A 57,671-nucleotide genomic window follows, 5' to 3' on the forward strand; every position below is an offset into this window, starting at 1 on the left:
GTGTTGTTTAGTTTATTATTTGAATGGTTGAATTTACAAATATTTTTTTATACAATAAAAAACCCCTCTTTTTCAAAGTATCACTATAGTTATAGTAACAATAAGAAAAGGAAGGGTTATAAAAAAAAGGGATTAAAGGTTATACACCAATCTCAAGGTAACATATCTCGGTTGAATAAAATATTCAGAAGAACTTACCGAAAAAGTATTCGCATTCGCTTGACTTTGAGAAGTTGCATCTAAAAGGTTTGTAGCTTTTAACTCATACTCCATTTTACTGTCTTTATCCTTTCTATACGCTAAAGAAGCATCCCAAAACTGATAGGTATTTAAAGTACTTTCTTCGTCTCTATAAAGATTATAACTAAAATTTGTTCGGAATGTTACTGTTTTAAAAAGTAAGGCATCAAAATCAATCGATGGTGAATGTGTATAATATTTAGTTCGGCTAGAACCTTGCTCATTATCGGCAATTCTTAAACTATAGCTTAAGTCAAAATTAGGTGCTTCTGTAAAGTTACTATTCACACCCAATCTATAGGTTTGTGAATAGTTTTCATTAATGAACTCATTTTGATTAAAAATTTGATTGTATTTACTATAGCTTAAACTACCACTTAAACTTGCTCTTAACTTACCAAAAGTACGTTGAAACCTACCGTTAAAACTCAAACTTTCATCAGAAAAATCTGAATTAAAAGGCTTACTAATATTTACCACACTACCTCTATTAAACGTAGCCGAATTACGTATTTGATTGATGTTTTTACTGTATGAAATACTACCATTAATATTAGTATAACTAAACATATTAAAATTGAAATAGTTTAATCTAAGATTATGTCTCAGTGAACTTTCCAAATCTGGAGTACCAACTGAAAAAGAGTTATAATCGCCCATAACTAATCCTTCAGCTATATTTGTTACATCGGTAAACTGCGTGGTCATTCTATAATCAAATGATATGTTTTCACTTTTCTTTAAATCGATTCTTGTATTAAAACTTGGTAAAAATCTAAAAAAATCATCTTTGTAAGAAGTGTTATACTGCAAACTCTTTGTACTATATGTGTGAGCAGATATACCCGGTGTAAAAGTAAAAATACCAACTTTTAATTTGTACTTTAAATCCAAATAAATATCAGAAAAAGTATAATCTACTTCATTACCAATTTCTAAGTCATTGATATTGGCTATAGGTTCTACAGAGTTTCCATTGTCTAAAAATTGGAAAATATCAGAATCAAATTTTTGATTACTATACACCGTACCCAACGTTAAATTGATATTACTTTTTTCATTTAATATGTACCAATAGTCAAGAGCAGCGTCGAATTGGTTTGATTTTACGCGTTTGTCTTGACTTAGATTGTAAGCATTTTGTAATGTATCTAATCCTATTTCATAGGCCGTTTTATTAAATGTAGTATCTGATAATATGGCATTATAAAAAGGATCTTCATCTTGCAATAAATGTTGTGCAGACAAGGAGAAAATATTATTATCATCATGCGTATAATAATAATTTAAGTTCTGTCTTAAACTGTATGGCGACGAACTATCAACTTCATTAACAATTCCACTTATATTAGAGTTTACAAGTTGGTCTTGTCTTTGTTTCGAAAGTCTACCAATAGCGTAATAGTTTAGTTCATTATTAGAGTTGGGTCTATATTTAATATTAAATTTACCCATACCTAAATCGCTTACTTGTTTGGTATTTGTTTCCGTATATAAATCTGGAGGAGTTTCAAGACCAGACTCAACATATTGTATCGATCTATTTTGTTGCATTTCCGTTTCATTATTAGAATAAATCAGAAACCCATTTAAATCTAATGCCTTATTAGGCGAATGGCTAATATTTATAGCACCAAATTTGGTCTGTATGTCTTTAGCCCTATTATTTTGTAATTGTAAAAAACCTAAATCATTACTCCCCAAGTCAATACTTGTACCACTATTTCTACTTGGAGCTCTAAAGCCACCTGTAAAATTTCTATAATCTCGACGTGTAAAAGCAACTTCACCTAAATTGTTTAAATCGCCAATAACATTAACACTCGTTTTTGGGCTATAATAAAATAGTTTTGGCTGAAATATATATTGACCGTCTTCATTTGCAATTCCTGCTCCAGCTTTAATATCTCCAAACCAAAAATTTCCTTTCCCTTCTTTCAGTTTGATATTAATTGCAATATTATCCTGATTATCTTGTACACCACTCAATTGCCCAACTTCCGCATAATTCTTTAAAATCTCTACTTTATCTACAGCATTTGACGGAATATTTTTAGTAGCTAATTTGGTATCTCCATCAAAAAAATCTTTTCCGTTAACCATTAATTTTGTTACTGTTTTGCCTTCTACCTGAATTTGCCCATCATCATTTATTTCTAAACCCGGCATTTTTTTTATCACATCTTCCAACTTACGCTCCGTTCCATTTTTAAATGAATCGGCATTATAAACCATAGTATCACCTTTTATGGTTATTGGCATTTCGTAAACCAAATTAATTTCATCAAGATTAGTATCTTCATTTAATGTGAAATTTCTGTCAATATCCGCATCTGTTGTGGTTAACATTAAATCAAACGTCCTATACCCAATAAAACTAACCTGTAGTTTATAGCTTGTATTTTCCTTTAAATTTAATTTATAGCGACCTATATCATTCGTAATCGCATATGAATCTAATGCATTTGTTACCTGATTAATAGCGACTACATTTGCCAACCCCAAAGGTTCACCAAGACTATCTTTCACAAAACCCTCTATTTTTAATTGGGCTGAAAGAGCTATGCTTGTTAGCATTAATATGGCAATAATAGTTTGTTTCATTAGTGTGATTTTAATTCTTAACAGAAGATTTATTTGTTATTTTATTCTTGAAATTATTCTTGGTTAAAATTTTAATTTCTTCCTCCACCACCTCCACGGTTTCTTCCTCCTCTAAAACGCTCTCTCATTTCTTCCATTTTTTCTTTGGCAAGTTTATCATACTCGTCTTGAGAAACTTTTTTACCCTTTGATGGTGTTTTAATAGTTTCTGAATTCTCACTACTAATTTCAATTTTTGTACATAAAATTGAAGTATTGCCTTCATGTATTTCTAATATTAAACCAGGCAATCCCCAAAATTTACCAGGACCTTGATTTACTGGAATTTGCATGGTATACCATGCCGTTACTTCTATCATTTTTGGTGCTTCAGGCTTATCATCATCTTTTGATGCCTGATCATTATTTCCACCTGGGCCACGAGGACCTCGAGGTGCAAAAGCAGCTGTTGACGCCTCTTTAATTGCAGTAGCTTTAAAAGCAGTATACTGACCAATTTGTTTTGTTTCACCACTCATTTTCCAATCCAATGCTTTTAGCTTATCATTAACTAAAAAGTTTTTACCCAGCAGTTCATTCTCTTGTAAAAACAAACTGTCTTTTATATTTTTATATTGAGGTCCATTTGCACCACCCATTATAGCCGCAAATCTTCCTCCTCTGCCACCATCTTGTCCAGGTGCAGCTAATTTCTCATCTTCTTTATACATGGACTCTGATTTGTTAAAAGCAAGCGTATAACTTTTTTCAAGAAATCCCTTCATTCTTTCTGCTATTTCCTTTTTTCTTTCTTCACTTTCTTGCCTTCCCCCAAAATCCATATCCATAGTAGTCTTACTTTGGTAATAGGCTTTACCCTGAAAGTCCTTTTGAGCTATAGATTTTGTTGAAAATAAAAAAGTAGCCGCTACAACAAGTATTGTGATTATTTTTGTCTTCATAATTATATATTTTAGTAATTATCTAATAATAAACCCATTAAAAAGTTTATACTTATTTTTATATTTAAAATTATTTACAATCTTAATTACAACACAAAACTATACATAAATAGTATGAACGTAGGTTAACTAATGTTAACTAGTGTTAACCGATTAGTTTTACACTATAATTGTCTTTAAATTTGATTAATGAAAATGTTTATCAAGCTATTAACTTTTTTATTGTTTCTCTTAAAAACATGCAAATAGCCATGTGTTTTGACATTGAATTAATTAGCCTGAAAACAAAAAAAAAAATTGACTAATGAATGAAAAAAACTACAAATGGGTAGTCGGCTTTATTATCTTGACAATTCTTACTACAATTGGAGTACAATTGTTTTGGAATTTTAAAGAATATCAGGGTAATAAAAAACATCTTATTGGTAAAGTACAACGGAGTTTAGACAATTCTGTAGAAGCTTATTTTGCCAATATTACAAGGACCGGTATTATTAAATATAATGTAAACCTTGAAGAAAGAACAGACACTATTAACAGCCCTTCAAAAAATGAGTTAAGAACTAAAATAGATAGCACTTTAAAAAACATTTCTAAATTAGAAAATGAAAAACCCATTTTAATAAAAGATTATAGAAACAGTAATTATCCATTTTATACTACCGACAAAATTTTACCACAGAATATTGATAGTTTAATTTCAAAAGTTTTTATTTCTATTTCTAGAGATAGTATGGATCTGAAAAAATTAGACAGCTACCTTTCAGAGGAACTTCAGCGACATCATCTGAATTTAAAATATGCCTTAATTTATGACTATTCAAAACGTGATTCTCAAGACAGTATTATTACAGCCTCGAGGAATTTATACCTAGAAAATTTTCCAAAAAATCACTTAACAACAACTTCTAAATCCACTTTTTTACCCAGAAGAGGAAAACTTAAAGTGTTATTTACAAATGAAGTTGCTATTTTATTAAAAAAATCATTAGCAAGTATACTATTATCATTGTTATTATCTGCGGCTATAGTATCAAGTTTAATCTTTTTATTAAAAACAATATACAAACAAAAGCAATTGGCAGAAGTTAAAAATGACCTCATCAATAATATTACCCATGAATTTAAAACACCAATTGCCACTATTGGTGTAGCATTAGAAAGCTTAACTAGTTTTAATGCTATTGAAGATAAAGAAAAGACAAAGACATATATTAACATGTCTACAGACCAATTGTCTAAACTAAATATAATGGTTGAAAAATTATTGGAAACCGCCTCTTTAGATAGTGATAATCTTAATTTAAATTTTGACGAAATAAAAAGCACTGCATTAATTCAAAGTATAATTACGAAACACAACTTTCAATTAAAAAACAAGACTATTGAATTTAAAAATAGTAATATAGATATACTCATTAAAGCAGATGAATTCCATTTTGAAAATGTAATTAACAACATTATTGATAATGCTATTAAATACGGTGGAGATAAAATTATCATTGAAACCAAACAAGTAAAAAACAAATTTGAACTTTCAATTTCTGACACTGGAAATTCGCTATCAAAAGCGAATAAAACTAAAATTTTTGAACAATTTTATAGAGTCCCAAAAGGAAATACACATGATGTAAAAGGGTTTGGAATTGGACTATATTATGCCAAAAAAATAATTGAAAAACATAAAGGAACTATTGATGTTCACTTAAGTAATAATTTAACCACATTTAAAATAACACTACCAAATGAGTGAAAAGGTGACCATATTATTAGCGGAAGATGAACCTGCACTAGGGCAAATAATAAGAGACAGTTTAGAAACAAGAAATTTTAAGGTCTTATTATGCGAAGATGGCGAAATTGCATTAAAGAAATACAAAGAGAATGACCCCAAACTCTTAGTTTTAGATGTAATGATGCCTAAAAAAGATGGTTTTACATTGGCAAAAGAAATTAGAAAAGAGAACAATGAAATTCCAATTATATTTCTAACTGCGAAGTCACAAACAAAAGATGTTGTAGAAGGCTTTACTATTGGCGGTAATGACTATGTAAAAAAGCCCTTCTCTATTGAAGAATTAATAGTTAGAATTAATAGCTTATTACAAAGAACAAATTTACAAAAAACTGCAGAAATAATAAATTTAGGTCTCTATACATTCGATTTTAGAAGACAAATATTACAGTTTAAAACAGAAAAAGAACTGCAACTTACGCATAGGGAAGCACATTTATTATTTAATTTATATAAAAATAAAAATGAAGTATTGGACCGTTCAATTATCCTTAAAAAACTTTGGGGTACTGATGATATTTTTAGCTCAAGAAGTATGGATGTTTTTATTACTAAACTTCGAAAAAAACTAAAACAAGACCCTGCCATTCAAATATTGAACGTAAGAGGTTACGGGTATAAATTAGTTTGTTAAAAGACAATTTGTTTTTATTTTAATATACTTTTGCTTTAGGTCTTTATTAAATTATTAATAAATTCGACGTCAATTTTAAGCCTCAGAAATTTAAATAATGAAATTTACTTATACCTCTATTTTAATTGCATTTTTACTTGGCAGCTGTATCGAAAAATCAGAAACAAACATAATCAATGTTAAGGACCACGGAATTACTCCAAACACAAAGCAAAGTATTACTTCGAAAATTAACAAACTCATAGATAATTTGCCCGATGAAACTGTTACGATCATTTTTCCGAAAGGACGGTATGATTTTTATCCTGATACTAGTTATTTCCGAACTTATTTTGAAACCAATACTTATGACATTAACCCAAAAAGATTGGCAATTTTACTAGAGAAAAAAAAGAACATTACAATTGATGCCCAGGGTTCAGATTTTATCTACCATGGACATATTCAGCCCTTCACCTTAGATAATTCTGAAAATATCAACATAAAAAATCTAAATATAGATTGGGACAAACCACTAACTGCTGAATCAGAGGTAATCGAAGCTGATTCGACGCACATTCTAATTAAAATTGACACCGCTCAATTTCCATATAGCGTTCATGACAAAGGGATCACGTTTGCTGCTGATGATTGGAAAGCCGAATGGAAACTAACCGGAGGATCTTGGCTAATTGAAATTGATAAAAACCACATTATTCCACCATTTACTGGAGATCATGGTACTGTTAATGGAGATTTAGAAAACGTTATTTATAAAGAAATTAAACCAGGGTTCGTGCTAATGACTGCTAGTTTTACCAAAACACCAACTGTAGGCAACTATCTGATTATGAGACATAGCACTAGAGATCATGCAGGTATGTTTTTATTTCATAGCAAAGACATTAAACTTGAAAATATAAATGTTTATCATACCTCGGGTTTAGGAATTCTTTCTCAATATTGTGAAAACATTGAAATGCAGAAAGTAAATATGGTTCCTAACCCTAATAAAAATAGATTTCTAAGTGGTCATGATGACGGTTTACATTTTATGGGATGTAAAGGTGAGATAATTATAAATGATTGCGATGCTCAAGGGCTTATGGATGACCCCATAAATATTCACGGAACCTATGTACCGGTTGTCAAACGAATAAACGACACTGTCTTAGAATGTAGTTATGCACACGACATGAGTCTTGGACTTATTTGGGCAAAAAAGGGAGACTCTATTGGGTATATCGACAAAAAAACAATGAAAACAGTTGGAATTGGAATAGTTAACCGCTTTTCTCAAACTGATAGTAAACGTTTTTCATTGGCATTTGACAATAAACTTCCCGAATTTTTATCTGACGACTATTCTCTTGAAAATTTAAGTTGGACCCCTAACGCAACCATAACTAATTGTTATGTGGGTAGTAATAGAGCAAGAGGCTATTTAATCTCTACTCCTGGTAAAGTACGTATTGAAAATAATATTTTTGAGACTAGTGGTTCAGCAATATTAATTGCAGGTGATGCTAACTATTGGTATGAAAGTGGTTCAGTAAAAAACATTACAATTAAAAATAATGAATTTAAAGCCGCATCGAATTCATCAGCCTATCAATTCTGCAATGCCATAATAAGTATATATCCAGAAATTCCATCTTCCGATTCTTTGAATCCTTATCACAAGAATATTACAATAGAAAACAACAGCTTCAACCCTTCAGACTACCCAATCGTATATGCAAGATCTGTAGATGGGTTGTATTTTAAAAACAATACAATTACCCGAAGTTATGATTTTAAACCTTGGCATTCTCAAAAACATAATTTTCTTTTCGACGCCTGTAAAAATGTGGAAATTAGTGGAAATAAAATTGGAGACAATGTATTAGGAAAAAATATTCTTCTAAAATATATGTCAACCAATCAACTCAACTTAACCAATATTGAATTAAAAATTGATACTGAAAATAAAAAATAAGTTAGCGGATTTTATCCTAACTGAACTACTATAAATTCACATTAAAAGAAGATAATGATTTAAGAAAATAACATAAACACTTATTCAACTTCCTCATTGAGAAATAATACCTTTGCAGCATAAAATTTCAAGAAAAAAAAAAGAATGAATTTAACGATTGAAAACATACTTTTAATAGGTTCCTTATTACTTCTTGTAAGCATTTTTGCAGGTAAAACTTCTTATAAATTTGGTGTTCCAACTTTACTACTCTTCTTGGCTATAGGAATGCTAGCGGGTTCAGATGGTATTGGAGGTATCCGATTTGACGATCCTAAGCTAGCTCAATTCATTGGTATTGTTTCTCTTAATTTTATCTTGTTCTCAGGTGGACTTGATACCAATTGGACAACAGTTAAACCGATTCTTTGGGAAGGGGTTGCCTTATCTACATTAGGCGTTTTATTGACAGCAACTTCTCTTGGCACTTTTGTTTGGCTAGTTACTGACTTTACCATTTATGAAAGTCTATTATTAGGTTCAATTGTATCTTCAACAGACGCGGCTGCCGTATTTTCGATTCTTCGCTCAAAAAGTCTAGCCTTAAAAACCAATCTAAGACCCACATTAGAGATGGAAAGCGGAAGTAACGACCCCATGGCATATGTATTAACTATTGCATTTTTAACCTTGGTAATTAATCAAGACCAAAGTTTTCTATCTATAATTCCCATGTTTTTGCAACAAATGATTTTGGGTGGTATTTTAGGTTTTGCCTTTGGAGTACTTAGTAAGTATATCATTAACAAAATTAAACTTGACTTTGAAGGACTTTACCCTGTTTTAGTTATCGCCCTAATGTTCATCACCTTTTCTGCCACCAATTTTGTAGGGGGTAATGGTTTTCTTGCGATTTACATTTGTGCAGTGTATCTAGGTAATCAAGACCTAATCCACAAAAAAACCATTTTTAAAATGTTTGATGGTTTAGCTTGGCTCATGCAAATTGTGCTGTTTCTCACTTTAGGGTTACTCGTTTTTCCTTCTGAAATAATTCCATATATGGGTATTGGACTACTCATTTCAGTCTTTTTGATCGTTATTGCTCGACCTATAGGTGTATTTATTAGCCTTATGTTTTTTAAAATGAAATTGAGAAGAAGGTTTTATATTTCTTGGGTTGGACTGCGTGGTGCAGTTCCAATTGTATTTGCTACCTATCCTTTATTGGCAGGAATAGACAAAGCAAACATGATTTTTAATATTGTTTTTTTCATTTCAGTCACATCCATTTTAATTCAAGGAACTACACTTTCTATTGTTGCAAAATGGTTAAATGTAGGACTACCAGAAGAAGCAAAAAAATTGACTCCCTCTGATTTACTTTTAGCAGAAAACCCTAAAGCTGAAATGAAAGAATTCTTAATAACCTCAGACTGCTATGCAGTAAACATGAAAATTGTTGAATTAGGCTTTCCTAAAAATGCGATAATTGCGATGATTAAAAGGGGAGATAGCTATATCATACCACATGGTAAAACAAAAATTGAAGCACAAGACACACTAATTGTTCTTGCTGATAGACCTGTCATTTTTGAAGATGTACACAAAACACTTAGTACTCAGAAAACGTAATGGATTAAAATTTTCAATTTATAGTATTAGCGTTTTTGGTTTATAATCTAGTTACTAACTTATAGAATATAGTTTGATTGTTACTATATTTTCTTCTAATTTCGCTATTATTCTAAGCGATTAATCAATCAATGAAAAAAGAATTTACACCCAAACTATTCTCTCTTTTAAAACAAGGGATATCTAAGAAAACACTTACAAAAGACCTCCTTTCAGGAATAATCGTCGGCATAGTTGCACTGCCATTAGCAATTGCTTTTGCAATTGCTTCTGGTGTTTCTCCAGAGAAAGGAATCATAACTGCTATTATTGCAGGAATCATCATCTCTACGTTTGGTGGTAGCAGGGTTCAAATTGGAGGTCCCACTGGTGCTTTTATTGTCATTGTTTACGGTATTATTCAATCTTACGGAATAGATGGGTTAATCATAGCCACATTTTTAGCAGGATTTTTAATGATAGGAATGGGACTTTTACGTCTGGGTAATTTACTGAAATTTATTCCTTATTCTTTAATAGTAGGTTTTACAAGTGGTATTGCACTGATAATTTTTTCATCACAAATTAATGATTTTTTCGGGCTGCATATCTCAAAAGTACCTGCTGATTTTATAGATAAATGGATGGTGTATTTTGAGAATTTTGATAACATAAATTGGTATGCCATTGCTATTGCAGTGTCCACAATTTTAATAACTATCTATTTTCAGAAATTAGTAAAAAAAATACCAGGATCAATCATTGCTATTGTATTATCCACCATTATAGTAAAAGTATTTGATATTCCTGTAGACACAATAGAAAGTAATTTTGGAGAAATTCCCAACCATTTTAGTTTACCCCACATACCAAATGTAAACTTCGATACTATACAAGCATTAATACAACCTGCCTTCGCAATAGCCATTTTAGGAAGTATTGAGTCCCTGCTTTCGGCAGTTGTCTCAGACTCAATGATTGGTGGTAAACATCGTTCAAACATGGAGCTAATTGCTATGGGTGGAGCCAATATCGTATCTGCATTATTTGGTGGAATACCAGCAACAGGTGCTATTGCAAGAACAGCCACTAATGTTAAAAATGGTGGTCGTACGCCATTAGCTGGTATTTTCCACAGTTTAGTTCTATTAGCAATAATGCTATTATTTGCACCTTATGCAAAATTAATACCCCTTCCTTGCCTTGCCGGAATATTGGTAGTTATTGCATATCACATGAGTGAAATTGGACAATTTAAATCCATTTTAAAAGGGAATAGAATGGACATTATTATTTTACTAACCACTTTCTTTTTAACTGTAATTTTCGATTTAGTAATTGCCATAGAAATTGGAATGGTGCTAGCCAGTTTTATGTTTATGAAAAGAATGAGTGAATCTGTTCATGTTGAAAATATAACCACTAAAACAACAGATGAAGAAAATCTTTTTGATGAAGAATTGATTGATATACCCAAAGATGTATTACTCTATGAAATAAATGGACCACTGTTTTTTGGGGCCGCTCGTCAATTTCAAGAAACAGTTACAAATACGCATTTACGACCCAAAGTTATTATTATAAGAATGCGTTATGTTCCACTTATTGATGCTACTGGTTATCAGAGCGTCAAAGAAATTGTTAAAATCTTTAAAGAAAGAGGCATAAAAGTAATTATTTCAGGTGTAAATGAAAATTTAAAAAAGGATTTTAAAAATAATGATATGTTTTCAATTTTAAAAAAAGAGTTTGTTGTCAAAGACATTACAACAGCAATTAAATTAGCTAACGAAATTTAAAATAGACTTAACAAGTATAAATTAAGCCGTTTTAGATTTACTTTATAGACATAGTAACAAACCTTTTCATCTATACATACCCTTCGTATAATCTCTGCTATAGAATTATAAGAACATATCATTACACTATAATATCATGATGTCTTTTTCTTTCATAAAACTCAATAAATCTTATAAAACTAAAACTAAATGTAAGAGGTTTTGGCTTTAAATTGGCATATTATGATAACTGTTCTCCTGCTAACAACTACCTATTATTTTTAACAAATCATCCAAAAGACCATATTTTACAGTCATTTTACATAATTTAAAAATAAAAATGCAGTAATAAAAAACTATCTGTGTATATCAAATAATATGAATAGATTTGCACCCAATTTGAAAATGACATAAATGAAACGTATTAATGATTACAAAAAGCTTTTTGAGGTAGACGGAGAAATTGAACTTAAAGAACTTAAAACTACATACAGAGGCTTAGTAAAGAATTGGCATCCAGATAAATTCCAGGATGAAGAGAAAAAGCTAGAGGCTGAAGTAAAAAGTCAAAAAATTATTGATGCTTATCATTTTCTAGTAAGTATAGCTCCAAAAACCAAAGAAACCAATCTAGAAGAGTATAATTCTATAACTATACCTTCAACCGTTGAAGATTTTCAACATAAAAGTATGCTTTTAGAAGTTACTTTTGCTGATGGTAATACTTATGAATATTTCGGAGTCAATCGTAAACTATTTATCAAATTCGTGAATAGTAAATCAATAAACAATTTTGGAAAAAGAAATATTTTCAATTCTTTCCTTTACAGAAAATCAAAGAAAGCTTCAGTTATGGCTTAACTAAGAGACGGCAATAAAGTAAATTCTTATATTTTAATAATACAACTACAATGACGAAAAAAGGCTTAAGTCGTTTTTCGTCATTGTAGTTAAATGAGTTTACACTACCGATCATTACTAGCCAATAGAGTTATGTAAAACCAAAACACCTTCCTTTTAATCAAATAACTAGACGTGTTTTAAAGTGCTACTTTTTAATAAAAAACTTTTAATTAAGTCTTTAGGATGACTGGTTTTAAGAATAGGAAAATCAAACCAAGTTTGTAAATCTTCTTTAAACCCTGTCTTATTTAAATAACTATTTAATGCAAGATTTAATCCTTTTGTATATTTAGGGTGATCAGTTCCTTCAGGATCTTGATGATATAAATCATTTTGAGCAAATCCTTCAAAAACTGGTCCTGTTATTTTTATTCCAAATTGTTCAGGGTTTTGACCAATAGGACTGTGAATAGTGGTAGTAAATTGATGCCAAAATGCAGACTGAATACAATTTTTCTCAAACAATTGTCGCACAACTTCCAATGAATCGATAGTTTCCTGCTCATTTTGAGTAGGAAATCCATACATAAGATATGCATGAACCATAATGCTTTGTTCTGAAAAATTATGAGTAACTCTCGTAACTTGTGCGATATCAACTCCCTTTTTCATCTTAACCAACAACCTATCTGAAGCCACTTCTAACCCACCAGTTACAGCAATACAACCCGATTTTGCCATTAATTGACATAATTCAGCATCAAATGTCTTTTCAAAACGAATGTTTGTCCACCAAGTAATGTTTAGGTTTCTTTCTATCAGCTTCATTGATAGAGCCCTTAACATTTTAGGTGGAGCTGCTTCATCAACAAAATGAAAACCTGTAATACCTGTGTCCTTAATTATTTTTTCAATTTTATCTACTAAATCAATTGCCGTTGTGTTTTGATAATTACCTATATAATCTAAGTTTACATCACAAAACGAACACTGTTTCCAATAACATCCATGAGAAATAGTCAGCTTATTCCATCTCGCATCTGTCCACATCCGATGCATCGGGTTTACTACATCTAAAAAAGAAACATATTTATCAAACGGCAATCCTGAGTAGTTAGGTGCGGGTAAATTTTTATGATGGTAAATAGTATTAGGTATTTTATTCTTATAAACTACTTCATTGTTTTCTAACACAAACGTTCTTTCCAATTCGTTTATATCACCATTACCTTCAAGGTAATTAACCAACTTTAATAAGGGCCCTTCACCGTCATCTAATGAAATAAAATCAACAAATTCAAAAATTCTAGAATCCTCTAGTGAACGTAGTTCTGTGTTACAATACCCTCCGCCAAAAGCGACATGAATGTCTGGAAAAAACTGTTTAATAAACTGAGAACAACGCAAAGCCGCAAACAAATTTCCAGGAAATGGAATTGTAAAACAGATTAGATTAGGATCATGCTTTTTAATTTGATCCTCCAAAATATTCATCATTTCATCTTCAATAAGCGTAGGCTGATATTGCAAAAAATCATCTAATTGATTAAAACTACTTGCTGACGTTCCAATTTGCTCGGCATATTTCGTAAATGCAAAAAACTCATCTACGTTCGCATGAATAAAATCTCCTATTTCTTCAATAAAAAGTGTACCAAAATGCTTTGCTTTATCTATTATACCTATTTCTCCAACTTCCCATTTTATTTCAGCATTCACCTTCATTAACCTATGCCCTGATGGTAAAAAACCGGCTTCTAAGATTTTATATGCAGTTTCAATATCCTGTTTTTGAAGAAATTTAAGAACTACATCAACTCGAGAAATATAGTGCTCCTTCCTTTTACTAAGTTCGGGATAATGATAATTCTCCAAATCTTCAGCTTCCTGAAAAATAGAACGTAAAAAATCACTAGTAAAAATAGCTGTAAAGAGCTCAATGCTTAAATCACAGTGCTCAACAGACACCTCATGTTTCTCCAAAAACCCCTTGAGATAGGCAGTTGCTGGATACGCAGTATTTAGCTGAGTAAACGGTGGCGTTATTAAAAGTAATTTCGGTTGCATAATGCAAAGATAGCGTTCTTTTAGGGTAAGCGTCTAAAGTAGAAAATAATTAAACAGATATTAACAAGAATATTTCTATTACATACAAATTTTGCATGCTAGTGGATAAAATTTAAAATTTGCTTGATAAATTGATTATTATTATCTTAACCATTACATTTAATCAAATCCTTATTCCTCCAGTGAGCAACACATGGTCATCTTAAATATTAGTTTATGAGTTTCGGAATAGTTCAATCAATGATAATCTCTCTGAGAAATAACTCAAGAAAAAAAGAGTTGATTCACTTTGATAGACGAAGTATGCCCTTGAAAGGATTGAAAGTGGAATTTGGTGAATTATTGAAAAGAAAAGCAACGCCAGAACAATTAGAGAAAATCAGAAATAAAATTAAACAAGAAGAAAAAACTGAATTGATTAAAAATATTACAATAATTCTAATGTTATCAATAATTCTAATAATCGGCGTAAAATTCCTAATTTTTTAAACAACATTTTTTTTAGAAAAAACAAAATACGTTTTATATCTCAAAAAAGTTCAATGCTTTCAATCTTGCCACTCCGCAATAAACAAGTTGGTATCTTACTTTTTATATTTCAGATTGTCAATCCTTCTAGTCTTGCCATTCTGCAATAAACAAGTTGGTATCTCTACCACCTCCATTATTTCTATTAGAAGAAAAAATTAGTTTTGTACCATCATTTGAAAACACAGGAAATGCATCAAATGTTTCTCCATGTGTAATTCTCGTTAGGTTTTTTCCGTCAAGGTCAATCATATATAAATTAAAAGGAAAACCTCGTTCTGCCTCAAAGTTTGAAGAAAACAAAATTTTCTCACCAGAAGGGTGAAAAAATGGACTCCAGTTTGCATTACCTAAATTCGTTAATTGACGTAATTCAGAACCATCAGCATTACATATATACAATTCCATTTCTGTAGGCATTACCAAACCATCTGCCAATAAGTCTTTATACTCTTTTATTTCTTTTTCGGTTTTAGGTCTTGAAGAACGGAAAATAAGTTTCGTTCCATCAGGTGAAAAGAAAGCTCCTCCATCATACCCCAATTGATCTGTAATCTGTTTTACATCTGAACCGTCAATATTCATAGTATACAATTCCAAATCGCCACTTCTATCTGAAGTAAATACAATTTTATCGCCTTTAGGAGAAACTGTAGCTTCGGCATCATACCCTTTTTCAGTAGTTAATTGTTTCGTTATATTACCTTCTAAATCGGCTACAAAAATATCATAGGTGTCATAAATTGGCCATACATATTTTCCTTCTTTTCGTAAAGGAGCATCAGGACATTCTTCACCTCCTAAATGTGTAGAGGCGTAAACAATACTTTTATTATCAGGCAAAAAATAAGCACACGTAGTACGCCCTTTCCCTGTACTTAATAATGGAGGTGCAACCAAACTATCCAACGTTTCATTAGCATCCATCAAAAACATTTGATCACATGCAACACCCCATTTCTTATGATTAGATTGAAAAACAAGTTGTTTATCATCAAAACTCCAATACGCTTCCGCATTATCACCTCCAAAAGTTACTTGACGAAGAGATTTAAAATGTTTTTCTTCCGGAAACACAAGAGAATTTCCTTCAGAATTAACATATACAGGTGCTGTTTTTGTTGTTTTCTTTACAACTGCTTGAGTTGTGTTTTGCGTTTTGCATGACAATAAAACGAGTATAAGTACTATCGTAACTATATATTTCATATGTTTATATTTAGTGTTTTTCTTAAATTAAAATAACATTCTAATAATCATAATTTCAAATAATTAAAACTATGATTTTTTCAAATACCATTAAATAATTGCTATAATAAATGGCAATTATTGCCTAATTTTACCAAAAATAATACTATTATGATGAATCGGATATTAATTTTTGCTTTTTTTACTTTGCTTTTTGTTGGCAAAACCACTGCACAAACAGAATCTCAAATTCATAAAGACGTTGTTTATCTTGCAGACGACAAACTTGAAGGCAGAGCAACTGGCTCAGAAGGTGAAAAACTAGCTACCGAATATATTGCTATGCGATTTAAAGAAATGGGCTTAGAACCTAAAGGAAATAATGGCTATTTCCAAGACTTTACTTTTACGCCTAAAACGCATCCTCACGGAAAAGTTAATTTCTCAGACACGACAAGTAACAAAGCCATTACAGGAAGAAACATTTTGGGATATATCAATAACAATGCAAAGCAGACCATTATTATTGGTGCTCATCACGATCATTTAGGTTATGGTCAAGAGGGCTCTTTGTATAGAGGTAAAGAAAAATTAATACACAACGGTGCAGATGATAACGCAAGTGGTGTAGCTACTTTACTAAACTTAGCCGAAAAATTAACCAAAACCAATACAGGAAACAACTATTTAATCATGACTTTTTCCGGTGAAGAAATGGGATTATTAGGTTCCAATTATTTTGTTAAAAACGCAACAATAAATCTAGACTCCGCCAATTACATGATTAATATGGATATGGTTGGCCGTTTAAAAGAAGATAATGCATTAGCCATTTATGGTGTAGGTACTTCACCCATTTTTAAGCATATTGTAAATGCTTACAACGATAACTTCAAACTGATTATTAAAGAGTCTGGCGTTGGCCCATCTGATCACACATCATTCTATTTAAATGACATGCCTGTTTTACACTTCTTTACAGGCCAACATGAAGACTACCATAAACCTGCTGACGATTCAGATAAATTGAATTATAAAGGTATGGAAACAATATCTAATTATATTTTCAACATTATTACTGATCTTGATGATAATGGTAAATTACCTTTTAGAAAAACTAAAAATGAAAGTGATGAAGCTCCGCGTTTTAAAGTAACGTTAGGTGTTGTACCTGACTATATGTTTGATGGTAAGGGAATGCGAATTGATGGAGTTAGCGAAGAAAAACCTGCACAAAAAGCTGGTTTGCAAAAAGGCGATGTTGTTATCCAATTAGGTGATAACCCAATTACTGATATGATGGGATATATGAAAGCATTGTCAAAGTTTAATGAAGGTGACACCACAACTGTGAAGATTGAAAGAAACGGAAAAACTATTGAAAAGCCAGTTACTTTTTAAGTTAAATAATTAATAAGAATCAAGACTTTATTACACAGCACCTTAGTATCAGGGCAAACTAAAAATTTACATTACAAATGAGTAGACCTCACAGATTCTGACTTAAAACCGTCGAATCTATGAGGTCTTTTCACAAAACGCTCAACGACATGTTTAAAACCAAGAATGATTTTATCAATAAGATTCATTTGATCATTTCTGTATGCATTGTTGTTCCTGTTGCATTTATTTACGGATTTCAACCCAACTTAAATTTTGATATTCATTTACAAACTATTGATGAGCACAGTCAATTTAAAGCCATTATGGGATTGTATTTGGGATTTTCAATAATATGGATTCTTGGAACATTTAAAGAAGCCTATTTAAAAACAGCCATCATCACTAATATAATATTTATGCTAGGGTTAGGTTTCGGAAGGCTTATTAGTATTCTTATGGATGGTACACCTACTTTTGCTTACGTTTTTGGTACCGTTGCCGAGTTATTTTTAGGTTTTTATGGACTTTGGGTATTTAGATCTATAGCAGTTAAAAGATTAGAATTCTAGTTACTTAGAAAAAATGTATTTTTGCACAAAAATAACATTTGGTTAAAATAGACAACATAGAACTTCCCGACTTCCCATTACTACTGGCTCCTATGGAGGATGTAAGCGACCCACCATTCCGTGCATTATGCAAAGAACAAGGTGCAGATGTTGTATATACTGAATTTATTTCTAGTGAAGGTTTGATTCGTGATGCAGCAAAAAGTATGATGAAGTTGGATATTTACGAAAAAGAACGTCCTGTTGGTATTCAAATTTTTGGAGCAAATTTAGAAAGTATGCTACAGACTATTGATATTGTTGAGAAGTCAAATCCTGATATTATTGATATCAACTTTGGTTGTCCGGTAAAAAAGGTAGTAAGTAAAGGTGCTGGTGCTGGTATTTTAAAAGACATAGACCTTATGGTAAAATTGACCGAAGCTATGGTCAAAAGAACGAATTTACCAATTACCGTTAAAACAAGACTCGGTTGGGATCACAATTCTATTAAAATAGTAGAAGTTGCAGAACGCTTGCAAGATGTTGGCTGCAAAGCAATTTCAATTCATGGTAGAACTCGTGCCCAAATGTACAAAGGCGATGCCGATTGGAAACCGATTGCAGAAGTAAAAAACAACTCGAGAATGCACATTCCCGTTTTTGGAAACGGAGATATAAACTCACCTGAAAAAGCCATGGAAATGCGTGACCGATATGGTTTAGATGGAGCTATGATTGGCAGAGCAACTATAGGTTATCCTTGGTTCTTTAAAGAAGTGAAGCACTTTTTTAATACTGGCGAACATTTACCAGCTCCAACTATTGCAGATCGCGTAGATATAGCCCGAAGACATTTACAAATGGCTATCGATTGGAAAGGTGAACGTTTAGGTATTGTAGAAACTAGACGTCATTACACAAACTATTTTAAAGGCATTCCTCACTTTAAAGAATACCGATTAAAAATGGTTACTACTGATGATTCAGAAGGTGTTTTTAAGATCTTTGATGAAGTAATTCATCAATTTGGTGATTATCAGTTTTCTTAAGAGATTATTATCAATAAAATAGGATTACCAGAAAAACTAAAGGCTACCAATCATAAACATATTCGCTTATGATTGGTAGCCTTTAAAATATATAAGGAAATAATTACTTTAGGCTAGTAAAGCAAGATCGATATCCTTCATCTTTCCATTTTCAAGTTTACCCAAAACTGTTACAACTTTAGTTTTTTCGTACTCTTGAATTGCTATTACTAACTCTTTTATATTTTCTCGGTGTATTTTAATACCTCCCGATTTTTGATTTTTATTTTTTATTTCTATATAATAACCATCTCTTAACTTCTTTGGTTTTGTTGCAGGTCTACCCATAATACTCTTACTTTATCTTTTCAAAATTAAACTTATCTTTGTTGGCGACAATGTACATCGTTTCGCACAATATAAGTAATTTACTTCGTTAAACATTAGTTAATTTAAAATAATATTATAAAATTTTTAAATTAATGTCAAAATTTAAATTTAAATCCAATTAAAACTTCATCTTTATTTCCGCTAAAGCCAGTTCCATGTGCTCTTGCTGATAAGGTGTAGTAAAAAGATAAGTACTTCCAATTCCAACAATGGCTCCTGCTAAAACATCATAGAAATCATGATTATCCGATTGAATTCTTGTGAATCCAGTATAGCCTGCCAATAAATAAGCCGGAATTCCATATTTCCATCCGTACCTACGCTGCATAAAAGCTGCACTTTGAAAAGTAATAGATGTATGACCTGAAGGAAAAGAATTTGCATTTTCCATATTTGGCCTTTGTTTTGAAACAACCTGCTTCAATCCATATGTCAATACTAAATTTAGCACGGCACCTTTAGTAAATTGCCAAGTACCTTTATAATCTTTCTTAAAAACAGTAGAACCAAATGCCATAACAGGCATCGCATAAACTAATACATCTCCAGTAGTCTGAACAGTTTTACTTTGTGAAAATGAATTTTGAAAACAGAGAGTGAAAAAAAGAATGACAATTAGCTTTTTCATTTTATGATGAAATAAGATACTAAAACGAATCTATTCTATAAAAATTATATCTAAAATCCGAAACCTAAACCGAATGAAAAACGAGCTCCCTCATCCGCATTAAATACTGAAATTTGAAAAATTATTACGTCAGCAGCATTTGCAAAAACTCCTCCCCCATAAGAATTGTGCCATTTATCAGAATCTTCACCATCTAACCACACCCTACCATAATCTACACCTCCGTAAACCCCTATATGCAAGGGTAAAATAACTGTTTTTAACTTCGTTAAATTTAATCGCAAATCTGTACTTTGATAAAATGAAGATTTCCCTGTAAAACGTTGGTTTCTATAACCACGTAATCCGTCACTTGCTCCAAGTGAAGCTGCTTGATAAAACTCAAAATTATCTCCAAAAATAACATTTCCTTTAATTTTTGTTGCCAGCACCAATTGACCTGAAGGCACTAATTTATAATCAAAACCGATGGATGGAGTAATATAACTAAACCCGTTAGACTCATCTATATTCGCCTTATACCCTACCTCTAAGAGGGTCTTCATCCCTAAGGTTGGAAAAGCCTTATTGTCCTGATTTTCATAACTAAACTCAGCATTTACACCTACAAATTGAATGCTGTTTTCAATTTGATTCTGGTTGTAAAATATATTTATAAATCGATCTGAAGTCTCTTCAACTTCTATAGACTCATAACTTGCCCCAACTTTAAATCGAGTACCATAGGTACCTATTTTCACCAATGAAGGTTTAAATGCAAGGCTACTTATTTTAACACGGTTAAAATCCATATCAAAATTATCTTCATCTAGTGCATTCAGATTACTGGTTTCATTACCAAAATCGAAGAAATTAATACTATAGTTTGGGCTTGTCATTTTAGCATCCAAACCTAAATTCCATGCTCCTATAACATTTGAAAACTCGCCATGATACCCTATTTCAAATCCATTAGTCGCAAAATAATAAGCTCCCGAAAGGATATGCTGAGCGGTAAAAGGATTGCGTTCAAAACCATATGTTGTATACGTATTTGAGGCCCCTATCTTGACCCCATCATCAGGATTAAAACCAACGGTTGGTATAAATTGATTTATATTATTTTTAAGCTTCGTATAATCATAAACATTTGTCTCGTAATCATCCGTTAACTTAACACTTCCTTTATTCGTTATGAATTCATTTTTCTTTGACTTATAATCATAGAGCTTAACTCTTTTACCATTTTCTACATTATACGTGTCATTATTCTGACCGCCAATTATTCTAATTTTTATAAGATTGTTTCCATCACCAAAGGTTTTGAATACATCATCATCGTCAAGTCCATAAATCCATATTTCTTTAGTGTCTTTTTTATCATATATCCTTTCATGAAAAATAGTGCCTTTTTCACCATTTTTAATTCTATAGGCAACTACTTTTGTTAATCCACTTGGAAGCCGTTCAATATCAAACCAATCATCTTTGTCAGTTCCTCTTATCACTGCAAATTTGTTAATGATTTTATAGTATTCATCAGCGGTTTTATTAAGGTTTTTGATTCTTGATAACAGAACGCGTTTGATCTCTAAAACGGTTTCATCGTGAACCTCTTTGGGCATCATGTTCAATGCTCTATCAATTACATCAGCGGTTAAGTTTTTCTGAATAAATTCTGCCTGCTCTATCCATTGTTCCTTATCCGTCTTATTAATTATAATCATATCTAAAGAATAAGGACTTGAATTAAACCCCTTAACATTTCTTATGTTATCATAAAAGCCTTCCATTAGTTTTAATGGCGGTGTAATTCGGGTAGCTATTTGCATTAAGGCTCCATCGCCCATTATAGAAAAAGTTTGATCTCTATCTCTGGGTATTGGTTTAAAAATCACCCTGCCTGTTTTTTTATCTTTAAATTCTGCCCAACGCCATTGATCTACATGCCTATCCCAGTCGCCAATAACCATATCAAATAGCCGAGCTCTTAGGTAAGTTACATCATCAACTACATATTTCTCATCCTTTCTTAATTTTTTCAACAAATCATCAGTGCTTTCAATTTTTTTTGCAAATCCAAAACTTTTTAGATTTTGCTGACTATCGCCAACATGCTCTTCAATCATATATAGTTCATCACCAAAATCACTATTAAAATCTCCTAATGCGTTTTGTTTTGGGACATAATATAATACAGGATTGGTATGATACAAATCAATAGCATCAGATAATTCTCCTGTCGTAAAAGGAGCATAAGGATGTGAACCTGTATAAAAATCTTGCAATAAACTTTCGGTATAAGTATCTTCAAAATCTCCAATAATATACTGATCTTTAAAAGCCATCGCCTGTAGATAAACTTCAGCACTTTTTCGTAAAGCACGCATTACATATTGCTTGCCTTCACCATCTATTAAACGAAGTGACTTAGATTGATGTCCACCCCCTTTTCTTATGGGCGTAACCCCTCCGAACAGCGTATCTAAATTAACAGTTGGAGCCGCTACTTTTGCACCATAATACTTACGGTATCTTTTTCCCCAAATACCTTTAAAAAATTTAGTCTTTTTAACTTCTTCATCGGTATAAACGGAAGCTTTTACGATGACAGGGAAGTCTTTGTTATAAGCTTCTACTTGATTCGATTTATCTGAAGCTAAAACCTTAGTTTGAAATATTATTTCATTTGTATTTGCCGAATAAAAGCGAACAAAAGAAGCCCCATCTTTAAAAACGTCTAAGATGGCATACCCAGAATCACTAGATGTAAATTCTGCCGAAACATTACGTGTTGCTGTATTTTTTGAGCCAGAACCGCTTATAATTTGCGGTAAATTATCCTTCTTTAAATATTGTAAGTTATGCTCATGACCAGAAACAAAAATTACCTTATCATTTTCTTGAGCTAAGGTTACAATCCTTTTTATAAGGTAATTATAATTCTTGTTTTGAGTATCTGCAGGAGAAATTCCGCTTGTTTTTCGAATTAAATTTTTTAAGGTTCCTAAAATAGGTAATGGTTTTAGATTTGATTTAAAGTCAAATTGCCCGGCATGAGGCCCGTTACTAAACATTGGATTATGAATGGCTACCAGCGTAGTTTTACCCTGAGATTTTTTAATTAACCCTTCAAACTCCTCAAAAAATTTATTTCGCGTTCTTATTTCACAATCATCATTAATTGTGGGGTGCTTATCCCAATCTGTTAAATACCATTCTCCATCTATAACAATTAATACTGTGCTTTCATCAATATCAATTTTTTCTATTGGACAACCATTTTCAGGTAAAAAGGTTTGATCTCCTAAAATTTCCTCAATATAATCCTCTTGCCTTTTAAGACCTTTTATCCCTGAATACCAATCGTGGTTGCCTGGTATAAATATGGTATTACCTTTAAAATTTTCTACTGCACTGGTTTGTATATTCAATTGATGCTCTGCAAAAGCTCTATTCTTACCTTCTTTATTAGGCATTCCTTTGGGATAAATATTATCTCCTAAAAAAATAACCGTGCTATTTTTAGCTGCTTTTGAAATTTCCTTTTTAAAAGATTGCAATGCGGCAGATGAGGTCCCTATTTCAGAATTACCGGCATCACCAATTAAGTAAAAAGTATGCTGAATTTCTTTTTCTGGAAACGTTGAACTTACTAGTCCTTTTTTAATTTGAGTTTTATAGGTAGCACAAGCATTTAATAAAAACACAGCAACAAAGAACAATACAAATTTGTAATAATACCTCATATGTTTGTTATTCTATTTTTAAATAGTAACACCGGATGTTCTGAATGCAACCGCAAAAGCAATGACTGACATAATAATACCAATCAAAAATATAGTGTAAGTAACCCTTAGTATTTTATATTTCTTATGTAAAACCAAGCCTAGAAAGTATAAATCTTTTTTCATTGATGAATACAAATAGTCTCTATCTTCCATCATTTCTCCCATTGCCCATTCAAATTCTTCCAATTTCACTTTATGAAAATTACCAAAAAACAACAAGTTCACTTTTTTATCTTCAACATCCTTTTTGGTAAACTTACCACTCGTAATATTAGGTCTTGTAGCTAAAACTGATAACCCCATAGAAACTAAACTAAATGAGACAAAAATAGCAGTTGGTATAATTAAGTAATGGTTTGACGGGTTATCTAGCTTAGGAATTAAATTGGATAACGCCATTGATATAATAATAGCATTTACTGACAATAATATATTGGCTTTTGTATCAGCAATGTTACTTAAGTTTATATGATTTCTAAGGGTTACCCTAAACATGGTTTCAATGCCACGTTCAGGAATTTCGGCTTTACGTTTTTTTAATTTATACTCTCCGGCTTTCATTTTGCCTTTCGCTACCGCTTGCTTTATTTTTTTTCTAGATTTATATAATTTAGCTAAATTTTTATCTTTAATTTTTTGCCAATTAATTCGGGCATAATTTGTATAATAACGGTGCTTTCTAGTAAAAAAATTAATATTCTCAACAATCCATTCAGAATCGGTAAAGTTATTAGAGTTAGATAAGTTCCATTCTTCTCGTAACAACTCATTCACTTCTGAGAACACACTATTTCCTAAATGAGCACAATCGGCATCAAGTAAGACCTTTTCCAAAATATTTTCAGGCTCCGATTCCATATTTGTAGCCAAAATGCATTTTTGTACACTTGAAATAATTTCAGACGACACGTTTTGACGCTCTAAAAAATCTTTTGCTATTTCTGAACTATTAATTTCATGTCCTTCATATCCGTTAATAAATCCAATATCATGAAACCATGCTGCCAATTCAACAATCTGCGTTTGCTCAGGTGTTAGTTGCTCTCCTAAAGCCAGTTCTTTAACAGAACTTACAACTCTTTGGGTATGACTTAAATTGTGATAAATATATACACTTGATAAATGTTCATTTAGTTGATTTACAACATAGGCCTCAACTTTTTGTAAAATATCCATAGATAATTAGGCTTTTATGTCTTCAATTAATTGATCAATGGTAATGGTAGTTTTCTCATTAAATTGTTCTTTATAAAGAACTTCAACTCGGAGAGCTTTTAAGCCAGAAACACCTTGTAAATCTTCCAATTCTAAATATTCTAATTTACCTAAATAGTTTTTTGATTGTAAATATTTAATATATTTTTTATACTCTCTAGCATCTTTATCTTGAGAGTAAACAATCGCTATTTTTCCTGGAGTAGTTAAACGCTCAGTAGTATCTTTTATATTCGCTTTATCAATACGTTTTTTAATAATTTCATACCTAATATTATAAGCTCCATCAACATCAAATTGCTTTTCATCCATCCTAAATTTAATGGCCAAAGAATTACTGTGTACCAAAATTAATGAGGCAATTTCAAGTTCATGATCTAACGTGCCTTTCAACTGAAAAGCAAGATTTTCCATTTCATACATCAGCTGCAATTGCCACAAACGCATGTTATATAAATATAACGAATTATACTCTTTATTTTGAACCAATGATTGACCTATATACATGTTATATTCCACACCATCAGTTTTGTACCTTTCAAAATAATGGGGAAACATTGCCTGAGCTTCTTCCTGCTTTTTGTCTATAAAATCGGCTAGTTTCTCATTAAGAATTGTAACACTCTCTTCATAAGCTTTTCGTTGCTCATATACTACATGTAAATTTTCATCTAATCGATCCATGTAAATATCAACTGATTTTTCTAACTCCGAATTAATTCCTTTTATATGATTAAACACCGGATAAATGTCGCGTTTTAAAAAATCAAGTATTGCTATCTCATCTCCAGCATGTAACCCTTTTTTAACATCTATTAAATACTCTTCAACACGAAACATTAGCTCGTCATAAATTGGTATTTCTTCAACTTCACAAGCATTATTCAAAACATTTGATGCTAGATTAAGCTGAACTGATAAGTCATTTTTTATAGCATCATTACGTGCAATAGAAGACCCTTTTATATCAGCTTGCCCATATAATGGAAATACATTATCAAAAACAATATCATCTAATTTAGGACTTTCTATCCCTTTAAACTTATCACCATAATAATTCTCAGCTGCTTGATAAAAACGCCATTTTACAGTAGGATGAATTGAGGTATAATGCTCTTGAATAGTGGCTTCCAAAATATTTTGATGCTCTTCTGAATTTCTTTTTACAGCAGCTTCAAAAATTGGAATTATGTCTTTTAGCTTATTCTGATTAATTGAATTTAATTCATATGGCCTAGGTGATGCAATTTCTAATAAAGCCAAATCATTATTTTCCGTTGCCTTTATAGGTATTAATATAATACTTTGAATTCCTTTAGATTTAAGGTCTTTATAAAAAGAATTTTCATTAGTAGATTTTCCATATTTCTCAACATCAGAAATTGTTACAATTTCGTGCTTAACAAATACACTGTTCATTATTCCATCACAAAAATAATCCTTACAATTAATAACACTTTTACCTTCAAGAATTAAACTATCTGATTTTTTAATATTGGTTTCGCACAACTTAATATTTATAGCGTCAAATATTGAAAACCCAAGTTTTAAATCTTTTATACTATAGAATTCACGTAGATATTTACGTAAATCACCAATAAGGTTATTGTCTTGTCTTAATAAGCTATTAGATAATGATGATAATGTCTCATCTTGGGTTACGTCAAAAAGATTCATTATTCCAAAACCTTTGTATATATAACTATTTGGAGGGAATTTTTCTTTCCAAACTTCTATATTATTAAAATTATCTAACAATAATCTAAAATCTTCTTCTGTAATTTTTGGTGCATTTTCCGTAGGAATAATATCAGCAAAATCACCATTTAGAGCTACTCTATAATGTTTTGTAACTCCTGTATTTACATCAGGAATATCATAAAAGAAAGGACGTTTTAAATCTATATTATATCCATAACAATAAGCCAAAATCATAACACAGCCTTGAATATACAACTCATTATCATGAAAATTTCTGATACTAAATTGGTAATCATCCCCAGAATTATTAATAATATTTTTAAACCTATTAGAAATCTTAAAAGTTGTAAATGAAAATGGAATACTAGCTGCTTTTATTTCATTATCCGTTAATATTTCAGGAAACAATCCATCCAAGGCTAAATCAATTTGGTCTTTGTACTTAATTAATAAAGATTCATCTGTGAAGCCATCAATCAATTCTGGATATTTACTCAAATGCCCAACAATTTCCTTTGCCGAATTATAAAAGGGGTGTTCTTTATTATTCAAATACTTTTGATAAAAAGTATAAACCTTTTCAAAACTTATTTGTAGTTGTAATGGAAAAGATTTCTCTTTTAAATTTACAGATTGTTGAATAATCATAATTAAAATATTTGAACCTACTAATTTACACAATATATATTAGGTATAGACGTTAGCGAGCACGAATCCTAACAAAAAGGGAATAACAATTTTAAACTAAGAAACAATTTTTTTAGAAATTCTAGAACTAGCAATCAAAGCGGCTAAATATCCTAAGGCCAATATGGTGAAAAATACGATTAGCACATTAAAAATAGTGAATTCTACAGGGTATGCTAATGATGAATTAATCATTATCAACCCAAAGTACTTTTGCAATAAAACAAAAGAAATAGCCAAAAACAAGCCTAATAGTAACCCGAAGAAAGACAGTAAAAAACCTTGATAAATAAATATTTTTTTTATCTCGCTTAAACTAGCCCCTAAGCTAAATAATGTTTTTAAATTTTCTCGTTTGTCTAAAATCATCATTACAATAGCCCCAATAACATTAAACAAAGCAATAATTAAAATTAATGTAAAAATTAAATAAGAAACTAAATTTTCTGTGTTCAACATTTTATGAAAAACGGCATTGAGTTGCTCTCTGGTTTGAATTTTATATTTATCTCCTAATTTTTGTTGTAAAACTTCAATTACCTCGCTTCTATTTACATTATTTTCCAATTTCAATTCAATTGCAGTAATTTGATTTGGCTTATAATTTAATAAACTTTGTACGATTTGTAATTGAGCAAAAACATAATTTTTATCCAACTCTTCCGTCAGTCTAAAAATACCTGTAGGTTGCAGACTTAAAGTGTTAAACGCTGTTTTAGGATTACTTACATAACCTTTACCTGGTTTAGGCACTGAAACCTTTAAGGATTCTGTAAAATCATATGTGCCTAACGATAAAATTGCTGAGACACCATTACCAATAACAGCCGAGTGAACAATTTCTTTATCTAACCATTCTCCAACATAGATTGCTGTATCAATATTATTTACCGACAAATAGTTATCATCAACTCCTTTAATACTCGCTATATGCGACTTTTCATTATAACTAAAAAAAGCTCTTTCTTCTACTACTTTACTATAACTCTTAATGTTTTTGTCATTAACTATTTCAGCAATGGAGTCATTGAACAAGAATGACTTTCCTACAGAAGCACTTATTTTTAGATCAGGGTCAGAAACTCTAATAAAATCTAAACTAAAATCTTTTAAACCAGAAAAAACTGACAGCACAATAAACAAAGCCATTGTACCAACAACGACACCTGTAGCTGCTATAATGGTAATAATATTTATTGCATTATTACTACTTTTAGAAAATAAATATCGCTTAGCTATGTATAGAGGAAATTGCAATTTATCTTTTTTGCCTTTTTGATAAAATATCTGGATTCTTTATAGGGTTTTCCACATTACCCTTTAGTGATTTATCTATACCTTCAATATAATCTAATGAATCATCTATATAAAAGCTCAATTCTGGCATACGGCGTAATTGATTTCTTGTTCGTTTAGCCAACTCATGTCTAATTAATGGTGTATTTGATTTAATGCCTTCTATTAATTCTGCACCTTTTTCTGTTGGAAAAATACTTAAATATACTTTAGCATCAGACAAGTCAGAAGTAACATTAACCTTGGTGACTGATATTATTATGCCCTTCATGCCATCTTGTGCAGCATGTTGTAACACATCAACCAAATCTTTCTGTAAAACACCGGCTATTTTTTTCTGTCTATTTGTTTCCATAATGCAAAAATAGGCTATAAAACTGAACTTTTGATTTTACCAGATATTTTAATAATAATATTGTTTATTTTTGAAAGAAGTACAATTACCATTAATAAGACTTAACACCTAGACAAATGAAAAAAATTGAACATATTGGCATTGCGGTTAAAGACTTAGATACCTCTAACTCGCTGTTTGAAAAACTGCTTGGAAAAGCAGCCTATAAGCTTGAAGAAGTAGCTTCTGAAGGAGTTATTACTTCTTTTTTTAAATCGGGACCTAATAAAATTGAATTATTAGCCGCAACAACACCAGAAAGCCCAATCGCTAAGTTTTTAGAAAAAAAAGGAGAGGGAATTCATCATATTGCTTTTGCTGTTGATGATATTAAAAGTGAAATAAAAAGGTTAAAAAAAGAAGGTTTCACAGTCTTGAACGATAAACCAAAAAAAGGTGCTGACAACAAACTTGTAGCTTTCTTACATCCAAAAAGTAGCAATGGGGTTTTAATTGAATTGTGCCAAGAAATTAAGCAAAAATAAGTATATTGCGTCGCAAAATTTAGCACAAACTACAATGAGTACTTCTTTTGAAAAATATCAAAAAAGACGATTAAAATCCTCCTATTTTTCTGTAATACTGAGCATCGCTTTCGTATTATTTTTATTAGGATTATTTGGTCTTTTAGTGCTAAATACTAAGAAAATTTCCGATTATTTTAAAGAACAAGCTTCAATAACCATTTTTCTTAATGACGATGCTGACTCTCAAAAAGTTAAAAACCTACAAACACTGCTAGAAAGTGAAGCATACACAAAATCTATCGTATACATATCTAAAATAGAGGCTGCAAAAATAGCAACTGAAGAAAATGGAGAAGATTTTATGGAATTTTTGGGTTACAATCCTTTAAAAAACGCAATTGATTTATACTTGAAGGCTGATTTTGTTTCATCTGAAAAAATGAGTGAGATAGAAAGTACTTTAGCAAAAAACAGTATCGTTAATGAAGTTTCATATGACAAACCTTTGATTGGTTTATTGACAAAAAACATAAAACGTATTAGTCTTTGGGTACTAATATTTAGTAGTCTTTTTGTATTGATAGCCATGCTACTAATTAATAATTCGATACGCTTGTCTGTTTACTCGAAAAGGTTTACAATTAAAACGATGCAACTTGTTGGAGCTACGAAACGTTTTATTCGAAAGCCCTTTATTTGGAGCAGTATAAAATTAGGAGCTTTTGGTGCATTGGTTGCCTTAATTGCTTTAGCTGTAGCAATGTATTATTTAAATGTTAATTTTCCAGAATTTGGTTTTTTAGAAAACACCAAATTAATAGCTATTTTATTTGGAAGTATTTTTCTATTGGGTATTATAATTTCATGGATAAGTGCTTTTTTTGCAACACAGCGTTTTTTAAATTTACGAACAGATCAATTATATTACTAAAAAATGAATAAAAAAGAAGTCTACAAAAAAACAGAGAATGAATTCCTTTTTGGTAAAAAGAATTACATGATTATGCTCGTTGGTCTAATTGTAATTGCACTAGGCTTTATATTGATGGCTGGTGGTGGTAGTGATGACCCGACCGTTTTTAATGAAGAAATTTACAACTTTCAACGAATTAGATTAGCCCCAACGTTAGTACTTATTGGTTTAGCTATAGAAGTATACGCCATTTTGGCAAATCCTAATAAATAGTAATGACCTATATTTACGCTATAATTCTTGCAATTATTGAAGGGTTAACTGAATACTTACCCGTTTCTTCGACTGGCCATATGATAATTGCCTCTTCATTTATGAAGATTGCCAGTGACGATTTTACAAAACTCTTTACTATCGTTATCCAATTAGGAGCTATTTTATCAGTTGTAGTTTTGTATTGGAAACGTTTTTTTCAAGGCTTAGACTTTTATTACAAATTATTTGTTGCCTTTCTACCTGCAGTTGTTTTAGGGTTATTATTGAATGATGTCATAGATCAGTTGTTAGAAAGCCCTGTTACAGTTGCCATTTCCTTAATTATTGGAGGGTTTATTTTACTAAAAGTAGACGATTGGTTTAAATCAAATGAAAAATATGATTCTGAAAATCCTTTAGAACATACTGAAATATCATATCTCACTGCTTTAAAAATTGGATTCTTTCAATGTTTGGCTATGATACCTGGAACTTCACGTAGTGGAGCAAGTATTGTTGGTGGTATGACTCAAAAATTAAATAGAAAAACAGCTGCCGAATTTTCATTTTTCTTAGCAGTTCCTACAATGTTTGGAGCTACAGCTAAAAAATTATATGATTACTATAAGGCAGGTTTTGAACTGAGTAGCGATCAAATAAATTTTTTAATAGTTGGTAATATAATTGCTTTTATTGTTGCTTTAATTGCCATAAAGTCATTTATTGATTATCTAAGTAAAAAGGGATTTAAAATATTTGGGTATTATAGAATTATACTTGGAATTTCTTTGCTAATTATCCATTTTTTTATCTACAAACTTAGTCTATAATGGCCTTGAATGTTGATGATTACAAAAACGGTCAAGTTCTACTTATAGATAAACCTTTAAAATGGACTTCATTTCAGGTGGTAAACAAATTGAGATGGGCAATCAGACAACAGTTTAATTTAAAGAAAATAAAAGTAGGTCACGCAGGAACTTTAGATCCTTTAGCAACTGGGTTGCTTATTCTTTGTACTGGAAAATTCACTAAAAAAATTGACCAATTTCAAGCTCAAATAAAAGAATATACAGGCACTTTTACTGTAGGTGCCACTACTCCATCTTACGATTTAGAAACTGAAATTGATCAACATTTTGAATTCAGCCATCTTACTAATGAAATTATCCATAATACTACAAAACAATTTATAGGTGAAATTCAACAAAAGCCACCTATATTTTCAGCCTTAAAAAAAGATGGAAAACGGCTTTATGAACTAGCAAGAGCCGGTGAAACAACCGAAATAAAATTACGTAATATAACTATTTCTGAATTTGAAATCACTAATATTAAACTACCCGAAATTGAATTTAGAGTAATTTGTAGTAAAGGTACTTATATTCGTTCTTTGGCCTATGATTTTGGATTAGCCTTAAATTCTGGAGCACACTTATCAAAATTAAGACGTACCAAAATTGGCGACTTTGATGTTAAAAAAGCACAAAGTATTGACGATTTTTTAAACGGTCTAGATAACTAAAAACAAGCCAATCTTGAATTTCGTCTTAGGCTAATTGACCAACGCTCAACAACTGTAACAAATCACTTTCTATTGCTTTTCCTTTATCGGTATTATACCAATTTTGAAGTTGCTCTTTAAACGCTGTATCAAGTACTCCAAATTTTTCTTTTTGATCTGCTACCATTTTAGTTGCAACTGCTGGTCTAGGACCAAAAGTACCTAATACCTCAAGCGTATCCGCATTTAACATTATCAATTTAGGAATTGCTTGTCCCCCATTGGTTAAAAACTGATTCATCAACGCTTCATTCTCATCTCTTAAAACTATTTTCAACTCAATATTTTCAGAAGCTTCAGCAACTTTATTAATTACAGGTAACACTTGAGCTGCATCTCCACACCAACCTTCTGAAAGTACTAACCAAACAAACTTTTCATTTACATCATTTAAAGCTTCTACAGTACTTTCGGAAATAGAAATTGTTTTATCTAAACGCTTCATCCTACTGTTATTCAATTTACTATAATGCAACAAATCTTCAGATTGATTTACCCCAGTAGCTTTCCCTTCTTTTAATAAACGAGTTACTAACTCTCTATAAGTTGAATACGAGATTGCCTTTTCTAAACTATTTTTAATACTATTTTTCATCTATATTTATTTAATCCTGCAAATTTAAGAAATGTTTAGTCGAAGAAATGTTACAAATATTACACAAAAATTAATTTACCTCTTTTATTAATTTTAAATTCTCCAACATCACTTCCGTCATTTTCTTTAAATCAAAATTGGGCTTCCAATTCCAATCTTTTTGAGCTTGGCTATCATCCATATTTTTCGGCCAACTATCGGCAATTTGTTGCCTAAAATCAGGTGAGTAGTTTATACTAAAATCTGGAATATGTTTTTTTATAGACTCTGAAATTTCTTTCGGTGTAAAATCAGTTGCAGAAATATTATAAGACGCAAAATCATCAGGTAAATCAGCGTCCATAAGCCTAATAGTAGCATCAATGGCATCATCCATATACATCATTGGCAATCTTGTGTCTTCAGACAAAAAACAATCATAACTACCATCAGACAAGGCCTTATGATAGATTTCTACGGCATAATCTGTTGTACCACCACCTGGAGGTGTCTTCCAGCTTATTATACCAGGGTAACGTACGCTCCTAACATCAATTCCATATTTTGCTTTATAATAAGCACACCACCGTTCACCAGCCAACTTGCTTATTCCATAAACCGTAGAAGGCTCTGTAACCGTTACTTGGGGGGTATCTATTTTAGGTGTCGTTTTACCAAATACCGCTATAGAACTTGGCCAAAATACTTTTTTTAGATAACCCTCTTGAGCTAATTCTAAAACATATAACAAACTGTTTATGTTTAAATCCCACGCTCTATGCGGATATTTTTCAGCAGTAACAGAAACCATCGCTGCCATTAAGTAAACTTCAGAAACATTATGTTTTTTAATAATTTGTAAAATTGCTCCCTTGTACGTAGCATCTAATATTTCAAAACTACCATTTTGCATTAGATCCTCTGAACCATTTTTAATATCTGAAGCAATAACTTTATCATTACCATAAATGCTTCTTAACTTTAGCACAAGTTCGGAACCAATTTGTCCGCAAGCACCAATAACCAGTATTGAATTATTATTCATGTATTTTATTTTAAATCTAACACAAAATTAATAAATTAAAATGCCTAATTTGTCAAATGTTTACTTATTTATTTAACTTTGTCACAAGTCCAATTTGCAAATTAATTGTATGAATTATTTTAAAATCATTTACTTTTTCGTATTTATCTTGACGTTAAATTCATGTAAAAAGAATGAAAACAATGTAGTGAATAAAAACTCAATGCTTACAGATTCCATTGCAGATACTGATATAAGAACCATAAGAGCTATAGGCGAAACACTATCACCAGAAGGCAAGGAAACCGTTAAAGATTGGGAAGAGTATCAACAATTAGATGATTTTCTGGATAATTTTTATAGCAGCTCACCAAATGAAGCATTAAATCTTTCAAAAGAACTATCTCATACAACAAAGCAACTAATAGACTCTTTAAAAATTGACAGATTTAAACAACCAGATGTTAGTATAAGACTTAACGTTATTCACAATTATGCTCTGCGATTAGCAGATATGTCAACCATCCCCAATATTAACCCCTCGGAAGTACAAAATGAAACCCAAAATATTTTAGACGCTTTTTCCTCTCTAAATAAAAAAATAAATAACTTAGCCAAACAAGAGAAATTAGAAAAAGAATTGAAAGGTTTTACTGCTCCCATACTTATTGAAGAGGACAGTCTAAATTCGCCGAAATTATCTCCTCCACAAGAATTAAAATAGAATTTCTATTTTTTACATGAATCTTGAACATTCTCACTTTTTAATAAAACGAGATAATTTTACTAAATTTGAGAAATTACCTTAATCGAATTCTGATCTGATTCTATGTATAAAAAATTACTTCTTCATATATTACTATTTCTATCTATCCAAACATCATTTTCACAAGGCCTACCTCTGGATGTAAATAATGGAAATAGTATCCAGAAAAACAAAACGTCTAATACTACTTTTAAAAATACGGTTAATCTTTATGAGAATTATTTCTCGACTAAAAATATAGAAAAAAAAGGAAGCGGATATAAGCCTTTTAAAAGGTGGGAATATCACTGGAATCGTTTTCAGCAGGAAGATGGAACCATTGCACCTTCTAAACTTTTATGGAATGCTTGGGAGCAAAAGCTTCAAATGTCAAAATCAACTAAAGCGACAAGTAATTGGACAGCAGTAGGGCCATTTTCTCAATCAAGTAATAGTGGTCAAGGTCGAATAAACACCATTTTTGTTGATCCAAATAATGCTAACACTATTTATGTTGGTGCACCTGCTGGTGGTTTATGGAGGTCTACCGATGCTGGCGTAAACTGGACTCCATTAACAGATTATTTACCTCAAGTTGGGGTGTCAGGAATCGCAGTTGACCCTAACAATTCTAATATGATTTATATTTCAACAGGTGATGATGACGCTGGAGATTCTTATTCTGTTGGTGTTTTAAAATCTGTAAATGGTGGTGTTACTTGGAACCAAACTGGCTCATTGGGATCAATAAGTGGAGATGGTGGCTATAACACGAGTAATGAAATATTAATTGCCCCTACCGATTCAAATGTTATCTGGGTTGCAACGGGAAATGGTTTATTTAAATCTACCGATGCAGGTGCAACATGGAAAAATAAAATTACTGGTATTCATATTAGAGATTTTAAATTAAAACCTAGTAATTCTAATACTATTTATGCCGTATCTCGAAACACATTTTTTGTGTCATCAGATGGAGGAACTACTTTTACTTCTACAGCGACTGGTTTACCAATTCCAAACTCTACAGGAAGGTTAAGAGTGGAAGTTACAGCGGCCAATGGTGCATCTAACAATGTATATGTTTTAGCTACAGATAATAGTTATGATTTTGTAGGTGTATATAAATCAATCAATAGTGGTAATAGTTTTATACAATTAACCCAAAATAAAATCAAACCTGACGGCGAGCCTAATGAGTTATTTGTAGATATATTTGGTGGTAGTCAGCAAGCTTGGTTCGATTTAGCTTTTACTGTTTCCCCGACTGATGAAGACATAATATTTGTTGGTGTATTGGATATATGGAGATCAAAAAATGAAGGTAATAATTTTTCAAAAATTAATGATTGGAGTCGTCCAACACCCTCTTACACGCATGCTGATATTCATTTTTTACGATATTTTAATGGTGTATTATATGCAGGTACTGATGGCGGGGTGTATAAATCTACTAATGATGGCACAACTTTTACTGACCTCACTAAAAATTTAGCTATTAGTCAGTTTTACAAACTTTCTGTTGCCAAAAGTACGTCAACTAAAATGTCAGGTGGCTTACAAGATAATGGTGGGTTTTCCTTAATAAATAACAATTGGCATAATTTTCATGGTGGTGATGGTATGGATTCTGCTGCTGACCCCAATGATGAAAATACATTTTATGGTTTTACGCAATATGGTAGTGTTTTAACCAAAACCACTGATGGCGGTTTAAGTAGCACCACCATAGCCGGGGCCCCAACAACGGAAATTGGCACTAATGATAGTGGTGGAAACTGGGTTACACCTCTAGTAATTAATAAAGCAGGAGAAATATATGCTGGATATAAACAATTATATCAATTAGTTGACAACAATTGGATTCAATTATCCAATCATAATTTTGGTTCCAATCTTGATGCTATTGAAATAGATCCAAGTAACAATAATAATATTTTAGTTTCTAGAGGCAGAATACTTTACATTAGCCATGATAAGGGTAAAACCTTTACAACACACAGCTCTTCACAAACTGGTATTTCGGGTACAAACATTAGTTCTATAGAAGTTCATAGCTCAAATAGTAATATTATATGGTTAACAACTACTGGAGTTAGTAATGTTTCAGGACCAAGTAGTGGACATAATGGAGGAGGCGTTTATAAATCGACAGATGGAGGTTTAACATTTACCGACATATCTGCTGGCTTACCTGACGAATCTAAATTTGTGGTTAGACACCATCCCTTCTCTACAAATAACTCTATCTATTTAGGAACAGCATTAGGTGTTTACCATAGAAATGACGATACCAATACTTGGGAAGTTTTTTCAACTGGTTTACCCAATGTTGCCATACCTGATATTGAAATAAACCCTTATGATGCAAAAATTACTGCAGCTACTTATGGAAGAAGTGTTTGGCAATCTAGTATACCAGCCATTACGTTACCTTCAAAAGAAATTGAATTGACAAAGATAATTTCACCCAATAATAATGTAACCTGCGGTCAGGTTACTCCCAAATTATTATTTACAAATAATGGTCAAAATACCTTGACTTCATTTACTGTAAATTATAATGTTGATGGTGGTGCAAATCAAACTTTTAATTGGACAGGAAACATTGCTTCAAATGCAAATAGCACTATTGAAATACCCGCTATTTCAGCTAGTACCGAAGGAATACATACGTTAGAAACTACTGTGGTTTTAACTGATGATGCTAATATTTTCAACAATTCAGCTTCAACATCATTCACAACTAACACTTCTGGAGATGGTCAAGTAATAAATAATTTTGATGATAACACCACCGATCAATGGATTGTTTCAGCTAATAATTTATGGCAAATTGGTACGCCTACCACAACGCTTTTAAATAATAAAGTTTCTTCTGGTTATGTAACAAATCCATCTAGTAATTACCCAGATCAAACGACAAGCTATTTAACATCACCATGTTATTATTTAGTAGGATTAGAAAATCCTATTTTAAAATTTAAAATGGCTTTTGACCTTGAAGAAAATTGGGATGTAATTTATGTAGAATATTCCACAAACCAAGGTGAAAACTGGGAGGTACTTGGTACAGCTAATGACCCAAATTGGTATAATAGCAATAGAACAAATGCATCCTCTGGGATTGCTGACGATTGTCAAAATTGTCCAGGTGCTCAATGGACTGGTACAGATGCAATCTTAAAGGAATATAGTTACAAATTATCAGCATTGAACGGAGAATCAAATGTGATTTTTAGATTTGCATTTGTTTCAGATCCCGCGGTTAATAATGAAGGCGTTATTATAGATGATTTTCAAATTGACGCTACAGCAATATTAGGCATTAATGACTTTGATCAAGGAGAATTCTTAATTTATCCGAACCCGTCTTCATCAATTTTTAATATAAAAAGAAGAAATACTACTGGACAAAATATGACTATTAAGGTTTTTGATATGACTGGTAAATTAATACAAAAACACAGAAATATTACCAATGAGAATTATCAATTACAAATGACGGGGATGGCTAAAGGGGTATATTTCATAAAAATTAGTATTGATAACAAAAACTTAGTTAAAAAATTAATTCTAAACTAACACTCAAAACAATTAGAGTAAAACACCCAATAAATTATGATTTCTAGTCTTTATTATAAAATACTTATAATATATTTGCCAAGAATTTTATGTTATCAAAAATAATGAAAAATATACTTACAATAATAGTCTTATTTAGCTTTATCCATATAAATGCCCAAGCTTTTTATGGAAAAGAAGATAGTAAATTCCAAATAGGTGTTAATTTTCAACATAACGCTACTTCTATAAATATTGCTTATGACTATGGGCTAGGTGAAAATTTTTCAGTAGGTTTATCATCATCTTATGCTCTAGGAGTACCTAAAGTTATAGATGCAAAATTTGATGATCGTATTGACTTAAAAGCTAGATTTAATGCCAACATCGGTTCCGTATTAAACATCGATGAAAATTTTGATTTTTATCCAGGAATAAATTTTAATTTAAAGAATTTTGGTGCACATGCAGGAGCACGTTATTTCTTTAGTGATGGTTTTGGAGTATTCTCGGAAGTCAACTTTCCAATTGCAAAATATAACGCTGGCACTTTAACTGACGCTGAAAAATTACATAACCAATTTACATTTAGTATAGGTACAGTATTTAATTTAAATTAAATTTTAAGACGTTAGCTCAAATACTTTACTGTAAACCAAATCCGTTTCCCAACCGCGATATAGCAAGTAATCAGCCAATTTTTTTCTTTTCTTTTGAATATTTGTCTCTGTCATCTGAGTAAACTTTTTTTCTGCTAATTGATCAAAAGTAGTAAAATACTCAGATTCATTTATCTCCTTGAGAGCTTGAGTTATATTGTAATTTGTTATTTTTCTAAATTTCAATTCTCTTACTATCCGAACCTTTCCCCATTTTTTTATATTAAATTTACCTCTAGCGAATGATTTAGAAAAACGCTCTTCATTTAAAAAATCATGATGTAATAAGTGTAAAATAATTTCTTCTTTTTCTTCTTGAGATAAATACATCTCATATAACTTTCTTTCCAACTCTGAATGGCAACGCTCTTGATAAGCACAATAATTTTCTAATCGTCTTTTAGCCTCTTCAAGTGAATAAATTTTCTTATTTGTCATAATAGATTACGAATCAATTTATACTACGCTAAAAAATACTGCGTTTAGTTCTTGTAATAATGTGGAAATTATTTATAACTGATTTTTTTTAGAGCTTACCTCCAAAGTAAGCCAATATAATATATTTTATTATGAAAAATAAAATAATATTATCATTAAGTATGCTATTACTTAATGTTAATATATATAGTCAAGTCTTACAAGAAAGTTTTGAAAATATCTTAAGTGGATGGAGTCAATTTCAAATTACTGGAAGTGTTCCTTTTAGCAGAACTGCGACACAAGCTAATACGGGAAATTATTCTGAATATACAAACACCCCCAATGCAGTTGGATTTTTTAGCACAACTAATAATCAAGCTTGGCTAATTTCATCTCCTTTAGATTTATCCTCTTTCGAAGAAATTCAACTCTCTTATTCCGAAAGAAATAGAGACCATCCTGGATCAATACCATCTGATCCAACCCAACAAGTATTATATTCAACTAATTATAGCGGAACTGGAAATCCAAACGCAGCAACTTGGATCGTTATAAATTCAACAAATACCACTACTAGCTGGTCTAAAAAGATCATTTCAGGTCAAATTCCAACAGATTCAAATGTGCATATAGCGTTTAGATATATTGGAGATAGTTTCAATTTTTTTGTTCCTTTCACAGATCGAGAATGGTATATCGACGATATTGAAATTTTAGGATTACCTTGTTCTTTTACAACAACATGGAACGGTTCTTCTTGGAACAATGGTGCACCAAACACCAGTACTTCAGCAATAATCGAGGGGAATTACAACACTAATAGTCATGGCAGTTTTGAATCTTGTAGCTTAACTGTAAATTCAGGAAACACTGTTAACATAAAACCCAATACCCATATAACTGTTAATAATAATTTGACAATAGATGGAACAGTTCAAGTTCGAAATAAAGCTTCTTTGTTAATGACGAATGATAATGCACTAATCTCAGTTAACGGAACATTTAATGTTCATAAAACCACTACTACTTTGAATGATAATAATGATTATACTTATTGGTCATCTCCAATTGAAAACATAAATATATCTTCTGTTTTTACTTCACCACTATATAATCAAGGGCGTCTTTATTATTGGGATCAATCTGCTGTTAACGCTATTCCTTATGGCGGTAGCGAGGCCTTAGGAGAATGGATATCAGCTGCCGGGAATACTATGCAACCTGGAAAAGGTTATATATCTCAGTCACCTACATCGGGTTCATATCCTTTAAAAGCAAAAGTAAACTTTTCTGGAAAACCTAATAATGGTATAATTAAACTTTATGGCAATGAAGCTGTATATAATACTGGAAACCCGAATGATGACATAAATTTAATCGGTAACCCCTATCCTTCGGCTATAGATGCTGATGAATTTATCAATCAAAATAGTTCTTCCATAAGTGGTACACTTTGGTTTTGGACACATAATACTTCTAATAATCAAAACAACTCGGGAGAACAATATACAGGTAATGATTATGCGACTTATAATTTGACTGGATCAGTTGGTACTTCTAAGAAAGCGACAACTGGGGGTGTAAAACCTAATCAATATATAGCTTCAGGCCAGGGTTTTATAGTACAAACAATAGCTACAGTCGACACCATCATTTTTAACAACTCCATGAGAATTGAAAATAATAACAACCAATTCTTTAAACCAACAGATACAAAAAACACAACAGTTTTAGAAAAAGATAGGATCTGGTTAAATATTGAAAGTGATAATGGAGGAGCATTCAGTCAAACCCTAATTGGTTTTTTTGAAAAGGCAACCGATGGAATAGATCAAGGCTATGACGGGATGAAAATCTCTGAAGGGTGGATTAATTTATACTCAGTAATTGACACTCTAAAATACGCCATACAAGGGTTAAGTAGTTTTAACTCTGAGAAAAAAGTAGCAATAGGTTTTCAAACTAATATTGAAGATTCTGCTACTTCTTACAAAATTAGTATTGATAACATTGAAGGTGAATTAAAAAATAGTGACATATTTTTGGTTGATGAAGAACTAAACATTATGCACGATTTAAAGCAAGGAGTTTATAATTTTACTACTTCAGAAGCAGGTAATTATCCAGATAGATTTACGTTACAGTTTACACAAACTACATTAAATACAGAAGACCTCAAATCAACTTATGATTTTATAGTTGTAAATAAAGATCATGCAATCAACGTAAAAGCGAATACGACCATTAATTCTGTAAAGATATATGATATGACTGGTAGATTATTAATCGACCAAAATACTAATAAGAGTCAAGTAAGTGACAATACTGAAAACATAGCAAAAGGTTCAATTTTAATAATAAATACCTATTTCGAAAATAATAGTTATATGTCTAAAAAAATAATACTCACGAACTAAAAAGCAAAAAAAAACCTATAAGCTTTTGCTTATAGGTTTTGTATGATATAATACTACCTTATTTAATCTCATTGTCATCTTTATCAAAAAAATGATATTCTAGATATTGGTAAGCATCTCTCGGTATAACTTTAATCCACTTTTTATATTTAAAAAACCATTTTTGTTGAATTGAGGGCATCCCCTTTTTAAGATATGACTCTACAAAAGAATGTGCATGAAGCGTTAATCCTTTTTTAGATTTATCTATAATCCTTCCTAAGTGATTTTCAATTTTATCTACCAAAATTATAGGAGCCTCGACTTCTCCATTGATATTTGGATTTTTTTCTTGTGTTTTAATAACCATCTCTGGTCGTACACGTTGTCTAGTAATTTGCACTAGACCAAATTTACTTGGTGGCAATATTTTGTGTTTTGTTCTGTTAGATTTCATCTCATTTTTTAAATGATCGAACAATTTTTGTCTATGACTTGCAGTGTGCATGTCAATAAAATCTACCACAATAATTCCACCCATATCACGTAACTGCAATTGACGTGCTATTTCTGAGGCCGCAATTAAGTTCACTTCTAATGCCGTATCAGCCTGTGAGTTTGCCTTGTTTGAACGATTACCGCTATTTACATCTATTACATGTAAAGCTTCTGTATGTTCAATAACTAAATAGGCTCCTTTTGGCATTGATACCGTTCGGCCAAATGCTGTTTTTATTTGTTTTTCTATCCCATATTTTTCAAAAATAGGTAACTTCGATTTGTAAAGTTTAATCATAGAAACTTTTGTAGGAGCGATGCGTTCTATATATTCTTTAAGTTCTTCAAATAACTGAGCATCATCTGTAACGATGCTAGAAAATGAATCATCAAAAATATCTCTAAGAATAGAAGACGCTCTATTTAATTCAGACAACACTTTTGCTGGTGCCTGAGCTCTTGGTAAATGTTTACATAAGTTAACCCAACGTTGTAAAGAATTTTGCAAATCTTTATCCAGTTCAGCTACTTTAATACCCTCGGCCACCGTTCTTAAAATAACGCCAAAGCCTTTAGGTTTAATACTTTTTGCAAGTCGTTTTAGCCTTTCTTTTTCTTTATTGTTCGATATCTTTTGAGATACCGAAACTCTATCTGAAAAAGGTACTAAAACCAAGTATCTACCTGCTATTGAAAGTTCAGAACTTATTCGAGGTCCTTTTGTAGATATTGGTTCTTTAACAACCTGTACTAATAAATTTTGACCAGACTTAATAACTTGGTCAATGGATCCATTTTTATTTATGTCTTTTTCTAAATGGAAATCTTTTAAAGTGTAATCTTTTAGTTTACCCGTGCCTATTAACTTAATGTACTTAGTTAAAGATAACAACTGTGGCCCTAAATCATGATAATGTAAAAAGGCATCTTTTTCACTGCCTACATTTACAAAAGCTGCATTTAAGCCTGACAATGTTTTCTTAATCTTAGCTAAAAATATGTCGCCAACATTAAAATTATTGTCATTTGTTTCTTTGTGTAATTCATTAAGTCTACCATCTTTTAATAAGGCAAAATCTATATCAGAGGAAGTTGATCTAATTATTAATTCTGTTTTCACTCTGCATAAGTTTTGTATCCATACTAACTAATATAGTACAGATTGATTAAAAAAATGTTTACGAGTTAAATAACCCGATGAAATTTGTTTTTGCAAATTTCTTTTTCAAAGAACGATTTGATTCAATAAAAGAAAAAATAGCTTATGCTATTTTTTCTTTTTGTGTCTGTTTTGTCTACTTCTCTTTTTACGCTTATGAGTAGAAATTTTACTGCGTTTTCTTTTTTTACCACTTGGCATAATCTATATCTGTTTTATTGTGAGTACTTATTTAACTGGTACATTTTTCTTAACACCTTCTACAAAAACTTTTGCTGGTTTAAAAGATGGAATATTGTGTGCCGGAATTTTAATTGTAGTATTTTTAGAAATGTTTCTACCAGTTTTTTCAGCTCTAGTTTTTATAATAAAGCTTCCAAAACCTCTTAAATATACATTTTCGTCATTTTCTAATGAATCTTTTACTTCCTTCATAAAGTCTTCGACTACTCGTAATACATCAACCTTTTCAATACCAGATTTTTCGGAAATACTGGCTACAATCTCTGCTTTTGTCATGCTAATTCTATTTTATTTTTATTATATGTGTATTTTAAAGGGTGGCAAAGATAAAACAATAAATCAATTTTAACTAGCCAATCAGTTAAAATTTAACGGTATAAATCCTTAATTTTGCGTGTTTTAATAAAACTATGGATTTTTCAAAAATTTTAACGAAGTGGTATTTACAAAATAAACGAGACTTACCTTGGCGTAATACCGTTAATCCATATTACATATGGCTATCAGAAATCATACTACAACAGACTAGAGTTAAACAAGGACTAGCTTATTATGAAAAATTTATTGTTGCATTTCCTACTGTTTTTGACCTCGCAAAAGCAGATGAAAACATTATACTTAATTTATGGCAGGGCTTAGGATACTATTCAAGAGCTAGGAACTTACATTTTTCAGCAAAATATATAGTCAATGAGCTAGATGGAAAATTTCCTACTACTTATAAGGACATTTTAAAATTAAAAGGTGTTGGCGATTACACCGCATCAGCAATTGCATCAATATGCTATAATGAACCACACGCAGTAGTGGACGGCAATGTTTATCGAGTATTAGCACGTTATTATGGTATTGACATACCTATTAATAGTACTGAAGGAATTAAACTTTTTAAAAAATTAGCACAAGAACTAATAAACATTAAAGATCCAGCTACATTTAATCAGGCCATTATGGAGTTTGGAGCCATGCAATGCAAACCTAAAAATCCTGATTGCTCCATTTGCCCTTTTCAAAATTCTTGCAAAGCCAAGGAAGAAAAAATGGTTGAGATTCTTCCTATTAAGGATAAAAAAATAAAAGTTACGAAAAGGTTTTTCAATTACTTAGTTTTAATAAGCCCAACGGACAGGACATTATTGAACCAAAGAAAACAAAAAGGTATTTGGAGGAACCTCTATCAATTTCCCTTAATAGAGACTTCAAAAGAAATTGACATTAGTGAACTAATCAAAATGAATGAACTTCATGAAATAACAAATGAAAGTAACAGCGACATCAAATTGTTTAACAAGAAACCTATTATTCATAAATTATCTCATCAACACCTATCCGTAAATTTCTGGGTAATAAATTTAGATAAAGAAATGGAAAACAGCATTTCTATTAGCGACTTTGATAAGTATCCTGTACCAATTCTAATTCATAATTTTGCAGAAGCCTATTTTTAACTATTGAATTTATATTTTTAAGATTTTTATTTTCATTATCTTTGACACACAATTTTATTATCATGGCAGGTACACTAAATAAAGTAATGTTGATTGGACATTTGGGAGATGAGATAAAAATGCACTTTTTTGAAGGTGGCAACTCTATTGGCAGGTTTCCTGTTGCTACAAATGAAACCTATACAAACAGACAAACTGGAGAGCGAGTAACAACTACAGAATGGCACAACGTTGTGGTTAGAAATAAACTAGCTGAAATATGTGAAAAGTATTTGAGTAAAGGCGATAAAGTATATGTAGAAGGACGTATTAAAACCCGTCAATGGGATGACCAAAGTGGAAATAAAAGATACTCAACTGAAATTCACGCGGTAGAAATGACATTTTTAACTACTAAAAAAGATTTAGATAATAGCTCATCTAAACCACCAGTCCATCAAACCACAAAACCAAAAAGTGATGAAACTCCTCAAGAAATTGATGATGATTTACCATTTTAATTTTAATTAAACCATATAATATTGGATCCTGAACCCTCGAGTTTGTTTTTACTAAATACTATCAACTGGTCTTTTACAATCGGATTAGTTGCACTTGTTGTGCTACTCTTAATTTCTGCATTAGTTTCAGGGTCAGAGGTTGCCTTTTTTTCGCTATCAAAAACAACATTAAATGAAGCTGAAGAATCTAAAAAAACAACATTAGTTAATACACTGCTAGGACGTCCAAAAAAATTGTTGGCAACTATCCTAATAGCAAATAACTTTGTAAACATTTTAATAGTTTTACTTTTTGCCTATTTAGGTGATTTTTTCTTCAGTAGTATAATCAATAGTGGTTTCCGGTTTTTACTCGAAGTAATCTTAGTTACATTTTTAATTTTACTTTTTGGTGAAGTACTCCCCAAAGTTTACGCCAACAGAAATGCATTAAAATTCGCCACTTTAATGGTAACTCCAATTAGTATTTTAAATGTACTTCTCACTCCTTTAAGCATTCCATTATTGAACTTGACAAGTACTATAGAAAAAAGATTAGGTAAAAAGAATTCAGATTTTTCCGTAGAAACATTGTCCCAGGCCTTAGAACTAACCTCTGAAGAAGGGTCTTCAAAACAAGAACAAAAAATTTTACAAGGCATTGTTACATTTGGTAATACTGAAACGGTACATGTAATGTGCCCTAGAACAGACGTTTTTGCTTTACCCGAAAGTGACACTTTCGCAGAAGTAGTTACCAAGATAATTAAAAACGGACACTCAAGAATTCCTGTTTATCATGATAATATTGACGAAATTACAGGAGTTTTATATTCGAAAGACCTTTTACCACACCTAAATAAGAAAACATTTCAGTGGAAAAAGGTAATGCGTCAACCTTTTTTTGTTCCTGAAAATAAAAAATTAGATGACTTACTAAAGGAATTTCAAGAAATGAAAAATCATTTAGCTATTGTGGTTGATGAATATGGTGGCACTTCGGGTATCGTAACTTTAGAAGATGTAATTGAGGAGATTGTAGGTGACATTAGTGATGAATTTGATGACAATGATTTGAGTTATTCTAAACTTGACAACAACAATTACGTTTTTGAAGGTAAAATTGCATTGAAAGATTTTTATAAAGTATTGAAAATTGACGATTCTATATTTGAGGAACATAAAGGTGAAGCCGAAACTTTGGCAGGATTTATACTAGAAATTAACGAAAAATTCCCTCAATTAAATGAGCAAATTATTTTTGAAGATTATAAATTCAAAATTGAAGTACTAGAGAAAAAACGTATCAAACAAATAAAAGTAACAAAACCCACTATACAAGATGTTACACCAACTTAATAAAATTATATTATTGGCAGTAATAACATTGCCATTTACTTCATGCTCCAATGAGGAGTATTTACCAAAACCAAAAGCTTTTTTACGTTTGGCATATGCTGCCCCAAACTATAAAGAAATAGCTTCAGACTGTCCTTACACCTTTGAAGTACCAGATAATACACACACAAAGTTTAATGAAAAATGCTGGATAAACATTAAATACCCAAAATTAAAAGCATCACTTAATATTACCTACAGGGGTGTAGACAACAATTTATCAGAACTATTAAGTGAAGCTGAAAAATTGACTTACAACCACACAATAAAAGCTGATAATATAATCACTAAAGATTATGAAAATACGGAATTTCAAAAATACGGTGCATTACGAGAAGTTATTGGAAATGCAGCGTCTTCTTTGCAATTTCATCTAACAGACAAAACAGGTCATTTCATTACAGGAGCCCTGTATTTTGAAGCAAAACCAAATTACGATTCTATATTGCCAGCAGTTAAATTTATTGAAAAAGATATAGAACACATTATGGAAACCTTAAGTTGGAAATAAATTATAATTAAATTGACTACCCATAAATACAAATACACCAAAACCATTAGAATATGGTTAATTTTAGGATTAGTTATGTTAATCGGACAAGTCGTTCTTGGCGGCATAACAAGATTAACAGGATCTGGACTATCAATAACTCGCTGGGATATTGTTAGCGGAACAATACCGCCTTTAAACCCAACACAATGGCAAGAAGCATTTGAACTTTACAAAGAGACACCACAATACCATAAAATAAATTCTCATTTCGACTTAACCGATTTTAAATTTATTTTTTTCTGGGAATATTTTCATAGACTTTGGGTTAGAATATTGGGCTTTGTTTTTTTAATTCCGTTCATTATATTTATTATAAGAAAACAAATTAACGCATACTTAATAAAACGATTGCTTATAGTTGTGCTATTTACAGCACTTACAGCTTCAGCAGGATGGATTATGGTAAAAAGCGGATTAGTGAACAGACCTTGGGTTAATGCCTACAAGTTAACTTTACACTTTATACTCGCCTTGGTAAGTACAACTTTTATGGTTAAAACAATTGCTGATGTTTATAATTACAAAAGTATTTCAGAAAAAAAATCTAGTATTATTCTTCCAATTTTTATCGCAATTACTTTTGTTCAAATGATATTTGCTGGGTTAATGGCAGGTATGAAAGCTGGTTTATACTATCCTTCGTGGCCAGATATGAATGGCTATTTTTTACCTGAAGTTATGCACAGCCTTGAAAATTGGAAATGGATAAACCTAACAAACTATGATACTTTTACTTTTGCTCCTGCATTAATTCAGTTTATTCACCGCTTATTAGCTTATGTATTAGTCATCTTTACCTTATATCTGTTCTTTATTTACAGAAAGTCAGCTTCAAAACTTTCGAAATTCTGGTTAAATGCAATTTCATTCTTAATTTTAGGACAGCTACTTTTAGGAATATTGACTGTTTTAAATGTAAATCCCGGGATACCATTATCTTATGGTGTACTGCACCAATTGGTTGGTTTACTATTCTATATTAGTTTGTTCTTTTTCTACTTCTCATTAAGAACTAATAAAAATATTTAATATTAAAGCATAAAAAAAAGGCTTCCAAATTGAAAGCCTTTTTAATAGTGTTTTTGTTGTTAAGAATTAGTTACTCACTGCTTCTTTAACATCATTTGCTTTTTCTTTTACTGCTTCAACAGTTTTTTCAGCACCTTCTTTAACACCTTCAACAGCGTCTTTAGCACCTTCTTTTAAATCTTCAGCTTTAGCTTTAACAGAGTCAATAGCCTCAGTAGCTGTATCCTTTACATCTTCAACAGCTTCAGAAGCTGAATCTTTAATGTCTCCTGCTGTTTCTTCTACGGTATCCATAGCGTCACCAGCTTTGTCTTTTGCTTCTTTACAAGAAACAGCAATTAAACCTACTAGAGCAATTGCAAAAAATCCTTTAAGTAATTTCATTTGTTTTTAAATTTAGTTTTTAATACGTTAACGAAACGCAAAATAACTAATAATATTTCACATGAACAAAGGTTTTTTTTCGTTTTTTCTATTCAGCCTTTTTAACTTCATTTACTTTATATAAATCTCCGCCAGCAATTTGCTCTACAATATCAACTATCTCATCCTCAGTTATCCTATTAGAGTCAAACTCAACAACACCCGTTTTATTTTCGAAATCAACCTCCGCCATTTTAACTCCTTTTGTCTTTGAAAGTTTCGATTGTATAGTTCTTGCACAACCAATTTCACATGTCATTCCGTCTATTTCTAACGAGATCTTCTCTAAATTTGCAGCAATATTTTCATTATTGCCATCAGAATTATGACTCAATACATCATTATTTCGTGAATTCGTTTTAGACTCATTGCCACATGAAACAAATACACATACTATAATAAGGAGTACTACTGGCTTTAAAATTTTCATTAATTTATAACTTTATGTCACAAATTTAATGAAAAAATCAGTTTTACACCTATATTCAAAGTGCCACATTGTTGAAATTAACATTATTATAACAGATAGCCAAATTAAACAATTTACATTTTTTACATTTCGCATGTTGCTTATTTATAAAATAGAAGTATATTTGCACTCATTTTCAAACAAGCAAAACCCTAAACAATGGGTTTTTAATAAAAAACATTAATTTATGTACGCAATTGTAGAGATAGCAGGGCAGCAATTTAAAGTTGCTAAAAACCAGAAGGTTTTTGTACATCGTTTACAAGACAAAGAAGGTTCAGAAGTTACTTTTGATAACGTTCTTTTATTGGATGATGGCAAAGTAACCATAGGTGCCCCAGCTATAGAAGGTGCAGCAGTAACTGCTAAAATCCTTAAACACCTAAAAGGTGACAAAGTAATCGTTTTTAAGAAAAAACGTAGAAAAGGTTACAAAGTAAAAAATGGACACCGTCAATATTTATCTGAAATTCAGATTGAAAGTATTGTAGCTAGTGGTGCTAAAAAAGCTAAAAAGGAAGAACCAAAAAAGGAAGCTCCTAAAAAAGCGGAACCAAAAGTAGCGGCAACTCCGAAACCAGCTGCTAAAAAAGCTCCTGTTAAAACGGCTAGTGCTGATGATTTAAGAAAAGTTGAAGGTATTGGTCCAAAAATTGCTGAAATTTTTGCTGAAGCTGGTATTGATACTTTTGCTAAATTAGCAAAAGCTTCTCAAAAAGAATTAAAAGCTATTTTAGAAGGTGCAGGTTCAAGATATGCATCAAAAAATCCTGGTTCATGGTCAAAACAAGCAAAAATGGCTGCTGAAGGTAAATGGGATGAGCTAAAAAAATGGCAAGATGAAACTAAAGGTGGTATTGAAGCTTAATACCTCAAAAAAATATTTAACAATTTAAAACTATAAATCATGGCACATAAAAAAGGTGTAGGTAGTTCTAAGAACGGTAGAGAATCAGAATCGAAACGACTTGGCGTTAAAATTTTTGGAGGTCAAGGTGCTATTGCCGGTAATATTATTATCCGTCAAAGAGGTACTAGTCATCATCCAGGTGAAAATGTATATATGGGAAAAGACCATACATTACATGCAAAAGTTGATGGTATTGTAAAATTTACTAAGAAAAGAAACAATAGATCTTATGTTTCTATTGTACCTATTGAAGCTTAACAGCTCTTTAAAATAGAATATATAAACCCTTACCTTTTGGTGAGGGTTTTTCTTTTATATTTGTATCTATAATAAAAAATTAAACTTGAGTTCGTTAAAAAAATTTTTTAAAGACACCATTATATACGGAGTAGCTGCGGTTTTACCAAGAGCCATCAATATTCTTTTAACAAGACTCCACACAGAAAAGTTAGAATCAGCTAAATTCGCCGAAAACACATGGTATTTTGTTTTTGCCGCATATTTTATTGCGTTTTTAACTTTTGGTTTAGAAACGGCTTTTTTTAGATTCTTCTCAAAAGAGAAAGAAAAAGGTAAAATTGTTTCTACCTCTTTCATTACGTTAATAGCTTCTACACTACTTTTTTTAGTTGTTCTATTGACTTTCAATAATCAACTATCCTATTTGTTAGGTTTTGACAACCCAATACATCTAAAAATATTAACATTTGTTACCGCCTTTGATTTGCTAGTTGTTATTCCTTATGCTTATTTAAGGGTGACAAACAGGCCTATTAAATTTGCTTTTTATAGAATATCAAATATTATAATTTATGCCTTTTTTAATTTGTTCTTTTTATGGTTTATACCCTATGCCATAAAAAACGGCATTACCTTACCCTCCTCAATTATTAAATTTCACCAAACCACACCTACTGTTGTCTTTATATTTATAGCCAACTTAATAGCGAGTTTTGTTACTTTCTTGATGTTATTGCCATCCATGTTCAAATTTGGATTCGGATTTGATAAAAAAATACTTTTAAGAATGTTAACTTATGGCGTACCTATAATGATAGGTGGCCTTGCATATACAACTAATGAAAATTTAGACAAATTGTTATTAGGTGATATGATTGGTAAAGACCAAATGGGTATTTATGCGGCTTGTTACAAATTAGGAGTGTTTATGACCTTATACATTACAGCCTTTAAATTAGGTGCTGAACCCTACTTCTTTAATCAATCTGAGAAGGTAAATGCGAAACAGAATTATGCTAAAATATTAACGTGGTTTACGATTATTGGTGCCTTTTTTATGTTATTTGTAGTCGTATATATAGATTTTTTAGCAAGTTTTATAATCGCTGATGAATATTTTGGTGCACTAGCTATTGTTCCAATTATATTATTGGCCAATTTATTATTAGGAGTTTATAATAATCTATCAGTGTGGTACAAATTAACCGATAAAACAAAATACGGCATGTATTTTTCAGTGATTGGTGCTTTCATTACCGTTGTTTTAAATCTTGTGTTTATCCCTAAATATGGATTTATGGCTTCCGCTTGGGCAACATTGATTGCATACGCTAGTATGACGCTATTATCATACTATTATGGTAAAAAATATTATCAAGTTCCCTACAAAATGAATAAAGTATTGCTATACATTATACTTTCTTTTGGCTTATCCGTATTATCATACTATCAGTTTAAGTCCAATTATTACATATCAACTTTATTTATATTAGTATTTATTAGTTTTATCTACTTTAACGAGAAAAACGAAATTAAAACCATCTTCAAAAAATGATTGTAAAAATTATCAATAAGTCAAAGCACCCATTACCTAATTATGAAACTATTGCTTCTGCTGGAATGGATTTGAGAGCAAATATAGTAGCACCTATTACCCTAAAACCCTTAGAGAGAGCCATTGTAAAAACAGGGCTTTTTATTGCCTTACCGATAGCTTATGAAGCTCAAGTAAGACCTAGAAGTGGTTTAGCTACTAAAAATGGTATTACGGTTCTCAATGCTCCTGGCACTATTGATGCCGATTATCGTGGAGAAATAGGTGTTATTTTGATAAACCTATCAAACCAAGATTTTATTGTAAATGATGGAGAACGTATCGCTCAACTCGTAATTGCACAATATACTCAGGCAAAATGGGAGCAAGTAGAAATTTTAGATGAAACCAAACGAGGAGCAGGAGGTTTTGGTAGTACAGGTAAATAGTTATTAGATCTTAATGACCAAATAAAGCATTTAGTTTCATCTACAATCAATTTATTGAAATAATACGCTGAAGCTTACTCTGCTATACTTTTCTCTATAACGCTATCAATTTGCTTCTTTGCTTTATCTGGCAACAAGGATTGTGCAGCAAGAAAAAGTCCAAATACCATTAATGTGATACCCATACCTCTTCTAATTTTTCTAATAACAATTGGAGTTAGTTTATTCTTTAATTGTTTGGCAAGTAAAATTTTCAGCAAATCAGTAATAAAATAAGCTAATAAAACAGCCGCAAAATAAGTAAAAATTCGGGAATCGTCCATTTCTAATTGTGGGCTCATAACTACTATCATTCCTAACCAAAATGCTAATACTCCAATATTAATAAAGTTCAATAAGAACCCTTTAAAAAACAATCCAAAATAGTTATTTTTTTCTACTACAACCAAGTCATCATCCGTTATAACTGGCTTTCTTCGTTTAAAAAATATCAGTAGTCCGTAAATAAATAAAATACCACCACCTAGCAAGAATAATCTAGGATCATCTTTGATTTTTTCTAATAAAGTACGACTTCCATAATAAGAAAAATACAGAAAAATAATGTCTGCAATAATTACACCTATGTCAAAAACCAACGCCGCTCTAAAACCCTTCGTTGCACTTGTTTCTAATAACACAAAGAATACTGGGCCTATCATAAATGCAAGACCTATCCCAATGGGTATAGCATTTATAATATCATTCATAGGTTATATGTATAAGGAGTTTGCAACAAATTTTATTTCTTATAATTTTAATTTTATTCATGACTTTTAAAATCAATCATAGATTTATACATCGTCATAATCAATGCTAATGGTAGCCGTTGTCGGATGTGCCTGACATGTTAATATCAATCCTTCTTCAATTTCACCATCGGTTAAGATAGCGTTTTTATCCATCATTGCCTTGCCCTCTGTAACTTGTGCCAAACACGTACTGCAAATACCACCTTGGCATGAGTACGGAGCATCTAAACCTTTTTTCAAAGCAACTTCTAAAATAGTCTTTCCTCTATCCATTTCAAAAGTATGTTCCTCATCATCTAACATTACTTTAACGATAGTTTTACCTTCAATATTGGCATCACCTTCTTTTTCATCAACGTTTGTTGAAAATAATTCAAAATGAACATTTTTTTCTTTCACTCCCTTTTCTATCAAACTTGATTTTATCAAATTTATCATCAGTTCTGGACCACAAAGAAAATAATCATCAAATTTAAGATCCTTGCACTTATTGTCTAAAATAAAGTTTAGTACAGAAATATCAATCCTACCGAAAAGTGTATCTTCTTCTTGGTGCTGACTGAATACATATTGTACTGTAAAACTAGTTGGGTATGATGACTGAAGTGCGTCAATTTCTTGTTTAAAAATAACATCTTCTATCGATTTATTACCATAAACCAATACAAAATGACTCTCCTTTTCCGTTTCTAGTACCGATTTTATCATAGATAAAACAGGTGTTATACCACTCCCAGCTGCAAGAGCTATATAATTTTTTTTATGCTTATTGTTCGGCATTAAGTCAAACCGCCCCTCTGGTCTTGAAACTTCTAAAACATCACCAACTGCCAAATCATTTACAGCAAATTTAGAAAACAGACCATTATCAACCTTTTTAACAGCTATTTTAAGGATATTACTCTGTAATGAAGAGCATATGGAATACGCCCGTCTTACTTCGTTATCGTTTAATATTTTTTTTATGGTTAAATATTGACCTGGTATAAACTTAAAACGTTCTTGTAGATCTTGAGGCACATCAAAAACTATGGAAACCGAATCTTTTGTTTCTTGCTGGATCTCTTTTACTGAGAGCTTATAAAATGTAGACATTAATTGCTTTTTTAAAGCTGTAAAGTTAATAAAACCTCATTAAAATATCGAATAATTACTAACTTAAAGATATAGAGTCTGGCAACTCATTTTTATCATCTTTTTGATACGGAAAATACTGTTTTAATTTCGCCCCTGTCTCAAGGATTCCTTCTTTTAAACCTTGTGTATAATTACCGTCTTTAAAGGCCGTAATGACGTTATTTTTAACACTGTCCCAAAAATCATCTGGAACAGCGATATCAATACCTTTATCTCCTAAAATTGAGAATTTTCTATTGTCAACTGCAACATAAAAAAGCACTCCATTTTGTTGCTCTGTTTCATTCATTTTTAAAAAACGAAATACTTCTCTAGCTCTTTCTAAAGGTTCCTTATCAGTAGTTTTCTCTAAGTGAACACGAATTTCACCAGAAGTATTTTGTTCCGCCAAACGAATAGCTTCAATTATTTCTTGCTCTTCAGCTTTGGTTAAAAAATCTTCTACTTTAGACATAAAGTTTGAGGTTTAAAAATTAAATATCTAGTTCACCTGTCATTCTGACGCAGGAAGAATCTCATTAATGTTAGTACTCCAATTTAAAAGATTCCTCGTGCCTCGGAATGACAGACCATTATTACTTTAGTCTTTTGTCTTATAAATTACTCTTTCTTATCTCCACTAAAATCAAAATCTACGTCTGGAGCGTTTTCAGAACCAGCCTCTGATTTAAATAATGGTAGATGGTTGAATCCAAAAACCTTTGCAAATAAATTTGTAGGAAATTTCTCTATATAATCTTTATACACTGTGGCTACCTCATTGAATCTATTTCTCTCTACATTAATTCTATTTTCAGTACCCTCTAATTGGCTTTGCAATTCTAAAAAATTCTGATTCGCTTTTAATTCAGGATAGCGTTCTACCACAACCATTAATTTACTTAACGCCCCTGAAAGTCCACTTTGTGCTTGTTGGAATTTAGCCATGTTTTCTGGTGTTAAGTCACCAACGTTAATAGAGGTTTTGGTAGCTTCTGCCCTTGCCTTGATTACCCCTTCTAATGTTTCTTTTTCAAAATCAGCTGCACCTTGCACTGTTTTCACAATATTTGGTATTAAATCTGCTCTACGCTGATAAGCACTTTCTACATTTGCCCATTGTTTTTCTGCAGCATTTCTTTTTGGAATAATAGAATTATAGGTATTTACACCTAAAAAAACTAAAACACCAATAATTATTAAGGGAACTATCCATTTTTTCATTGTATAAATATTTAGAGTTGATTTTTAATTTTTAGAAGTTCCCCTTTGATGGATTCCAAACGAGCAATAATGTCGAAACTATCTTTTATTTCATCAGGTTTCGATTTCAATTTTTTACGAGCACCATCTAATGTAAAACCTCTTTCTTTTACCAAATGATAAATCATTTGAATATTTTTAATATCATCAGGCGTAAACATTCTGTTACCCTTATTATTTTTTTTAGGCTTTATAACATCAAATTCCTTATCCCAAAAACGAATCAAGGAAGCATTCACATTAAATGCTTTGGCTACTTCGCCAATTTTATAATATCTTTTATCAGGTAAATTTATATCCATTAATCAAATGATTGTCCTTCTTGAGCAGCAATTTTTAACATTTCTTCAAACTCGTCAGGTGTTAAGTTACCATAATAGAAATTAATTGGATTGATCGGTTTTCCATTTTTATGCACTTCATAATGCAAATGTGGTCCTGAAGACCTACCTGTATTACCCACAAACCCAATAAGGTCACCACGTTTAACTTTTTGACCCTGTTTTACATTGTATTTACTTAAGTGAGCGTAAATTGTTTTATAACCATAACCATGGTCTATTTCTATATGCTCACCAAAACCAGAAGCTCTGTTATCTGCCCTATAAATTTTTCCATTTCCTGAGGCATAAATAGGCGTACCAGTAGGTGCCGTAAAATCCATACCCTTATGCATTTTTCTAGCCTTTGTAAATGGATCTGAACGCCATCCATAACCAGAAGCCATACGCGTTAAATCTTCATTATTAACCGGTTGAATTGCAGGAATTGAAGCCAATAATTTTTCCTTATCTTCAGCTAAATTTATTATTTCGTCTAAAGATTTTGATTGAATATAAAGTTGTTTTGAAAGAATATCCATTTTCTTACTTACATCAATTATCATTTCAGAATTTTCAAAACCCTCTAAAGATTTATACCTGTTCACCCCTCCAAATCCAGCTTTTCTTTGTTCATCTGGTATTGGGTTCGCTTCAAAATACAACCTATAAATATCATTATCTCTATGTTGGATACCATCTAAAACATTTTCAATTTGAGCCATCTTCTTATCCAACAACCCGTAACGTAATTTTAAATTTTCTAATTCACGCTTTTGAGCTTTCTCTTTGGGAGATTCTACAAACTGGAAGGAAATAAACATAAAGATTAAGCCGAATGAAATAGCACCTAAAAAAAACACTAGGAATTTTTTAAATTTATCGCGTTTACGTAACACTACTTTCTTATAAGATAGTGTATCAGAATCGTAATAATATTTTACTTTAGCCATAGATTAAAATATGCTATTTTTGTAGCATTTAAAATATACTTTAGAATTGCTTAACAAACAAAGTTACAAAATGTTTTGCAAATGAAAAGTACTTAATTTTTTTAGTTTATAATCAGTACAATATGACTTCACAAAAAATCAGACAACAATTTTTAGATTTTTTTAAAGATAAACAACACAAAATAGTGCCATCGGCTCCTTTAGTTTTAAAGAACGACCCTACATTAATGTTTAATAATGCAGGTATGGTTCCTTTTAAAGAATATTTTTTGGGTCAAAAAACGATAAAAAATAAGCGTATTGCTGACACCCAAAAATGTTTACGTGTATCAGGTAAACATAACGACCTAGAAGAAGTTGGTATTGACACGTATCACCACACATTATTTGAAATGTTAGGCAATTGGAGTTTTGGTGATTATTTCAAAAAAGAAGCTATTGGTTGGGCTTGGGAGTTATTAACGGAAGTATATAAAATTGACAAAACAAAATTATATGTCACCGTTTTTGAAGGAGACAAGCAAGATAATCTAGATTTTGATCAAGAAGCTTATGATTTTTGGAAAAGTCATATTGATGAAGATAGGATTATTAATGGTAATAA

At 31.2% G+C, this 57,671-nt stretch carries 53 protein-coding genes (1 of these 53 running past the window's edge); 29 read left to right on the forward strand and 24 right to left on the reverse strand.

From position 1 onward, the window contains the following. Positions 1–132: 132 nt before the first annotated feature. Both D3P13_RS02360 and D3P13_RS02365 read right to left on the reverse strand, forming a co-directional pair. Complete coding sequence (locus tag D3P13_RS02360) at positions 133–2,844, reverse strand: TonB-dependent receptor (RefSeq protein ID WP_117879689.1); 2,712 nt, start codon at positions 2,842–2,844, stop codon at positions 133–135. Between the two features lie 71 nt (positions 2,845–2,915). Next, positions 2,916–3,785: a GLPGLI family protein gene (locus D3P13_RS02365; RefSeq protein WP_117879690.1), complete on the reverse strand. Its 870-nt coding sequence runs from the start codon at positions 3,783–3,785 to the stop codon at positions 2,916–2,918. A gap of 304 nt (positions 3,786–4,089) precedes the next feature. On the opposite strand from D3P13_RS02365, the gene D3P13_RS02370 reads away from it, so the two are divergent. The 6 genes from D3P13_RS02370 (at position 4,090) to D3P13_RS02395 (ending at position 12,403) form a co-directional block, all read left to right on the forward strand. Further along, the gene (locus D3P13_RS02370; protein ID WP_117879691.1) at positions 4,090–5,538 is read left to right on the forward strand and encodes a sensor histidine kinase; all 1,449 of its coding nucleotides are present in this window, start codon (positions 4,090–4,092) and stop codon (positions 5,536–5,538) included. Next, a complete protein-coding gene (locus D3P13_RS02375) occupies positions 5,531–6,214 on the forward strand; it encodes a response regulator transcription factor (RefSeq protein WP_117879692.1) in 684 nt (227 codons plus the stop codon). Before D3P13_RS02370 ends, D3P13_RS02375 begins: the two co-directional genes overlap by 8 nt. A gap of 97 nt (positions 6,215–6,311) precedes the next feature. Beyond that, positions 6,312–8,171 carry an alpha-1,3-galactosidase-related protein gene (locus D3P13_RS02380; protein ID WP_117879693.1) on the forward strand — a complete coding sequence of 620 codons (1,860 nt, stop codon included), beginning with the start codon at positions 6,312–6,314 and terminating at the stop codon, positions 8,169–8,171. A 144-nt stretch (positions 8,172–8,315) separates the two neighbouring features. After that, positions 8,316–9,785 carry a potassium/proton antiporter gene (locus tag D3P13_RS02385; protein WP_117879694.1) on the forward strand — a complete coding sequence of 490 codons (1,470 nt, stop codon included), beginning with the start codon at positions 8,316–8,318 and terminating at the stop codon, positions 9,783–9,785. 131 nt (positions 9,786–9,916) lie between these two features. Continuing rightward, positions 9,917–11,563: a SulP family inorganic anion transporter gene (locus tag D3P13_RS02390; RefSeq protein WP_117879695.1), complete on the forward strand. Its 1,647-nt coding sequence runs from the start codon at positions 9,917–9,919 to the stop codon at positions 11,561–11,563. A gap of 393 nt (positions 11,564–11,956) precedes the next feature. Continuing rightward, positions 11,957–12,403: a KTSC domain-containing protein gene (locus tag D3P13_RS02395; protein WP_117879696.1), complete on the forward strand. Its 447-nt coding sequence runs from the start codon at positions 11,957–11,959 to the stop codon at positions 12,401–12,403. A gap of 168 nt (positions 12,404–12,571) precedes the next feature. Here the strand turns inward: D3P13_RS02395 and D3P13_RS02400 are convergent, their stop codons facing one another. Continuing rightward, positions 12,572–14,452 (reverse strand): B12-binding domain-containing radical SAM protein, encoded by a 1,881-nt coding sequence (locus tag D3P13_RS02400; protein WP_117879697.1) that lies wholly within the window; start codon positions 14,450–14,452, stop codon positions 12,572–12,574. A gap of 216 nt (positions 14,453–14,668) precedes the next feature. On the opposite strand from D3P13_RS02400, the gene D3P13_RS02405 reads away from it, so the two are divergent. Further along, complete coding sequence (locus tag D3P13_RS02405) at positions 14,669–14,941, forward strand: hypothetical protein (RefSeq protein WP_157972810.1); 273 nt, start codon at positions 14,669–14,671, stop codon at positions 14,939–14,941. Between the two features lie 126 nt (positions 14,942–15,067). Here the strand turns inward: D3P13_RS02405 and D3P13_RS02410 are convergent, their stop codons facing one another. Beyond that, entirely contained in the window at positions 15,068–16,189 is a 1,122-nt protein-coding gene (locus D3P13_RS02410) for a TolB family protein (RefSeq protein WP_117879699.1), read from the reverse strand. 153 nt (positions 16,190–16,342) lie between these two features. Here D3P13_RS02410 and D3P13_RS02415 point away from each other — a divergent pair, with 153 nt between their 5' ends. The 3 genes from D3P13_RS02415 (at position 16,343) to dusB (ending at position 19,151) form a co-directional block, all read left to right on the forward strand. Beyond that, on the forward strand, positions 16,343–17,569 hold the full coding sequence (locus D3P13_RS02415; protein WP_117879700.1) for a M28 family peptidase: 1,227 nt from the start codon (positions 16,343–16,345) through the stop codon (positions 17,567–17,569). Between the two features lie 149 nt (positions 17,570–17,718). Then, positions 17,719–18,120: a DUF4345 domain-containing protein gene (locus tag D3P13_RS02420; RefSeq protein ID WP_117879701.1), complete on the forward strand. Its 402-nt coding sequence runs from the start codon at positions 17,719–17,721 to the stop codon at positions 18,118–18,120. Between the two features lie 38 nt (positions 18,121–18,158). Continuing rightward, on the forward strand, positions 18,159–19,151 hold the full coding sequence (dusB, locus tag D3P13_RS02425; RefSeq protein ID WP_117879702.1) for a tRNA dihydrouridine synthase DusB: 993 nt from the start codon (positions 18,159–18,161) through the stop codon (positions 19,149–19,151). Positions 19,152–19,259: 108 nt separating this feature from the next. Here the strand turns inward: dusB and D3P13_RS02430 are convergent, their stop codons facing one another. The 7 genes from D3P13_RS02430 to rbfA all read right to left on the reverse strand — a co-directional run bounded on the left by D3P13_RS02430 (position 19,260) and on the right by rbfA (position 29,172). Next, complete coding sequence (locus D3P13_RS02430) at positions 19,260–19,478, reverse strand: hypothetical protein (RefSeq protein ID WP_117879703.1); 219 nt, start codon at positions 19,476–19,478, stop codon at positions 19,260–19,262. A 160-nt stretch (positions 19,479–19,638) separates the two neighbouring features. Continuing rightward, positions 19,639–20,148: a phosphatase PAP2 family protein gene (locus tag D3P13_RS02435; protein ID WP_232829114.1), complete on the reverse strand. Its 510-nt coding sequence runs from the start codon at positions 20,146–20,148 to the stop codon at positions 19,639–19,641. Between the two features lie 50 nt (positions 20,149–20,198). Next, positions 20,199–23,876, reverse strand: coding sequence for a metallophosphoesterase (locus D3P13_RS02440; protein ID WP_117879704.1), 3,678 nt, complete (start codon positions 23,874–23,876; stop codon positions 20,199–20,201). An 18-nt stretch (positions 23,877–23,894) separates the two neighbouring features. Then, positions 23,895–25,094, reverse strand: a complete 1,200-nt coding sequence (locus tag D3P13_RS02445; protein ID WP_117879705.1) for a Pycsar system effector family protein — start codon at positions 25,092–25,094, stop codon at positions 23,895–23,897. Positions 25,095–25,100: 6 nt separating this feature from the next. After that, positions 25,101–27,482: a GAF domain-containing protein gene (locus D3P13_RS02450; RefSeq protein ID WP_117879706.1), complete on the reverse strand. Its 2,382-nt coding sequence runs from the start codon at positions 27,480–27,482 to the stop codon at positions 25,101–25,103. A gap of 96 nt (positions 27,483–27,578) precedes the next feature. Continuing rightward, a complete protein-coding gene (locus D3P13_RS02455; protein ID WP_117879707.1) occupies positions 27,579–28,778 on the reverse strand; it encodes an ABC transporter permease in 1,200 nt (399 codons plus the stop codon). A gap of 1 nt (position 28,779) precedes the next feature. Next, the gene (gene rbfA / locus D3P13_RS02460; RefSeq protein WP_117879708.1) at positions 28,780–29,172 is read right to left on the reverse strand and encodes a 30S ribosome-binding factor RbfA; all 393 of its coding nucleotides are present in this window, start codon (positions 29,170–29,172) and stop codon (positions 28,780–28,782) included. 116 nt (positions 29,173–29,288) lie between these two features. Between rbfA and mce the strand changes: the two genes are divergently transcribed. From mce to truB, 5 genes are read left to right on the forward strand one after another with little or no spacing between them, the layout of a single operon-like run. Next, complete coding sequence (gene mce, locus D3P13_RS02465) at positions 29,289–29,696, forward strand: methylmalonyl-CoA epimerase (protein ID WP_117879709.1); 408 nt, start codon at positions 29,289–29,291, stop codon at positions 29,694–29,696. 34 nt (positions 29,697–29,730) lie between these two features. Next, positions 29,731–30,609 carry a cell division protein FtsX gene (locus D3P13_RS02470; protein ID WP_117880233.1) on the forward strand — a complete coding sequence of 293 codons (879 nt, stop codon included), beginning with the start codon at positions 29,731–29,733 and terminating at the stop codon, positions 30,607–30,609. A gap of 3 nt (positions 30,610–30,612) precedes the next feature. Next, on the forward strand, positions 30,613–30,864 hold the full coding sequence (locus tag D3P13_RS02475) for a DUF3098 domain-containing protein (protein ID WP_117879710.1): 252 nt from the start codon (positions 30,613–30,615) through the stop codon (positions 30,862–30,864). Between the two features lie 2 nt (positions 30,865–30,866). Then, positions 30,867–31,676 carry an undecaprenyl-diphosphate phosphatase gene (locus D3P13_RS02480; RefSeq protein WP_117879711.1) on the forward strand — a complete coding sequence of 270 codons (810 nt, stop codon included), beginning with the start codon at positions 30,867–30,869 and terminating at the stop codon, positions 31,674–31,676. Further along, entirely contained in the window at positions 31,676–32,371 is a 696-nt protein-coding gene (gene truB / locus D3P13_RS02485; RefSeq protein WP_198679941.1) for a tRNA pseudouridine(55) synthase TruB, read from the forward strand. The genes D3P13_RS02480 and truB overlap by 1 nt, the downstream gene beginning before the upstream one ends. A 25-nt stretch (positions 32,372–32,396) precedes the next feature. Here the strand turns inward: truB and D3P13_RS02490 are convergent, their stop codons facing one another. Further along, positions 32,397–33,005: a thioredoxin family protein gene (locus tag D3P13_RS02490; protein WP_117879712.1), complete on the reverse strand. Its 609-nt coding sequence runs from the start codon at positions 33,003–33,005 to the stop codon at positions 32,397–32,399. A gap of 70 nt (positions 33,006–33,075) precedes the next feature. Continuing rightward, the gene (locus tag D3P13_RS02495; RefSeq protein ID WP_117879713.1) at positions 33,076–34,029 is read right to left on the reverse strand and encodes an NAD-dependent epimerase/dehydratase family protein; all 954 of its coding nucleotides are present in this window, start codon (positions 34,027–34,029) and stop codon (positions 33,076–33,078) included. Positions 34,030–34,138: 109 nt separating this feature from the next. On the opposite strand from D3P13_RS02495, the gene D3P13_RS02500 reads away from it, so the two are divergent. From D3P13_RS02500 to D3P13_RS02510, 3 genes are all read left to right on the forward strand, one after another. Continuing rightward, the gene (locus tag D3P13_RS02500; RefSeq protein WP_117879714.1) at positions 34,139–34,732 is read left to right on the forward strand and encodes a hypothetical protein; all 594 of its coding nucleotides are present in this window, start codon (positions 34,139–34,141) and stop codon (positions 34,730–34,732) included. Between the two features lie 105 nt (positions 34,733–34,837). Next, entirely contained in the window at positions 34,838–38,338 is a 3,501-nt protein-coding gene (locus D3P13_RS02505; protein ID WP_117879715.1) for a T9SS type A sorting domain-containing protein, read from the forward strand. Positions 38,339–38,442: 104 nt separating this feature from the next. Next, complete coding sequence (locus D3P13_RS02510; protein ID WP_117879716.1) at positions 38,443–38,937, forward strand: DUF6646 family protein; 495 nt, start codon at positions 38,443–38,445, stop codon at positions 38,935–38,937. 3 nt (positions 38,938–38,940) lie between these two features. Here D3P13_RS02510 and D3P13_RS02515 read toward each other — a convergent pair whose 3' ends face one another. After that, positions 38,941–39,414 carry a regulatory protein RecX gene (locus D3P13_RS02515; protein ID WP_117879717.1) on the reverse strand — a complete coding sequence of 158 codons (474 nt, stop codon included), beginning with the start codon at positions 39,412–39,414 and terminating at the stop codon, positions 38,941–38,943. 131 nt (positions 39,415–39,545) lie between these two features. On the opposite strand from D3P13_RS02515, the gene D3P13_RS02520 reads away from it, so the two are divergent. Continuing rightward, positions 39,546–41,813, forward strand: a complete 2,268-nt coding sequence (locus D3P13_RS02520; RefSeq protein WP_117879718.1) for a hypothetical protein — start codon at positions 39,546–39,548, stop codon at positions 41,811–41,813. Positions 41,814–41,871: 58 nt separating this feature from the next. Here the strand turns inward: D3P13_RS02520 and D3P13_RS02525 are convergent, their stop codons facing one another. Further along, the gene (locus D3P13_RS02525; RefSeq protein WP_117879719.1) at positions 41,872–43,410 is read right to left on the reverse strand and encodes an Rne/Rng family ribonuclease; all 1,539 of its coding nucleotides are present in this window, start codon (positions 43,408–43,410) and stop codon (positions 41,872–41,874) included. Between the two features lie 267 nt (positions 43,411–43,677). Then, positions 43,678–43,968, reverse strand: a complete 291-nt coding sequence (locus D3P13_RS02530; protein WP_117879720.1) for an HU family DNA-binding protein — start codon at positions 43,966–43,968, stop codon at positions 43,678–43,680. Between the two features lie 134 nt (positions 43,969–44,102). Here D3P13_RS02530 and mutY point away from each other — a divergent pair, with 134 nt between their 5' ends. From mutY to D3P13_RS02555, 5 genes are all read left to right on the forward strand, one after another. Continuing rightward, complete coding sequence (gene mutY, locus D3P13_RS02535; RefSeq protein ID WP_117879721.1) at positions 44,103–45,140, forward strand: A/G-specific adenine glycosylase; 1,038 nt, start codon at positions 44,103–44,105, stop codon at positions 45,138–45,140. A gap of 62 nt (positions 45,141–45,202) precedes the next feature. Beyond that, positions 45,203–45,640: a single-stranded DNA-binding protein gene (locus D3P13_RS02540; RefSeq protein WP_117879722.1), complete on the forward strand. Its 438-nt coding sequence runs from the start codon at positions 45,203–45,205 to the stop codon at positions 45,638–45,640. Positions 45,641–45,661: 21 nt separating this feature from the next. Beyond that, complete coding sequence (locus D3P13_RS02545; protein ID WP_117879723.1) at positions 45,662–46,978, forward strand: gliding motility-associated protein GldE; 1,317 nt, start codon at positions 45,662–45,664, stop codon at positions 46,976–46,978. Continuing rightward, positions 46,962–47,528: a gliding motility lipoprotein GldD gene (gene gldD, locus D3P13_RS02550; protein WP_117879724.1), complete on the forward strand. Its 567-nt coding sequence runs from the start codon at positions 46,962–46,964 to the stop codon at positions 47,526–47,528. Before D3P13_RS02545 ends, gldD begins: the two co-directional genes overlap by 17 nt. A gap of 12 nt (positions 47,529–47,540) precedes the next feature. Continuing rightward, entirely contained in the window at positions 47,541–48,599 is a 1,059-nt protein-coding gene (locus tag D3P13_RS02555) for a COX15/CtaA family protein (RefSeq protein ID WP_157972812.1), read from the forward strand. A gap of 66 nt (positions 48,600–48,665) precedes the next feature. Here D3P13_RS02555 and D3P13_RS02560 read toward each other — a convergent pair whose 3' ends face one another. Both D3P13_RS02560 and D3P13_RS02565 read right to left on the reverse strand, forming a co-directional pair. After that, complete coding sequence (locus D3P13_RS02560) at positions 48,666–48,983, reverse strand: YtxH domain-containing protein (RefSeq protein WP_117879726.1); 318 nt, start codon at positions 48,981–48,983, stop codon at positions 48,666–48,668. A gap of 88 nt (positions 48,984–49,071) precedes the next feature. After that, a complete protein-coding gene (locus D3P13_RS02565) occupies positions 49,072–49,452 on the reverse strand; it encodes a heavy-metal-associated domain-containing protein (protein ID WP_117879727.1) in 381 nt (126 codons plus the stop codon). Between the two features lie 226 nt (positions 49,453–49,678). On the opposite strand from D3P13_RS02565, the gene rplU reads away from it, so the two are divergent. From rplU to dut, 4 genes are all read left to right on the forward strand, one after another. Beyond that, positions 49,679–50,359 carry a 50S ribosomal protein L21 gene (gene rplU / locus D3P13_RS02570; protein WP_117879728.1) on the forward strand — a complete coding sequence of 227 codons (681 nt, stop codon included), beginning with the start codon at positions 49,679–49,681 and terminating at the stop codon, positions 50,357–50,359. Between the two features lie 39 nt (positions 50,360–50,398). Beyond that, positions 50,399–50,659, forward strand: coding sequence for a 50S ribosomal protein L27 (gene rpmA / locus D3P13_RS02575; protein ID WP_117879729.1), 261 nt, complete (start codon positions 50,399–50,401; stop codon positions 50,657–50,659). Positions 50,660–50,744: 85 nt separating this feature from the next. Then, positions 50,745–52,196 (forward strand): oligosaccharide flippase family protein, encoded by a 1,452-nt coding sequence (locus D3P13_RS02580; RefSeq protein WP_117879730.1) that lies wholly within the window; start codon positions 50,745–50,747, stop codon positions 52,194–52,196. After that, entirely contained in the window at positions 52,193–52,624 is a 432-nt protein-coding gene (gene dut / locus D3P13_RS02585; RefSeq protein WP_117879731.1) for a dUTP diphosphatase, read from the forward strand. Before D3P13_RS02580 ends, dut begins: the two co-directional genes overlap by 4 nt. Before the next feature lie 74 nt (positions 52,625–52,698). Here the strand turns inward: dut and D3P13_RS02590 are convergent, their stop codons facing one another. The 6 genes from D3P13_RS02590 to D3P13_RS02615 all read right to left on the reverse strand — a co-directional run bounded on the left by D3P13_RS02590 (position 52,699) and on the right by D3P13_RS02615 (position 57,067). Then, entirely contained in the window at positions 52,699–53,373 is a 675-nt protein-coding gene (locus D3P13_RS02590; RefSeq protein WP_117879732.1) for a LysE family translocator, read from the reverse strand. 84 nt (positions 53,374–53,457) lie between these two features. Then, complete coding sequence (locus D3P13_RS02595) at positions 53,458–54,510, reverse strand: ferredoxin--NADP reductase (RefSeq protein WP_117879733.1); 1,053 nt, start codon at positions 54,508–54,510, stop codon at positions 53,458–53,460. Positions 54,511–54,568: 58 nt separating this feature from the next. After that, positions 54,569–55,006: a TPM domain-containing protein gene (locus tag D3P13_RS02600; protein ID WP_117879734.1), complete on the reverse strand. Its 438-nt coding sequence runs from the start codon at positions 55,004–55,006 to the stop codon at positions 54,569–54,571. Positions 55,007–55,152: 146 nt separating this feature from the next. Then, positions 55,153–55,755, reverse strand: a complete 603-nt coding sequence (locus D3P13_RS02605; RefSeq protein ID WP_117879735.1) for a LemA family protein — start codon at positions 55,753–55,755, stop codon at positions 55,153–55,155. 11 nt (positions 55,756–55,766) lie between these two features. Next, positions 55,767–56,096 carry a MerR family transcriptional regulator gene (locus D3P13_RS02610; protein ID WP_117879736.1) on the reverse strand — a complete coding sequence of 110 codons (330 nt, stop codon included), beginning with the start codon at positions 56,094–56,096 and terminating at the stop codon, positions 55,767–55,769. Further along, on the reverse strand, positions 56,096–57,067 hold the full coding sequence (locus D3P13_RS02615) for a M23 family metallopeptidase (RefSeq protein ID WP_117879737.1): 972 nt from the start codon (positions 57,065–57,067) through the stop codon (positions 56,096–56,098). The genes D3P13_RS02610 and D3P13_RS02615 overlap by 1 nt, the downstream gene beginning before the upstream one ends. Positions 57,068–57,189: 122 nt before the next feature. Between D3P13_RS02615 and alaS the strand changes: the two genes are divergently transcribed. Continuing rightward, on the forward strand, positions 57,190–57,671 hold the 5' portion of the coding sequence (gene alaS / locus D3P13_RS02620; protein ID WP_117879738.1) for an alanine--tRNA ligase. 2,125 nt of this gene lie beyond the right edge of the window; the window shows 482 of its 2,607 coding nt (coding positions 1–482); it begins with the start codon at positions 57,190–57,192; its stop codon lies beyond the right edge, outside the window.

It is taken from the genome of Aureibaculum luteum, from assembly GCF_003449015.1.
GTDB classification, from domain to species: Bacteria; Bacteroidota; Bacteroidia; order Flavobacteriales; family Flavobacteriaceae; genus Aureibaculum; species Aureibaculum luteum.

Excerpts from the sequence above, each read along its gene's own strand:
- D3P13_RS02360 (WP_117879689.1), bottom strand. The coding sequence starts at position 2,844 with ATGAAACAAACTATTATTGCCATATTAATGCTAACAAGCATAGCTCTT.
- D3P13_RS02365 (WP_117879690.1), bottom strand. The coding sequence starts at position 3,785 with ATGAAGACAAAAATAATCACAATACTTGTTGTAGCGGCTACTTTTTTA.
- D3P13_RS02370 (WP_117879691.1), top strand. The coding sequence starts at position 4,090 with ATGAATGAAAAAAACTACAAATGGGTAGTCGGCTTTATTATCTTGACA.
- D3P13_RS02375 (WP_117879692.1), top strand. The coding sequence starts at position 5,531 with ATGAGTGAAAAGGTGACCATATTATTAGCGGAAGATGAACCTGCACTA.
- D3P13_RS02380 (WP_117879693.1), top strand. The coding sequence starts at position 6,312 with ATGAAATTTACTTATACCTCTATTTTAATTGCATTTTTACTTGGCAGC.
- D3P13_RS02385 (WP_117879694.1), top strand. The coding sequence starts at position 8,316 with ATGAATTTAACGATTGAAAACATACTTTTAATAGGTTCCTTATTACTT.
- D3P13_RS02390 (WP_117879695.1), top strand. The coding sequence starts at position 9,917 with ATGAAAAAAGAATTTACACCCAAACTATTCTCTCTTTTAAAACAAGGG.
- D3P13_RS02395 (WP_117879696.1), top strand. The coding sequence starts at position 11,957 with ATGAAACGTATTAATGATTACAAAAAGCTTTTTGAGGTAGACGGAGAA.
- D3P13_RS02400 (WP_117879697.1), bottom strand. The coding sequence starts at position 14,452 with ATGCAACCGAAATTACTTTTAATAACGCCACCGTTTACTCAGCTAAAT.
- D3P13_RS02405 (WP_157972810.1), top strand. The coding sequence starts at position 14,669 with ATGAGTTTCGGAATAGTTCAATCAATGATAATCTCTCTGAGAAATAAC.
- D3P13_RS02410 (WP_117879699.1), bottom strand. The coding sequence starts at position 16,189 with ATGAAATATATAGTTACGATAGTACTTATACTCGTTTTATTGTCATGC.
- D3P13_RS02415 (WP_117879700.1), top strand. The coding sequence starts at position 16,343 with ATGAATCGGATATTAATTTTTGCTTTTTTTACTTTGCTTTTTGTTGGC.
- D3P13_RS02420 (WP_117879701.1), top strand. The coding sequence starts at position 17,719 with ATGTTTAAAACCAAGAATGATTTTATCAATAAGATTCATTTGATCATT.
- D3P13_RS02430 (WP_117879703.1), bottom strand. The coding sequence starts at position 19,478 with ATGGGTAGACCTGCAACAAAACCAAAGAAGTTAAGAGATGGTTATTAT.
- D3P13_RS02435 (WP_232829114.1), bottom strand. The coding sequence starts at position 20,148 with ATGAAAAAGCTAATTGTCATTCTTTTTTTCACTCTCTGTTTTCAAAAT.
- D3P13_RS02440 (WP_117879704.1), bottom strand. The coding sequence starts at position 23,876 with ATGAGGTATTATTACAAATTTGTATTGTTCTTTGTTGCTGTGTTTTTA.
- D3P13_RS02445 (WP_117879705.1), bottom strand. The coding sequence starts at position 25,094 with ATGGATATTTTACAAAAAGTTGAGGCCTATGTTGTAAATCAACTAAAT.
- D3P13_RS02450 (WP_117879706.1), bottom strand. The coding sequence starts at position 27,482 with ATGATTATTCAACAATCTGTAAATTTAAAAGAGAAATCTTTTCCATTA.
- rbfA (WP_117879708.1), bottom strand. The coding sequence starts at position 29,172 with ATGGAAACAAATAGACAGAAAAAAATAGCCGGTGTTTTACAGAAAGAT.
- mce (WP_117879709.1), top strand. The coding sequence starts at position 29,289 with ATGAAAAAAATTGAACATATTGGCATTGCGGTTAAAGACTTAGATACC.
- D3P13_RS02470 (WP_117880233.1), top strand. The coding sequence starts at position 29,731 with ATGAGTACTTCTTTTGAAAAATATCAAAAAAGACGATTAAAATCCTCC.
- D3P13_RS02475 (WP_117879710.1), top strand. The coding sequence starts at position 30,613 with ATGAATAAAAAAGAAGTCTACAAAAAAACAGAGAATGAATTCCTTTTT.
- D3P13_RS02480 (WP_117879711.1), top strand. The coding sequence starts at position 30,867 with ATGACCTATATTTACGCTATAATTCTTGCAATTATTGAAGGGTTAACT.
- truB (WP_198679941.1), top strand. The coding sequence starts at position 31,676 with ATGGCCTTGAATGTTGATGATTACAAAAACGGTCAAGTTCTACTTATA.
- D3P13_RS02490 (WP_117879712.1), bottom strand. The coding sequence starts at position 33,005 with ATGAAAAATAGTATTAAAAATAGTTTAGAAAAGGCAATCTCGTATTCA.
- D3P13_RS02495 (WP_117879713.1), bottom strand. The coding sequence starts at position 34,029 with ATGAATAATAATTCAATACTGGTTATTGGTGCTTGCGGACAAATTGGT.
- D3P13_RS02500 (WP_117879714.1), top strand. The coding sequence starts at position 34,139 with ATGAATTATTTTAAAATCATTTACTTTTTCGTATTTATCTTGACGTTA.
- D3P13_RS02505 (WP_117879715.1), top strand. The coding sequence starts at position 34,838 with ATGTATAAAAAATTACTTCTTCATATATTACTATTTCTATCTATCCAA.
- D3P13_RS02510 (WP_117879716.1), top strand. The coding sequence starts at position 38,443 with ATGAAAAATATACTTACAATAATAGTCTTATTTAGCTTTATCCATATA.
- D3P13_RS02515 (WP_117879717.1), bottom strand. The coding sequence starts at position 39,414 with ATGACAAATAAGAAAATTTATTCACTTGAAGAGGCTAAAAGACGATTA.
- D3P13_RS02520 (WP_117879718.1), top strand. The coding sequence starts at position 39,546 with ATGAAAAATAAAATAATATTATCATTAAGTATGCTATTACTTAATGTT.
- D3P13_RS02530 (WP_117879720.1), bottom strand. The coding sequence starts at position 43,968 with ATGACAAAAGCAGAGATTGTAGCCAGTATTTCCGAAAAATCTGGTATT.
- mutY (WP_117879721.1), top strand. The coding sequence starts at position 44,103 with ATGGATTTTTCAAAAATTTTAACGAAGTGGTATTTACAAAATAAACGA.
- D3P13_RS02540 (WP_117879722.1), top strand. The coding sequence starts at position 45,203 with ATGGCAGGTACACTAAATAAAGTAATGTTGATTGGACATTTGGGAGAT.
- gldD (WP_117879724.1), top strand. The coding sequence starts at position 46,962 with ATGTTACACCAACTTAATAAAATTATATTATTGGCAGTAATAACATTG.
- D3P13_RS02560 (WP_117879726.1), bottom strand. The coding sequence starts at position 48,983 with ATGAAATTACTTAAAGGATTTTTTGCAATTGCTCTAGTAGGTTTAATT.
- D3P13_RS02565 (WP_117879727.1), bottom strand. The coding sequence starts at position 49,452 with ATGAAAATTTTAAAGCCAGTAGTACTCCTTATTATAGTATGTGTATTT.
- rplU (WP_117879728.1), top strand. The coding sequence starts at position 49,679 with ATGTACGCAATTGTAGAGATAGCAGGGCAGCAATTTAAAGTTGCTAAA.
- rpmA (WP_117879729.1), top strand. The coding sequence starts at position 50,399 with ATGGCACATAAAAAAGGTGTAGGTAGTTCTAAGAACGGTAGAGAATCA.
- dut (WP_117879731.1), top strand. The coding sequence starts at position 52,193 with ATGATTGTAAAAATTATCAATAAGTCAAAGCACCCATTACCTAATTAT.
- D3P13_RS02590 (WP_117879732.1), bottom strand. The coding sequence starts at position 53,373 with ATGAATGATATTATAAATGCTATACCCATTGGGATAGGTCTTGCATTT.
- D3P13_RS02595 (WP_117879733.1), bottom strand. The coding sequence starts at position 54,510 with ATGTCTACATTTTATAAGCTCTCAGTAAAAGAGATCCAGCAAGAAACA.
- D3P13_RS02600 (WP_117879734.1), bottom strand. The coding sequence starts at position 55,006 with ATGTCTAAAGTAGAAGATTTTTTAACCAAAGCTGAAGAGCAAGAAATA.
- D3P13_RS02605 (WP_117879735.1), bottom strand. The coding sequence starts at position 55,755 with ATGAAAAAATGGATAGTTCCCTTAATAATTATTGGTGTTTTAGTTTTT.
- D3P13_RS02610 (WP_117879736.1), bottom strand. The coding sequence starts at position 56,096 with ATGGATATAAATTTACCTGATAAAAGATATTATAAAATTGGCGAAGTA.
- D3P13_RS02615 (WP_117879737.1), bottom strand. The coding sequence starts at position 57,067 with ATGGCTAAAGTAAAATATTATTACGATTCTGATACACTATCTTATAAG.